At 35.0% G+C, this 57,671-nt stretch carries 63 protein-coding genes (2 of these 63 cut by a window edge); 9 read left to right on the top strand and 54 right to left on the bottom strand.

Annotated features, from left to right (window positions below; genetic code table 11):
- The 7 genes in view from H3T43_RS07495 to rsmG are tightly spaced (at most 25 nt apart) and all read right to left on the bottom strand, a layout consistent with a single transcriptional unit that may run on beyond the window.
- A protein-coding gene (locus tag H3T43_RS07495) for a DUF1129 family protein (protein WP_198213662.1) crosses the window boundary here: on the bottom strand, positions 1-97 show its start. The gene continues 686 nt to the left of window position 1, outside the view; the window shows 97 of its 783 coding nt (coding positions 1-97); the start codon lies at positions 95-97; its stop codon lies beyond the left edge, outside the window.
- A 9-nt stretch (positions 98-106) separates the two neighbouring features.
- The gene (ychF, locus tag H3T43_RS07490; RefSeq protein WP_034978903.1) at positions 107-1,207 is read right to left on the bottom strand and encodes a redox-regulated ATPase YchF; all 1,101 of its coding nucleotides are present in this window, start codon (positions 1,205-1,207) and stop codon (positions 107-109) included.
- A gap of 25 nt (positions 1,208-1,232) precedes the next feature.
- On the bottom strand, positions 1,233-1,508 hold the full coding sequence (locus H3T43_RS07485; protein ID WP_034978905.1) for a DUF951 domain-containing protein: 276 nt from the start codon (positions 1,506-1,508) through the stop codon (positions 1,233-1,235).
- Complete coding sequence (locus tag H3T43_RS07480; RefSeq protein ID WP_198213660.1) at positions 1,501-2,388, bottom strand: ParB/RepB/Spo0J family partition protein; 888 nt, start codon at positions 2,386-2,388, stop codon at positions 1,501-1,503. The genes H3T43_RS07485 and H3T43_RS07480 overlap by 8 nt, the downstream gene beginning before the upstream one ends.
- Positions 2,366-3,145, bottom strand: coding sequence for a ParA family protein (locus H3T43_RS07475; RefSeq protein ID WP_034979054.1), 780 nt, complete (start codon positions 3,143-3,145; stop codon positions 2,366-2,368). The genes H3T43_RS07480 and H3T43_RS07475 overlap by 23 nt, the downstream gene beginning before the upstream one ends.
- Before the next feature lie 15 nt (positions 3,146-3,160).
- Positions 3,161-4,009, bottom strand: coding sequence for a nucleoid occlusion protein (noc, locus tag H3T43_RS07470; RefSeq protein WP_198213658.1), 849 nt, complete (start codon positions 4,007-4,009; stop codon positions 3,161-3,163).
- Positions 4,010-4,024: 15 nt separating this feature from the next.
- Positions 4,025-4,747, bottom strand: a complete 723-nt coding sequence (rsmG, locus tag H3T43_RS07465) for a 16S rRNA (guanine(527)-N(7))-methyltransferase RsmG (protein ID WP_198213656.1) — start codon at positions 4,745-4,747, stop codon at positions 4,025-4,027.
- Positions 4,748-4,904: 157 nt separating this feature from the next.
- On the opposite strand from rsmG, the gene H3T43_RS07460 reads away from it, so the two are divergent.
- The gene (locus tag H3T43_RS07460; protein ID WP_198213654.1) at positions 4,905-5,441 is read left to right on the top strand and encodes a CvpA family protein; all 537 of its coding nucleotides are present in this window, start codon (positions 4,905-4,907) and stop codon (positions 5,439-5,441) included.
- Positions 5,442-5,564: 123 nt separating this feature from the next.
- Here H3T43_RS07460 and H3T43_RS07455 read toward each other — a convergent pair whose 3' ends face one another.
- The 11 genes from H3T43_RS07455 to yaaA all read right to left on the bottom strand — a co-directional run bounded on the left by H3T43_RS07455 (position 5,565) and on the right by yaaA (position 13,858).
- A complete protein-coding gene (locus tag H3T43_RS07455; protein ID WP_198213652.1) occupies positions 5,565-6,494 on the bottom strand; it encodes an FAD:protein FMN transferase in 930 nt (309 codons plus the stop codon).
- Positions 6,495-6,505: 11 nt separating this feature from the next.
- A complete protein-coding gene (locus H3T43_RS07450) occupies positions 6,506-7,297 on the bottom strand; it encodes a tyrosine-protein phosphatase (protein ID WP_198213650.1) in 792 nt (263 codons plus the stop codon).
- Between the two features lie 85 nt (positions 7,298-7,382).
- Positions 7,383-7,931 carry an NADPH-dependent FMN reductase gene (locus tag H3T43_RS07445; RefSeq protein WP_198213648.1) on the bottom strand — a complete coding sequence of 183 codons (549 nt, stop codon included), beginning with the start codon at positions 7,929-7,931 and terminating at the stop codon, positions 7,383-7,385.
- Positions 7,932-7,942: 11 nt separating this feature from the next.
- Positions 7,943-8,482: an NADPH-dependent FMN reductase gene (locus tag H3T43_RS07440; RefSeq protein ID WP_187154894.1), complete on the bottom strand. Its 540-nt coding sequence runs from the start codon at positions 8,480-8,482 to the stop codon at positions 7,943-7,945.
- Positions 8,483-8,623: 141 nt separating this feature from the next.
- Positions 8,624-9,235, bottom strand: coding sequence for a TetR/AcrR family transcriptional regulator (locus tag H3T43_RS07435; protein ID WP_198213646.1), 612 nt, complete (start codon positions 9,233-9,235; stop codon positions 8,624-8,626).
- Between the two features lie 109 nt (positions 9,236-9,344).
- Positions 9,345-9,566 carry a hypothetical protein gene (locus tag H3T43_RS07430; protein WP_187154892.1) on the bottom strand — a complete coding sequence of 74 codons (222 nt, stop codon included), beginning with the start codon at positions 9,564-9,566 and terminating at the stop codon, positions 9,345-9,347.
- A 493-nt stretch (positions 9,567-10,059) separates the two neighbouring features.
- The gene (locus H3T43_RS07425) at positions 10,060-10,734 is read right to left on the bottom strand and encodes an ABC transporter ATP-binding protein (RefSeq protein ID WP_198213644.1); all 675 of its coding nucleotides are present in this window, start codon (positions 10,732-10,734) and stop codon (positions 10,060-10,062) included.
- Between the two features lies 1 nt (position 10,735).
- Positions 10,736-11,797 carry an ABC transporter permease gene (locus H3T43_RS07420; RefSeq protein ID WP_198213642.1) on the bottom strand — a complete coding sequence of 354 codons (1,062 nt, stop codon included), beginning with the start codon at positions 11,795-11,797 and terminating at the stop codon, positions 10,736-10,738.
- Positions 11,797-12,318, bottom strand: a complete 522-nt coding sequence (locus H3T43_RS07415) for a TetR/AcrR family transcriptional regulator (protein ID WP_198213640.1) — start codon at positions 12,316-12,318, stop codon at positions 11,797-11,799. Before H3T43_RS07415 ends, H3T43_RS07420 begins: the two co-directional genes overlap by 1 nt.
- A 137-nt stretch (positions 12,319-12,455) precedes the next feature.
- A complete protein-coding gene (locus tag H3T43_RS07410; RefSeq protein ID WP_198213638.1) occupies positions 12,456-13,061 on the bottom strand; it encodes a histidine phosphatase family protein in 606 nt (201 codons plus the stop codon).
- A gap of 29 nt (positions 13,062-13,090) precedes the next feature.
- The gene (yaaA, locus tag H3T43_RS07405) at positions 13,091-13,858 is read right to left on the bottom strand and encodes a peroxide stress protein YaaA (RefSeq protein WP_198213636.1); all 768 of its coding nucleotides are present in this window, start codon (positions 13,856-13,858) and stop codon (positions 13,091-13,093) included.
- 56 nt (positions 13,859-13,914) lie between these two features.
- Between yaaA and H3T43_RS07400 the strand changes: the two genes are divergently transcribed.
- Entirely contained in the window at positions 13,915-14,595 is a 681-nt protein-coding gene (locus H3T43_RS07400) for a hypothetical protein (protein WP_198213634.1), read from the top strand.
- Between the two features lie 126 nt (positions 14,596-14,721).
- Here the strand turns inward: H3T43_RS07400 and H3T43_RS07395 are convergent, their stop codons facing one another.
- From H3T43_RS07395 to ulaG, 7 genes are all read right to left on the bottom strand, one after another.
- Entirely contained in the window at positions 14,722-15,417 is a 696-nt protein-coding gene (locus H3T43_RS07395) for an L-ribulose-5-phosphate 4-epimerase (protein ID WP_198213632.1), read from the bottom strand.
- Between the two features lie 12 nt (positions 15,418-15,429).
- Positions 15,430-16,311, bottom strand: a complete 882-nt coding sequence (locus H3T43_RS07390) for an L-ribulose-5-phosphate 3-epimerase (RefSeq protein WP_198213630.1) — start codon at positions 16,309-16,311, stop codon at positions 15,430-15,432.
- A 72-nt stretch (positions 16,312-16,383) separates the two neighbouring features.
- Entirely contained in the window at positions 16,384-17,022 is a 639-nt protein-coding gene (locus tag H3T43_RS07385; protein WP_198213628.1) for a 3-keto-L-gulonate-6-phosphate decarboxylase UlaD, read from the bottom strand.
- Positions 17,023-17,034: 12 nt separating this feature from the next.
- The gene (locus H3T43_RS07380) at positions 17,035-17,337 is read right to left on the bottom strand and encodes a PTS sugar transporter subunit IIB (protein WP_198213626.1); all 303 of its coding nucleotides are present in this window, start codon (positions 17,335-17,337) and stop codon (positions 17,035-17,037) included.
- 21 nt (positions 17,338-17,358) lie between these two features.
- On the bottom strand, positions 17,359-18,852 hold the full coding sequence (locus H3T43_RS07375; protein WP_122051871.1) for a PTS ascorbate transporter subunit IIC: 1,494 nt from the start codon (positions 18,850-18,852) through the stop codon (positions 17,359-17,361).
- A 5-nt stretch (positions 18,853-18,857) separates the two neighbouring features.
- On the bottom strand, positions 18,858-19,334 hold the full coding sequence (locus H3T43_RS07370) for a PTS sugar transporter subunit IIA (RefSeq protein ID WP_198213624.1): 477 nt from the start codon (positions 19,332-19,334) through the stop codon (positions 18,858-18,860).
- 36 nt (positions 19,335-19,370) lie between these two features.
- Positions 19,371-20,444: an L-ascorbate 6-phosphate lactonase gene (ulaG, locus tag H3T43_RS07365; protein WP_198213622.1), complete on the bottom strand. Its 1,074-nt coding sequence runs from the start codon at positions 20,442-20,444 to the stop codon at positions 19,371-19,373.
- A gap of 199 nt (positions 20,445-20,643) precedes the next feature.
- Between ulaG and H3T43_RS07360 the strand changes: the two genes are divergently transcribed.
- Positions 20,644-21,405, top strand: a complete 762-nt coding sequence (locus tag H3T43_RS07360) for a DeoR/GlpR family DNA-binding transcription regulator (RefSeq protein ID WP_198213620.1) — start codon at positions 20,644-20,646, stop codon at positions 21,403-21,405.
- Between the two features lie 70 nt (positions 21,406-21,475).
- Here H3T43_RS07360 and H3T43_RS07355 read toward each other — a convergent pair whose 3' ends face one another.
- Positions 21,476-21,817, bottom strand: coding sequence for a hypothetical protein (locus H3T43_RS07355; protein WP_198213618.1), 342 nt, complete (start codon positions 21,815-21,817; stop codon positions 21,476-21,478).
- Positions 21,818-22,005: 188 nt separating this feature from the next.
- Between H3T43_RS07355 and H3T43_RS07350 the strand changes: the two genes are divergently transcribed.
- Both H3T43_RS07350 and H3T43_RS07345 read left to right on the top strand, forming a co-directional pair.
- Positions 22,006-22,425: a hypothetical protein gene (locus tag H3T43_RS07350; protein WP_198213616.1), complete on the top strand. Its 420-nt coding sequence runs from the start codon at positions 22,006-22,008 to the stop codon at positions 22,423-22,425.
- Between the two features lie 15 nt (positions 22,426-22,440).
- Positions 22,441-22,665 (top strand): hypothetical protein, encoded by a 225-nt coding sequence (locus H3T43_RS07345; protein ID WP_232350303.1) that lies wholly within the window; start codon positions 22,441-22,443, stop codon positions 22,663-22,665.
- 287 nt (positions 22,666-22,952) lie between these two features.
- On the opposite strand, the gene H3T43_RS07340 is transcribed toward H3T43_RS07345, so the two are convergent.
- The 10 genes from H3T43_RS07340 to H3T43_RS07295 form a co-directional block, all read right to left on the bottom strand.
- Positions 22,953-23,843, bottom strand: coding sequence for a dihydrodipicolinate synthase family protein (locus tag H3T43_RS07340; RefSeq protein WP_198213614.1), 891 nt, complete (start codon positions 23,841-23,843; stop codon positions 22,953-22,955).
- 25 nt (positions 23,844-23,868) lie between these two features.
- Positions 23,869-24,486 (bottom strand): SIS domain-containing protein, encoded by a 618-nt coding sequence (locus H3T43_RS07335; protein WP_198213612.1) that lies wholly within the window; start codon positions 24,484-24,486, stop codon positions 23,869-23,871.
- A 4-nt stretch (positions 24,487-24,490) separates the two neighbouring features.
- Positions 24,491-25,123 (bottom strand): ketohydroxyglutarate aldolase, encoded by a 633-nt coding sequence (locus H3T43_RS07330; protein ID WP_198213610.1) that lies wholly within the window; start codon positions 25,121-25,123, stop codon positions 24,491-24,493.
- 10 nt (positions 25,124-25,133) lie between these two features.
- Entirely contained in the window at positions 25,134-26,399 is a 1,266-nt protein-coding gene (locus H3T43_RS07325) for a PTS ascorbate transporter subunit IIC (RefSeq protein WP_034978946.1), read from the bottom strand.
- Between the two features lie 14 nt (positions 26,400-26,413).
- Entirely contained in the window at positions 26,414-26,692 is a 279-nt protein-coding gene (locus H3T43_RS07320; protein WP_034978948.1) for a PTS sugar transporter subunit IIB, read from the bottom strand.
- Positions 26,689-27,144 carry a PTS sugar transporter subunit IIA gene (locus tag H3T43_RS07315; RefSeq protein WP_198213608.1) on the bottom strand — a complete coding sequence of 152 codons (456 nt, stop codon included), beginning with the start codon at positions 27,142-27,144 and terminating at the stop codon, positions 26,689-26,691. The genes H3T43_RS07320 and H3T43_RS07315 overlap by 4 nt, the downstream gene beginning before the upstream one ends.
- On the bottom strand, positions 27,101-29,242 hold the full coding sequence (locus H3T43_RS07310) for a BglG family transcription antiterminator (RefSeq protein WP_370520797.1): 2,142 nt from the start codon (positions 29,240-29,242) through the stop codon (positions 27,101-27,103). The genes H3T43_RS07315 and H3T43_RS07310 overlap by 44 nt, the downstream gene beginning before the upstream one ends.
- A 208-nt stretch (positions 29,243-29,450) precedes the next feature.
- Positions 29,451-30,878 carry a 6-phospho-beta-glucosidase gene (locus tag H3T43_RS07305; RefSeq protein ID WP_198213604.1) on the bottom strand — a complete coding sequence of 476 codons (1,428 nt, stop codon included), beginning with the start codon at positions 30,876-30,878 and terminating at the stop codon, positions 29,451-29,453.
- Between the two features lie 14 nt (positions 30,879-30,892).
- Positions 30,893-32,767 (bottom strand): glucose PTS transporter subunit IIA, encoded by a 1,875-nt coding sequence (locus tag H3T43_RS07300; RefSeq protein WP_198213602.1) that lies wholly within the window; start codon positions 32,765-32,767, stop codon positions 30,893-30,895.
- Positions 32,768-32,779: 12 nt separating this feature from the next.
- The gene (locus H3T43_RS07295) at positions 32,780-33,622 is read right to left on the bottom strand and encodes a PRD domain-containing protein (RefSeq protein ID WP_198213600.1); all 843 of its coding nucleotides are present in this window, start codon (positions 33,620-33,622) and stop codon (positions 32,780-32,782) included.
- A gap of 429 nt (positions 33,623-34,051) precedes the next feature.
- Between H3T43_RS07295 and H3T43_RS07290 the strand changes: the two genes are divergently transcribed.
- Entirely contained in the window at positions 34,052-34,342 is a 291-nt protein-coding gene (locus H3T43_RS07290; RefSeq protein ID WP_198213598.1) for an AraC family transcriptional regulator, read from the top strand.
- 82 nt (positions 34,343-34,424) lie between these two features.
- On the opposite strand, the gene efp is transcribed toward H3T43_RS07290, so the two are convergent.
- From efp to coaA, 4 genes are all read right to left on the bottom strand, one after another.
- Positions 34,425-34,997, bottom strand: coding sequence for an elongation factor P (gene efp / locus H3T43_RS07285; protein ID WP_198213596.1), 573 nt, complete (start codon positions 34,995-34,997; stop codon positions 34,425-34,427).
- Between the two features lie 197 nt (positions 34,998-35,194).
- A complete protein-coding gene (locus H3T43_RS07280) occupies positions 35,195-36,025 on the bottom strand; it encodes an ornithine cyclodeaminase family protein (RefSeq protein WP_232350302.1) in 831 nt (276 codons plus the stop codon).
- Positions 35,986-36,183, bottom strand: coding sequence for a hypothetical protein (locus H3T43_RS09445; protein ID WP_232350301.1), 198 nt, complete (start codon positions 36,181-36,183; stop codon positions 35,986-35,988). The genes H3T43_RS07280 and H3T43_RS09445 overlap by 40 nt, the downstream gene beginning before the upstream one ends.
- Before the next feature lie 74 nt (positions 36,184-36,257).
- Complete coding sequence (gene coaA, locus H3T43_RS07275; protein WP_198213594.1) at positions 36,258-37,172, bottom strand: type I pantothenate kinase; 915 nt, start codon at positions 37,170-37,172, stop codon at positions 36,258-36,260.
- Between the two features lie 95 nt (positions 37,173-37,267).
- Here coaA and H3T43_RS07270 point away from each other — a divergent pair, with 95 nt between their 5' ends.
- Positions 37,268-37,840, top strand: coding sequence for an SGNH/GDSL hydrolase family protein (locus H3T43_RS07270; RefSeq protein ID WP_109585786.1), 573 nt, complete (start codon positions 37,268-37,270; stop codon positions 37,838-37,840).
- 15 nt (positions 37,841-37,855) lie between these two features.
- Here the strand turns inward: H3T43_RS07270 and H3T43_RS07265 are convergent, their stop codons facing one another.
- Positions 37,856-38,305 carry a GNAT family N-acetyltransferase gene (locus tag H3T43_RS07265; protein ID WP_198213592.1) on the bottom strand — a complete coding sequence of 150 codons (450 nt, stop codon included), beginning with the start codon at positions 38,303-38,305 and terminating at the stop codon, positions 37,856-37,858.
- 9 nt (positions 38,306-38,314) lie between these two features.
- A complete protein-coding gene (helD, locus tag H3T43_RS07260) occupies positions 38,315-40,609 on the bottom strand; it encodes an RNA polymerase recycling motor HelD (RefSeq protein WP_198213590.1) in 2,295 nt (764 codons plus the stop codon).
- 203 nt (positions 40,610-40,812) lie between these two features.
- On the opposite strand from helD, the gene H3T43_RS07255 reads away from it, so the two are divergent.
- Both H3T43_RS07255 and H3T43_RS07250 read left to right on the top strand, forming a co-directional pair.
- Positions 40,813-41,481 (top strand): M57 family metalloprotease, encoded by a 669-nt coding sequence (locus H3T43_RS07255; protein WP_198213588.1) that lies wholly within the window; start codon positions 40,813-40,815, stop codon positions 41,479-41,481.
- Positions 41,482-41,505: 24 nt separating this feature from the next.
- Positions 41,506-42,150 (top strand): histidine phosphatase family protein, encoded by a 645-nt coding sequence (locus H3T43_RS07250; protein ID WP_198213586.1) that lies wholly within the window; start codon positions 41,506-41,508, stop codon positions 42,148-42,150.
- 94 nt (positions 42,151-42,244) lie between these two features.
- Here the strand turns inward: H3T43_RS07250 and H3T43_RS07245 are convergent, their stop codons facing one another.
- The 12 genes from H3T43_RS07245 to H3T43_RS07190 all read right to left on the bottom strand — a co-directional run.
- Positions 42,245-43,447, bottom strand: coding sequence for an ABC transporter substrate-binding protein (locus tag H3T43_RS07245; RefSeq protein ID WP_370466835.1), 1,203 nt, complete (start codon positions 43,445-43,447; stop codon positions 42,245-42,247).
- Positions 43,448-43,805: 358 nt separating this feature from the next.
- Positions 43,806-44,516, bottom strand: coding sequence for an ABC transporter ATP-binding protein (locus H3T43_RS07240; protein WP_034979002.1), 711 nt, complete (start codon positions 44,514-44,516; stop codon positions 43,806-43,808).
- Positions 44,517-45,299: an ABC transporter ATP-binding protein gene (locus H3T43_RS07235; RefSeq protein WP_046331508.1), complete on the bottom strand. Its 783-nt coding sequence runs from the start codon at positions 45,297-45,299 to the stop codon at positions 44,517-44,519.
- Between the two features lie 3 nt (positions 45,300-45,302).
- A complete protein-coding gene (locus H3T43_RS07230; protein ID WP_034979007.1) occupies positions 45,303-46,259 on the bottom strand; it encodes a branched-chain amino acid ABC transporter permease in 957 nt (318 codons plus the stop codon).
- 8 nt (positions 46,260-46,267) lie between these two features.
- A complete protein-coding gene (locus H3T43_RS07225; protein WP_034979008.1) occupies positions 46,268-47,146 on the bottom strand; it encodes a branched-chain amino acid ABC transporter permease in 879 nt (292 codons plus the stop codon).
- A 27-nt stretch (positions 47,147-47,173) separates the two neighbouring features.
- Entirely contained in the window at positions 47,174-48,379 is a 1,206-nt protein-coding gene (locus H3T43_RS07220) for an ABC transporter substrate-binding protein (RefSeq protein ID WP_370520796.1), read from the bottom strand.
- A gap of 412 nt (positions 48,380-48,791) precedes the next feature.
- Positions 48,792-50,279: a hypothetical protein gene (locus H3T43_RS07215; protein ID WP_198180290.1), complete on the bottom strand. Its 1,488-nt coding sequence runs from the start codon at positions 50,277-50,279 to the stop codon at positions 48,792-48,794.
- A gap of 507 nt (positions 50,280-50,786) precedes the next feature.
- The gene (locus H3T43_RS07210) at positions 50,787-51,635 is read right to left on the bottom strand and encodes a helix-turn-helix domain-containing protein (protein ID WP_198180288.1); all 849 of its coding nucleotides are present in this window, start codon (positions 51,633-51,635) and stop codon (positions 50,787-50,789) included.
- A gap of 139 nt (positions 51,636-51,774) precedes the next feature.
- Positions 51,775-53,367: an ABC transporter ATP-binding protein gene (locus H3T43_RS07205; protein ID WP_046331504.1), complete on the bottom strand. Its 1,593-nt coding sequence runs from the start codon at positions 53,365-53,367 to the stop codon at positions 51,775-51,777.
- Positions 53,368-53,744: 377 nt separating this feature from the next.
- Positions 53,745-54,677 carry an SLAP domain-containing protein gene (locus H3T43_RS07200; RefSeq protein WP_198180286.1) on the bottom strand — a complete coding sequence of 311 codons (933 nt, stop codon included), beginning with the start codon at positions 54,675-54,677 and terminating at the stop codon, positions 53,745-53,747.
- A 1,341-nt stretch (positions 54,678-56,018) separates the two neighbouring features.
- Entirely contained in the window at positions 56,019-56,747 is a 729-nt protein-coding gene (locus H3T43_RS07195) for a hypothetical protein (protein WP_198180284.1), read from the bottom strand.
- Positions 56,748-57,405: 658 nt separating this feature from the next.
- On the bottom strand, positions 57,406-57,671 hold the 3' end of the coding sequence (locus H3T43_RS07190; protein ID WP_198180282.1) for a hypothetical protein. 376 nt of this gene lie beyond the right edge of the window; 266 of the gene's 642 nt are visible here — the last part of the coding sequence; its start codon lies off the right edge, out of view — the gene reads right to left on this strand; its stop codon occupies positions 57,406-57,408.

Raw genomic sequence — 57,671 nt, 5'->3', positions numbered from 1 at the left:
CTTCATCATCTATATTTTGATTGATTACTTTTTCCTTTAATTTTTCCTGCTTGTTAGTATCTATTTTAGCTTGTGCTTCAGTTTTCTTTTCTGCCATTATTATTTCCTAAACGTTAAATCTAAATTCAATAATGTCGCCATCTTGAACTTCATAGTCTTTCCCTTCAAGACGCAACCTACCAGCTTCTTTAACTTTCTGCATGGTTTCATATTTGTCTAAATCAGTGTATGAAACTACCTCTGCGCGAATAAATCCACGTTCAAAATCAGAATGGATAACTCCAGCAACTTGTGGTGCTTTCATCCCCTTATGAAAAGTCCAAGCACGAGTCTCAGGACCACCAGCTGTGAAGAAAGTTCTTAGTCCTAAAATATGGTAAGCTGCTCGGATTAAACGGTCAAGACCTGACTCAGTTACCCCTTCAGCTTCTAAAAACTCGGCTTTTTCATCATCATCTAAACCAGCAATTTCTTCTTCAGTAGCTGCAGAAATTCCTAGACACTCAGCATTTTCACTTTCTGCATGTTTTTTAACAATTTGATAATATTGATCTTTTTCGGGATCGGCCATTGAATTTTCAGCAATATTAGCTACATAAATAACTGGTTTATCAGTTAGCAAGAACAAGCCCTTAACAATTTTTTGTTCATCTTCATTGAATTTGATTGAGCGAACGGCGCGACCCTCTTCCAAAACCGGTTTAATCTTTTGCAAAACGTTATATTCAGCTTTAGCTTCCTTGTCATTTTGCTGGGCAATCTTTTTCACCTTGCTAATCCGACGATTAACGGCATCTAAGTCAGCGATTGCTAATTCCAGATTAATAGTATTGATATCTTCTTCCGGATCTACTTTACCAGTAACTGAAGTGATATTGTCGTCTTCAAAAGCACGCACAACATGAATGATCGCGTCAGTTTGGCGAATATTTTCCAGGAATTTATTACCCAAACCTTCTCCTTTTGAAGCTCCCTTAACCAAGCCGGCAATATCAGTAAATTCAAAAGTGGTATGAACTATTTTTTTAGCGGGAATCAATTCCTGAATTCTAGCAAGTCTCTTGTCTGGAACCTCAACCATACCAACATTCGGTTCAATCGTAGCAAACGGATAGTTGGCCATTTCCGCTCCCGCTTTAGTAATTGCGTTAAACAAAGTCGACTTACCAACATTAGGTAGCCCAACAATCCCAGCAGTTAGTGACATTTTTTATCCTCTTTCTAAAACAAAATCAGTTATTATCTTGATTAAAGTGCGGTTGTGCTATTTCATTTTTAGGCACATAAAGCTCATTTTTAGTGTTGACCGGATCATTCGCCTTAGTTAAAACTTTTTTAAAATTATGCGTAAATTTTGAACGCGGCATCATTACGATGTGGCCGCAGCCCATACATTTTAACCTGATATCTGCTCCTAAGCGTAGAATCTCCCAGTCATTAGTTTTACAGGCATGAGGTTTTTTCATCAGTACCGTGTCCGCTAAACTATAGGAAATTTCTTTATTCATCAAGATCGACTCCCAACACGTCAAGTATTCTGTTTAATTCAGCGGTTGAAGAAAAGCCGATAGATAAATGACCACTGCCCTTTTTACTTTCAGAAATATTGACAGTTGAACCCAACTTATTAGCCAGCTGATGTTCAGTAGCACGAATAAAAGGTGACTTCTGCACTGTCTTTTTGCGTGGCTTTTTAGCATTAAGATTAGCGACCAGTGCCTCAACTTTGCGCACTGGCATTCCCTCTTTAACCACTTGTTTTGCTACTTCATCAATCTTGTCTTTGTTTTTTAAACCTAAAAGCGTTCTGGCCTGACCCATTGAAAGATCACCATGCTGAAGCAAATGCTTTGTCTTGTTCGGTAAAGTAAGCAAACGCAAGTAATTTGCAATATAAGGACGGGATTTGCCCATTCTTTTTGAAACTTCTTCTTGAGTTAAGCCTAAGTTTTTTTGCAGCATTTCATATGCCTGGGCTTCTTCAAGCGGTGTTAAATCCTCACGCTGCAAGTTTTCCAGAACCGCAACTTCCATCATTTGGCTTTCACTAAAGTCACGCACAATGGCAGGTATTGTAGTCTTTTTAGCTAGTTTTGAGGCACGAAAGCGACGTTCACCAGCGATAATTTCATAGCCCTTAACTGACTGACGGACAATTATCGGTTGAAAAACCCCGTTTTCTTTAATTGAATCAGCCAGCTCTTTAAGAGACTTATCATCAAAATTTTTGCGTGGCTGATATGGGTTAGGTCTGATATCGCCTAAGTTTAAATCCTGAATTTCTTCCTCATTGTCTTCAATCTGCGGCTCATCTTCAAACAAGGCTTCAATTCCGCGACCCAGGCCACCATGTTTTTTTGTATCTTTACTTCTTGAGTTTCTTGCCATGATTCTTCAACACCTCCTTAGCTAAATCATCATAAACTTCGGCACCACGAGAATTTGGCGCATACTCAGTAATTGCTTCCCCATAACTAGGTGCCTCCGCCAATTTGGTAATTCTCGGGATAATAGTTTTATAAACTTTATCAGAAAAATAGGAACGTACTTCTTTAACAACTTCAGCGCCCAGATTAGTCCGGGCATCCAGCATTGTCAGTAAAACTCCCTCAACTCCAAGGTCTTTGTTAAAGTGTTTTTGTACTAAACGAATCGTATTAAGCAACTGACTCAGACCTTCCATTGCATAATACTCACTTTGAACCGGAATTAAAATTGAATCCGATGCTGTAAATGCATTTATCGACAATTGCCCTAAAGAAGGTGGACAATCAATAAAGATAAAATCATAATTGCCACTAATTGAATCTAAAGCAGATTTTAAGCGAGTTTCACGTGCCATCATACTAATCAATTCTGTTTCAGCACCTGATAAATTAATAGTTGCCGGAACTAAATCCAAGCGATTAGTCGAGGTATGGAAAATCGTATCTTTAAGCGGAACATCATTAATCAAAACACTATAAATATCTTGATCAATCTCGGATTTTTCTATTCCCAAGCCAGAGGTTGCATTACCTTGCGGATCAATGTCCACAATTAAGACTTGATATCCGCGTTCCGCAATCGAAGCCGCTAAATTAATAGTTGTGGTCGTCTTGCCAACGCCACCTTTTTGGTTAGCAACCGAAATTACACTCACCATATTTTCCATGCCTTCCTACTTTCTTTTTAATTCTATAGTAATCATATAATCATCAGGATCGTTATTTTCCTTAAACTTAACCTTAATACCTGACTGCTGTGCAAGCTTTATTGCCTTTTTAATCGTATTAATCTGCACTTTTAGGTCTTTGGGAATTCGATTGGCTGCTCGTCTTGTTCTTTCAGCCTGCTCTTTTTCTTTATCCATAGCACTTTTACCGGCAAAATATTGTTCTACATTTTTAACTATTTTTTCGGTGTCGCTCACATTAAGGTTATGAGCCAAAATTTCATCGAGAACGCGGCTTTGATCTTTTTCACTAAGTCCGACTAGACAGCGTCCATGACGAGGAGAAATTTCTCCACTGGCTAAATAGCTCTGCACCTTAGGCGTTAACTTTAAAAGGCGCAACTTGTTCGCTACATAAGATTGCGACTTGCCAATATTTTGAGCCAAAGTTGTTTGAGTTAAATTATTTAACTTCATGAGGTTATTATAGGCTTGTGCTTCATCAATCGGATTTAAATCTTCTCTTTGCAGGTTTTCTATTAAAGCTAATGAAGCAGCTTGACTATCATCCATATTGTTTACGATAGCCGGAATTTTTTCCCAAGCTAGATGTTTTGCGGCCCGCAATCTGCGTTCACCAGCAACAATTTCATATTCATCGCCCTTTTCACGCACAATAATAGGCTGAAGCAAGCCATCTTTATCTAAAGTCGTTGCTAATTCACGAATTGATTCTTCAGAAAACTCATGCCGTGGCTGATATGAATTAGGTTTAATTTTACTTAGTTCAATATCTTGAACTTGTTTATTTTTAGGTATTTCTTCATGATGACGCAAAGAAGAAAATAATGACATTTTGAGTCCCCCTGTTTATTGAATTGGTTTACGGTGTGGTGTGCCCGCCTGCCGCGGGTACTTTTTAGGTGTGGCCTGCACTTTTTTCACCAAAATCAGCGTGCGGTCTTCACTGCTATGAGGCAATTGCAATTCTTTTACAGCAGTTGTCTTGCCACCTAAAGTTTTTAAGGCTTTTTGACTGGAATTTAATTCATCTTCGGCTTTTGGTCCTTTAAGAGCGATAAAATTGCCATTTTTCTTAACTAGTGGCAAACAATATTCACTCAACACAGCCATATTGGCAACAGCACGGGCAGTTACAATATCAAACTGCTCACGGTACTGCTTATTTTGTCCAACATCTTCTGCACGCCCATGAACTAAAGCAACATTCTTCAAGTCTAGCTGAGTGACTAATTCCTGCAAAAACTTCAGTCTTTTGCCAAGAGAATCAACTATTGTTACTCGTAATTCAGGCACCACAATTTTTAAAGGAATTGAAGGAAAGCCTGCTCCTGCACCGACATCACACAAAGTCTGAGATTTCGTAAATATTTCGCCAAACGTAAAAAGAGGAGTAATACTGTCAAAAAAATGTTTTAAGTAAACATCATCTTTTTCTGTTATTCGTGTTAGATTAACTTTTTTATTAGTCTCAATCAGACTGGTAAAGTATTGGTTAAATTGGTTGATTTGATTTTCATTTAATTTAAAATTACGTTTTGATAATTCTTGGACAAACTGTTCAGGATTCATTTTTCACCCGTGAAACCTTGTTTCACACCCTTTAAATTTAACGCTAAAAATGGCTTATTGTAAAGTCAATGCATCCCTTTAATTATGGAATATTTTTTGACTATCGTCAAAGTCTAAACGCATAAATTAAGCTATAATATCGTCAAAGGAGATTAATATGATTGTTACTTTAATTGTTCTGGCTTATTTGGCACTAAAAACTTATAAAGGATTTCAAACAGGCTTTACCAGACTAATAATCAATTTGGTATTTTCTGCCATTGTCTTCATTGCAGCAATCCTTTTTCAAAATCCTGTCGGCAATTGGCTTTATAGTCAGATCACGGGACAAAATATTCAAACAACATTAACTCCTGGAATCAATCTGATGCTTTTCCGTTTTTTAGCTTTTTTCATTATTGTCTTTATCGGCAAAATGGTGGTTAAGATTTTTAAGGGATGGGTGCCAAATAAAAATCCTCATGCAACTAATTTTGGCAATTTACTAGATAGCGTATTAGGTGCTGTTGCGTCTTTTTTTGCCAGTTATTTTTTTGTTTATATTATTTTGTCTATGCTAAATGCTTTACAAAATCCGTGGTTTATCCAGCAAACTCTTGATTCATCATTTATCCGTTTCATTATTTACAGTACGCCAGGTTTATCCAATGGTCTGTTTAACAGCATTTTTAGCATTAGTCGAACTGCAGCTTAAAATAATTAAAATTCGAACTCCGTTTTTATTTTAAAAAAATAAAAATGACGCCTTTTTCATTTCCCCTTTAAGACAAAAACTTACTGTAACAAAAAAGTGCCTTCCGAGGCACTTTTTAATTTATTATTTTTGAAAATTGTCATACTCAACGTGCTCATCATTATAAACAAAAACAGCTCCGATGCGATCAGGATTATCATGCCAACCAGCTACCGGCTTACCTGCAAAAAACAGCCTCTTGCATTCAATTTCTGCTTCAACTGAATACTTAGTAAAAGTAGTGACTCCAGCTAAATTTGTTTCAACCGGATAGCCAGTCCGAGGGTCAATTAAATGGTGATATTTATGTCCGTCAACTTCCAGGTACCGTTCATAAGTACCACTGGTAACGGCTGAACATTGTGGCACCATTACCGAAGCTATATTATTGCCACGAGGCTCTTTAGGATCCTGCACTCCCACTGACCACTGACCACTAGCCCTTTTAGGAGAATCACCAACAAGTAAAATATTTCCGCCAAGGTTGATAATTCCGGCATGAACGCCATAGGCCATCCAGAAATCTTTGATACGATCCGCAATCCAGCCTTTAGCAATACCGCCAAGATCTAATTCCATTCCTGACTTTTTCAAAAGGACGGTTTGATCAACATCATTTAAGTCAACGCTAAACGGGTCAATCAGTTTCATCCTTTCTTTAATCTGATCATCAGTTGGAACATGGGCATCTTTAAAACCAATCGCCCATAGTTTAACGACTGGACCAATTAAAGCATTAAAGCCGAAATTTTCCCGGCTCTTTTCTACTGCCAATTTGATCAAATCATAGGTACCACTGGAAACTTGCACGGGATGTTTACCAGCCGCATGGTTTACATCCATAACTTCAGATTCATCACGATTAACTGTTAACAGATCTTCATAATGATCAATCAAAGTAAAAGAATCATTAATGACGCTTTTATCCAGTGCTCCAAAGATTTGTAAAGTTATTGATGTGCCTAAAGCATGATGTTGTCCCACTTGTTGTTCTAAAGCTAAATTTTTTATCATTGATTTTATCCCTACTTCTCCAAATAGTTTTCTCTTATTTTTTCCTGCATCTGTTCATCAATTCCTAATTGTTTATCAATATAAGAATCAATATCGCCATAATTTTCATTGATTGTAATCAAGCTCGTATCAATATACGCATTTGCTACTGAACCTAAAATACGCATGTTAGCACGAAACTTATCATTTTCTCCGGCTCTTTTAAATTGTTCATCACGAACCTTGCGGTAATCGTTGAGCATCAAGTTCGAATAAAGATAATCCTGCCGAATCGTCTCTAAATCTACTCCTAAAATGTAAAGCAATATTACAGTTACTAATCCTGTTCTGTCTTTACCTTCCGAACAATGGTATAAAACTGAGCCGTGAGTCGTTTTAGCAATTAAACTGACAATTTGGTGAATACTATTCTGAGCAAATTTATTGCTGACATGATCATGATATCTCTGACACATCGTATAGAAACCAGCATATTGATTATGGCGATATTGCTCAAATTCTATACTCATATCCAGTCCGTTGCCACCAGTGTTGTCATCGACTGACAATGGAAATTCATAATGGTCAACACTTGGTATATTTTGATCAGGATTAGCCTTGCACTCAGCCGGGGAACGTAAATCGATAATTTTAGTCAAGCCATAATCAAGTAAAAATTTTTCATCTTTTGGAATTATTTTACTTATGTTGCCTGTACGCAATAAGCGATGACTTTTAATTTTGTGGCCACCAAAGCCAATATAGCCACCCAAGTCACGGGGATTTCGCACAGATTTTACAGGTAAAACGACAGGTTCAGTCATGCCAACTTCCTTTCACATCAAAAATAACCGGATAGGATGCTCCTATCCGGTTATTTTACTCTCTGCCAGTTAAACTGGCAAAAGTTTATTTATGTGCTTGCTCAACAAACTTGAAGAAGTTATCCATCATGCCATCTAACTGCTTAATAGTTGCTTCATCAGTCAACTCACCAGTTTCTTTGTTAAACTTATCTGGAGCTTGACCAATCAAAACTTCGTTTCCTGGCAAAACATTTGCACTCATATCAGGTGAAAGCAAAATTTCACGCATATCTTCTTGAGCACGACCAGTACCTTGTGAACCATAAGATGCACCAGCAACAGCAACTGGCTTCATCTTCATAACATTAGGACCTGCATGTGAACCTAACCATTCAAGACTGCTCTTTAAAGCAGCAGGAATAGTATGATCATATTCAGGGGTAGTGATTACTATGCCATCAGCACTCTTAATGTCTTCAATCCAGGCCTTAATAGTGTCATCAGCCATTTCTGTTCTGCAGAAAGGAGTCAATTTATCGACTTCTTTTACTTCAATATCTGCTTTATCACTATAACGCTTAGCAATAAATTGTGCTAAAAAACGATTATATGAAAAAGATGCATTTGTACCAACAATTGCTAATATTTTCATTCTCGGCCCTCCTACTTAGTTACTTGTGCGTACCAACTATCAACTTCATCGAAAAATTGACCTAAGAATTTAACGGTTGACTCATCTTTCAAGTCACCATTATCATCAAACTGTGTTGGTGCAACACCCATCATGAATTCATCACCGTTAAAGACCTTAGCGCCAAAGCCTGGTGCAGTCAACAAACTCTTCAAACGACTTTGTGAACGAGAACCACCTTGTGGCATTGGTGAAGTTGAAACAATAGCAACAGGCTTGCCCTTAAATGGGTGAGTTACACAGGATAACCACTCAAGTGCACTACTCAAAGCACTAGTAACAGAGTGTTGTTGCTCAGGAGAGCCGATTAAAACCAAATCAGCGTCTTCAATTTCTTTAGTCAAGGTTTGGATTGCTTCAGGAGCATCTTCACCCTCTTTAAACATTGGCAACCCTTTAACAGTTGCAAACTTAAAATCATACTTGTCGGCAAAATGCTTAGAAATAAATTTAAGCAATGCCTCATTAAATGAATTATTGGCATTTGAGCCAGATAATGCAAGGATTTTCATAAAAACCACCTTTCAGGAAACTAATTTCTGTACTAATTATAGCATATCCGTACCTTTTTAACATGTTTCTGCTTTCAGGTAGTTTTAATAATTTAATACCTGCATGCTACCAATAAATCCTTTAATAATAATGGATTAGGTTTATTTTTTGCTTTTGACTTCATTAGTATCAAATAATGAAATCTTATTTGTTTTGCTTAGCCAATCATTTAAGATTGCGTCGTTAATCTGGGCTGTTAAAACATTTATAATTTGTGTTTGCGAAAATGTTGCAATTTTATTAACTATTAATGATGCAATACCACTGGTAGTAATCCAGTTAGCAATAACGACACTTCTAATTCTATCTTCGGAATAATTACTATCTGGATATTGCTCCTTAAATTTTTCAATACCAAAATTAATTAATGTATCGGCTATAATTTTACTACCAAATTTACCGTCAACAAACATCGCCCTGAAAAGATTTTCTTCTTCCTTAGCAAAATCAATATACGATAAATCCATATCAATCAATGGTTTACCAGTGTAACTTTTTTGTAAAATATTATTCTTTAAGTTGTCCGCAATTTTACGCAAAACCTCTTTGCGTAAATCTTCCATACTATTAAACTCAAGATACAACGGTTGAGTAGAAAAATGACCAGCCTTAGCAATATTGCGAGCAGTTAAACTCCCAATACCATCTTTAACAACCATTTTGTAGGCAATACTTAATATCTTATTTTTTCCTATTTCTTTTTTTCTAGCCATTTTGGTTTTTCCTTGATTAACTTTAAACGTACTATTTATAAACCAGTTTTCTAGAGACAGTATTACTACTATCAAAACTTCATTTAGACAAATATTTGAAATGAGTCAATTAATCTCCATAATTTAAAAACTCATCATAATAAGTCGAAACCATGCCATTCACTTCTTCTTTGCTTAAGCCTTGCGCAGCACAATAGGAAAAGAAAGCAGCGGAAAGAATATAGCCTCGCTCAGAATCGTCTGTTAAATTGTCTGAGAAAGTCATATTAATACTATGGTTTTGGTAATCGGTTGATAACTTAATCGATTTATCTTCGGGGATATCATTCATTGCTTTACCTCTACATGAATAGCTTTACTCAGTTATATAGTATACTCGTACCGATAATAAATAAAATAAAAATTATACCAAACTGAAGCATATACTCAAAAAATACCTTTTTGTTATTTTAGCAAAGAAATCATTATTTCCTAGTAATTTACTCAAGCAGTTAAAAAACAATTTAATAATTCTACTTTTAATTACATTTGTAATCTTACTATAAAAAATAACATCATCTTTTCACTAATAAGAATAGTAAATTTAAAAGTACTTTGTCAAGGGCAAAGTACTTTTTTCTAACACAAAAGAATTAAGGATTTTCTGTAAAATTTAAACTTTTTAAAAATAATTTTAATTAATAACATTATTAATATTAAACTAAAATTATTACAAATAATAAAATTACTACCAGCTTAAAAGATTAATTGATTTCTCGCTTTTAATCAAAATGATTTTCATGGTTATTTTTTATATTGTTATTTTTATTTGTTAAATTTAATAACTAAATTTCTTGCTTTATTTTTCCATCCATCATCTCATAAATATGGTCTGCATATTGCTTTAATCTTGGATCATGCGTTACCAACAAAACCGCCTTATTATAATTTTTCGCCAGTTTTTTAAACAATTGCCCTACTTCTGCCACATTTTCACTGTCAAGTGAAGCAGTAGGCTCATCAGCCAGCAAAATTTGAGGATTAGCATAAAGTGCACGAGCAATTGCTGCCCGTTGCTGCTGACCGCCCGATAATTCACTCGGATATTTATCAAGTAAAGAGCTGATACCAAGCTGCTTTAATAATTCCTGTAATTTTTCTTGACTGATATTGCTTTTTTTCTTTACCTTATTAACCAGTTCGAACTGCTCTCTAATTTTTAAAAAAGGAACTAAATTATAAGCCTGCAATACAAAACCCAGCTGCGTTAGTCGTAAATGATCACTTGCTTTTGCTGAAATACGTGCAATATTTTGACCGTCAACAATAACTTCTCCTGTAGTTGGTTTTTGCAAAGAACCAGCTATTGTTAAAAAGGTGCTTTTACCTGCTCCTGAAGGGCCCATAATTAAAACCACTTCACCTAAGTTAGCTTTAAAATTGATATTTTTAAGAGCAACAACTTGTGCAGCTTCAGTACCATAAACTTTTTGAACATTTTTTAATTCGATAATTGCCATATTATTCACCTATTGCCTGTGCCGGATCTACTTTTAAAATTGATCTGATTGGAATTAAGCTGCCGATAATTGCCGTTAACAGCAAACCTACTGTACCGGTCAGAATGATTCTTGGCGTGAAGCTGATGGGAACTGCGGCCGGTAAAACCTTAACTGTCACAAACATTGCTGCCAAGCCAATGACTAATCCAGCAAGGACTAATATAATTGCCTGGCTAACGGTTGCTTTTACTAAAGTGCTGCTGGGAATCCCCTGAGCACGCATGACCGCATAGTTATGCATTTTTTGCATTGTTAAAATGTATAGGAAAACTGCGATTATAATTAACGAAATAATGTATAAAAATCCAATCATCAATTCAAAAGTCATATTTTGCGCTGTATATCCTGGAAGTTTTTTAATAAATTGGTCAATGGGATACGTTTTGCTATCTTTATAATTATACTTGTAGTTATGATTACGAGAAATTAGAGCTGAAGCCTCTAAAGTTGGCATCCCTTGCCGCAATTTTTTCCAAGACTCCAATGTCCCGTAAATAATTGGAGCAATATTAATTTTCGCATTTTTAACAAAACCTATAATCTTGTACTTTCTGCTTGAGCCGTTAAGTGCAAGCTTGTCGCCCAATTTGTACCCTTTGGTTTCAAACGCCTGGTCAACAGCCACCTCATAATTCTTTTTTGCTTTTCTACCCGCAATAAGTTCCTGATCATGATAAATAAACTGCTTCTTTTTAACTCCAATAAATTGTGCTGAAATTTGGGGACGCCCGGCTTTCTTAACTACCACTGGAATTTGGCCCAATAAAGCTTCATCTTTAGATAGTGTTGCTTTTTTTAAATCAGTTTTTGTTAGAAATGACTGACTCATGCTTACGTTAGCATTTTTATTTAAGACTACTTTTTGAGCATCCCAAGATTCAAGTGCCTGCGTATTTTCACTGGCCAAGCCAGTTGCCAGTGCTGATAAGACAAATATCAGATAACTAATCAAAAAAATCATTAAGATTATTAACCCATAACGTAGTTTCTCTCTTTTTATTTCTTTAATTGCTAAAAACATTAGTTCTTTCCTTTGTTTAACAGTTCCAAGCTCGCTTTAAAACGAGTCATAATTGCCTTTTTTTGAACTGGATTTGTTAATACTAAGCGAATGGTGGCATGACTGAGCACCATTGCACTCCAATTCTGCGGATCTAATCCAGCTAGTATTTTTGGTGTAAAAGGATGACTAGGTGAACTTTCATTATACAAGATATGCATTTTTATTAATCCGGCATATGTACTTGCCTGCATTTCTTCAATAAAATGAACAACATTGTCATAATATTGTTGTGCATCAAACTGCGCTTTTATTTTTATGGGCAAATGAATACTTTTTAGAGCTAATTCATACATATAATGGTATGCATCTTCTAAATCAACAAAATATTTGTAAAAAGCCCCGCGTGCGATGCCCGTTTCTTTCACTATTCGCGCTACTTGCGCTTTTGCCAAAGGATAGATGCTAAATTCTTTTAACAACGCACTTTCAATTTTTTTCTTTTTGCCGGCAGGCAAGTTAATAAAAGTTGACTTAGCCATTTTCCTAATCATCTCCTTTTGTCATAAGTGACATTGTGTCACTTTATAAAAATAATAGTTCATTTATTTTTAGTCGTCAATTATAATGCTCGAATAATTGTTTTCAAAAAAAAGCCTCTTCAATGAGACTTAGTACGCTATTCAAAAGTTAAAATACGGTTATAATAATTTACTCGGGGAATACCATTAAGATAGGAAATTTTTGCTAAAGCACAATTATCCATGGTTTCAAAATACTTCATGTCACCATGCGTAAAATAGTGGGCAAACATCATTCTAATTAAAGTACCATGGCAAAATACAAGCACTTTTTTAGTCAAATAATTCTTTTTCATATCATCTAAAAAACTGCCGCACCTTCTATCCAGAGTTGCAAAAGATTCGCCACTTGGTGCATATTTAATATAGTCAGCTGCAGCCTTGCCCCAAGGATCAATGGCATCAGGATATTTTTGCCCCAGCTCTGAAAGGAAATGACCATCCCATTCGCCAAAATTAATTTCCGTTAGCCTTTTATCAATTTTTATTTCTTTTTGTCCTTTAGTAAAAATTTCAGCGGTTGTCAAAGATCTCTTTAAAGGACTTGAAAAAACTACATCAAATCCCGAAGGATCGAAATTCGCAGCAGCTCTTTCAGCACATGCACGACCAGTCTCATCTAAATCATGATCAAAAACCGAACCTTGAATACGACCGGTTTTATTTAAATCTGTCTGACCGTGGCGAACAAAAACAATTTGCATAATAACCTCACATTTCTATATCTTAATTTTTAGCGCCGTTTAAAATCGAACTTTGTCCTGAAAACATAAGTGTCATCAGTACTAACTTTCGGCTCAAACACAAAACCAAAATCATGAAAGCCCTGCAGTTGCTCCGGTTCAGTTAATTGATTTTCAGCAATATAGCGCACCATTTCTCCACGAGCCATCTTGGCATGCACCCCAACTGTTTTCCATTGACCGTTTTTCGTTTCTTGAAAATCAACAGTAATCATCTGCCTGCCATTCTTAACGTATGGAGTAACATTGCGAGAATATTCTTTAGAAGCCAAATTAATGAGTATCTGATCTTCATCAAAAAGATTGTCCGCAATTGTCGTGCCCCAAAATCGGTATAAATTAGGCTGTTTAAACCCCTTTACCTTGTTTTTCATTTCCAATCTGTATGGCCACACGCCATCAAAAGGTCGCAAAACACCGTACAGACCTGATAATATACGGACATTCTCTTGCAAATAAGACAGAGCGGGTTTAGTGAACAGGTCGGGAGCCATATATTGATACTGAATGCCAGAATAGGAAATAATCGCAGGAGTTAAGCCAGCTTTTTGACTCAAGTTTAGAGTTTGAATTTGTCTTTGACCTTCTTTAGTTGTACGATCACTAGATTGCCAAATTTTTTGTAATTCGTTAAAACTGCATTTTTTTAGAAAAGCAGCTAATTCTTGAGCTTGAGCTAAAAATTGTGGGTGCGTCCTTGCAGAAAAAGAGTCATTATCAACTGTCATTTTCATTGCCGGTGAAATAATAATTTTCATCTTTATCACCTTTTGGGTTAAACTTATTAATAATATCTACTGAAGGAGAGAAATCAATGAATCCTGATTTTGCCATCGTATTAAATTTTAAACTAAAAAGTACAAAAGATGTAGACGCTGATTTTTTAGTTAAAACTGCTCGCAATATAGGAGCCCGGGCTGTCAGCGTTGACGCTCATCAAACAGATTTTAAAAAAGCTTGTGCAAAATATACTATTGCTTTGGTCGATGCAGAAACTATCCAAGAAAGTTGTGATTTAGTCCCAGCAGATGCAGTTGCAAAACTTGTAGCCAATCGTAAAGATGGGCAAAATACGATAATTAATATTCCGGTCACAGATAATGGTAAGTTGCCTTCTGAAACTGAAGAAATGCTTAAGCAAATCAACAACTGGATGCATCTTTTTGGCCATGCTTTTAATGAAAGCGAACCCTGCGCGCTTAAAATTAGCAATGTAGAAGACAATAACGGTTTCGTACTCCAGAATAGGCACATGCCTTATCAAAAATATATTTTTATCAAGCAGCCACTGCCAGAAACACTAAAAATTCTGGGTCTGTCCGACAATCCTAATCGTATCGAAATGATTGAGAATAGGACTGAGCTGGATTTCACTTTTGCTGATGACGAATTGAGCATAAACTTAGATGGTGTGCCTGAAAGTGATTTTACATGGCAGCTAATTCGAATTCAAGAGCACCGGCCAGAAGACGATATTAAAGAAACTAAATATTAGCACTCAATAACAATTTCAACTTAAAAACTGATAGATCTTGTTAAATTTATGTCACTTGAATAAAAATTCAAGTGACATTATCATACAAAGACTTATCAGTTTTTTTTATGATTCAGTTTTTAATTTTTACCGTTGACCATAATAAGCATTCGGACCATGTTTACGGTAGTAATGTTTATCCAGCAAATACTGCGGTAATTCTGAATTCTGATGGGTTAACTCTAAAGTATGAAAGTCTTCTTCCGCCACTACTTCCAATACTTTGGCATTATAAACTGCCTTAGCCGCATTTTCACCCCAAGCAAACGGACCATGTTGACTGACTAAAGCTGCTGGCGTAGCTTCATAATCAAGATTACGCTCTTTAAAGGTACGGACAATTGTCTTACCAGTATTGCCTTCATAATCCTCTTCTATTTCTGCCTTAGTCAATGCATCAGCAGCCGGCACAGCTGTATAAAAGGTGTCTGCATGAGTTGTGTTTAGTGCAGGAATATCCATTTTTGCAGCCGCAAATGAAACTGCCCAAGGTGAATGGGTGTGTACAATCCCACCAATTTTAGGAAAATGATTATACAAATAAGTATGGGTTGGTGTGTCTGATGAAGGATTTTTGTCTCCTTCAACTACTTCACCTTTTAGATTAATAACTACCAGGTCTTCCGGCTTCAACTTTTCATAAGGTACACCTGAAGGCTTAATTACAAATAAACCTTGTTCTCTATCTATTCCTGAAACATTGCCCCAAGTAAAAGTTACTAAATCCAACTTAGGTAATGACATGTTGGCCTCATATACTTCTTCTTTCAATTTTTCCAACATTTTACTTCTCCTTTAATTTAGACTTTCTTGAGTAATACCAACACGATCAAAAATATCATCAAAAAATGCCTTGGCTGCTTTTACTTCTTCAAGCGCATTTTCATCACCATTATCTCCAGACCACATTTCAATAGTAAAACTGCCATTGTAGTCTAATCTGACTAGAGTACGGAGCAAGCCGGTAAAATCAACACAACCTTGACCAAAAGGTACGTTTTTAAACTGACCCTTAAAAGTTGGTGTAACTTTCTTACTATCCTTTAGATGAATTGCACAGATAGTATCAATGTATTTTTCAAGTTGCGCCGGCACATCATTTTCAGGCCATGCGCTCAAATTGCCTAAGTCAGGATATGCCTGTAGCCACGGGCTTTTAACTAAATCATGATAATGAGCAATCTTAGGCAGGCTATTAATAAAAGGATCATCCATAGTTTCAATTGACAGCATAATATTTTTCTTTGCAGCCATATGGACGCATTTAATCAGATTTTCAACGTAATATTCTCTCGAAATCACAGTCTTTTTTTCATAATAAACATCGTAGCCAGCCATTTGAATATTGTGAATGCCCAAATCAACACAAAGATCAATTGCTTTTTGCATCATTACCAAAGATTTCTTACGAATTGCCGGATCAGCTGAACCTAAGGGGAAGCGTCGGTGACCCGATAGCATTAAGTTATTTATCCTGGTATTTGTCTCCCACATTAAATTACGAATTTCACTTCTCTGGTCTCGTGTCCAATCTAGGCGTGCTATACGTTCATCGCTTTCGTCAACTGAAAATTCTAAAAAATTAAAGCCCAAGTCATGTGTTAATTCAAAAGTTTCTCGCCAAGACAAGTTCTGAGGCAAAGCTTTTTCATAGATTCCTAAAGCATTAACTGTCATTGTTCTCTCCTTATATTTATTAAAAAAGGGAAAATGAACGTTCGCTCACTTATCCCCTTTTTTAGTATTTAATTAACCCCAAATTCTGTTGATTTCGTCTTTAAACTGTTTGGCAACAGCGTGTGGGTCATCTGCTTCTCTGATAGCACGACCAGCGATAAAGGTATAAACTGGAACTCCCTTAAACAACTTTAAAATTTCTGGATGAACGCCACCGGTAACTGAAACCTTAAAGCCCATATTGATCAGATTTTTGACATTTTCAACGTCCTGCTCCGACCATTTTTGGCCAGCAAACTTTGCGTCACGACTTTGATGGTAAACTACCTGATGAATGCCATGATCAAGCCATTCTTGCATTCTTTCTTTATTATCCCAGCCTTCATAAAGTTCAACTTGAACTTCAATTTCCTTTTGAGCATTGCTCATAGTAGGGACGGTAGCTGCATTAATACATGTCATCCAGTCAGCACCGGCATCTTTGCATGACTGACCACACTTTGTACCAGCATCAGCACATTTAATATCAGCAAGCAAGATTTTATCTGGTGCCATTGCACGCAAATTTCTTACCGCACTTAAGCCGTCTCTATAAACCAGAATAGTTCCTGCTTCAACAACATCAATTACGTCTTCAACTTTACGTAAAACTTCTATTGCCTGCACTGTATTATCACTGTCTAAAGCTACTTGTAATTTTGGTAAATCCATTATTTTCTCCTATTACTTTTTAAACTTTGTGGGAATGTCAGAATCATTTACTTTGTCTTCAACTTCTTTAGCTGAAATAACATTTTTTATGCCAATGACCTCACCGCCACGCTTTTTAACTTCATCAAACATACTGATAAATGGAACTGAGGTAAAAACTACGTCATAGTTACGCGCAATGCCTTTTGCTTCTGAAATAGAAGTATGATCAGCTTGAGTTACTTGGTAGCCCATCTTTTCCAATGTCTTCTTGACAGTCCGCAGCAGCATCAGGCTTGTTCCTGAACCATTAGCACACGCAGTCAAAATCTTCATATAGAATCGTCCTTTCTGTAGTTATTCTTCTTTATTATTTAATTTCTTCCATGCTGGATAATCTTCAGTGATCATGAAATAACCTTCAGGATCGGCACGGTACTGTAATTGTGGAATAGCTAAAAGCATAATAATGATTACTGCTACACCGATATAGCCGAGATATTTCATGACTACCGTGAAGAATGGCCAAACAGTAGCCCAGTCAAACATGCCGAGGTAGCCACCGTATCTTGCCATACCTACCCAGGTAGCGATTAAAGCTGAACCTGCAACTTGGATTAAGCCGGAAATGAACGGCATAATCATCGCACACTTATAGCCTCCACGATCATTTGAATACAGGCCGATAGCGGCATTGTCAAAGAACAGCGGAATAAATCCGGCTATGACTAAAGTTGGTGAATGGAAAACAAGTAACAAGATAATCATGGTAAATTGGCCTAATGCACCAAACATAAAACCAATAGTTTGTGCATTTTGTGAACCAAAACCTAAGGTGGCAGCAACGTCAATCCCCGGTACAGCTCCTGGCAGCCAGCGATCTGAAATTCCCGTAAATGATTCAGTTAATTCATTAACGAAAGTTCTTACCCCAAGCTGAAGAATTGCCAAGTAAACTGAAAATTGCAGGGCAGTCTGCAAAATGTAGAAAATAAAACTTTGTCCTTTTTGCATAAAGTGAGCCTTGATTAAGTAATCTGGCCCCAGAACTACTAAAATTGCACCGATGAAAATCAACATTAAGATTGAAGTCGATACCATATTGTCATTAAAGATTGACATAAAACTTGGCAGTTTAATGTCTTCAAGTCGTTTGTTTTTACCTTTGCTCTTTTTCACCGAATGTTTTTCAATCATTTCAGAAAGTTTGGCAAAAAAGTAAATACCAAACATCTGCTGGTGAGCAACAGCAAAACCTGCACCATCAGTTAATTCTTGAGTAATACCAACTGTTAAGTTTGAACCCACAGCCCAGTAAAGCCCCAAAATCAAACTCATGATTGCTAAAATTGAAAAGCGATTTAATTTAGGGAAACAGAACAATATTAACCAAAAGGCAGTTGCAGCCTGTTGCACTTGCACATTGCCAGTTGTAAAAACAGCCCGCAGTTTAGTATATTTTGAAAATCTGACCAATAAAATGTTGATAATATAAGCGAATAGCAATAAAAGCATTGTATCCGCAAAGGAACGACCAAACCGTTGCATAATGCCTGCATTAACCGCATTTTGACCAAAGTAAGGGTCAATAATCATCGCACTAAGATGAAAACGATCTTTTAAACCTACCAGAATTGGCCTAAATGTGTTAACCAAACCACCGGAACCGGCAGCTAATATAAAGTAACCAACTGTAGCCTTTAAAAAACCTGACAGAACTTCATACCACTTTTTATGTTCCAATATATAGCCAATGAGAACGATAAAACCAATCATAAATGCTGGTTGATTCAAAACATTAGTGGCAAAGTAGCTCCAAATGGCTAATAAAGCATTTAAAATATTTTGCATTTTTCTTACCTGCTTTTTTCTTTACTCTTATCATGTTTTTGCATGACTTTTTGGTAATCTTGTAAATTCTTCACTTTACGTAGGTCTTCAATCATGCCATCTTCCATCAGCAAGTTGGAGAGGTTAGCAATATTTTTCATATGAGTAGGGTTATCTTTAGCAGCCAGCATAAAGAATAGTTGCGCATCTTTTTCTGGATCATTTGGGTCAAAGGAAACTGCCTTTGGGAATATTGTCAGACCAATACCTGTGCCTAAGACCTCCGAACTATTGGCTTGCGAATGAGGCATTGCTACACCGGGAACAATCACAATATACGGTCCATATTGTTTGACGTCTGCAATTACCTGATCAATATATTTATCCGTGACAAGATTATTTTTCTTCATTATTTCACCGGATATCCTAATGGCTTCCTGCCAATCTTTTGGATGTTTCTGACTGATATTAATCAAGTGATTTTCTAAAAAATGTCTGAGCATGATTTCCTCCTACCAAATTTTTAATGAAAAAGAGAATCATAGTAATTCCGGGAATGGTAAGTCAGGATCATTCTTAAATGCATCATGAAAGCCACGATCGTACATATATTCAAATTTATCTTTATCTTGAGGGAAGTTAAATTCTCCACCGACTTGCCAAATGTAAGGTTTAAACTGATATTGTAAGCGGTTCTTTTTTCTGTTCCACAGAGCCAAGATATCTTTAGGATCGCTGTAGAAGTTAGTCCAAATGTCATAATGCATTGGGATAATAACTTTTGTCTTTAAAGCTTCTGCCATGCGTAAAACTTGTGAATCATCAAGTTTATCCGTAATTCCACGTGGATTTTCGCCATATGCACAAAGGGCTACGTCAACTTTATTTTCGTTACCATGTTTCACAAAAGTGTTAGAATAGTGTGAATCGCCTGAATGGTATAAGTTTCCGCCTGAACTTTCAACAAGATAGTTAACTGCTACTTTGGCCATTTCTATCGGCTTTGTACCAGCCAATTTAACGTTCGGATCATCTTCTGTAACAAGTTCAGTCCGATCAAAAGCTTCTAAAGCCTTGATTGTTACTGAACCAACCTTTACTTCATCTCCCGGTTTAACTACAGTGATTTTTTCTGCGGGAACGCCCCATTCTTCCCATTCATCAGCTACGCCTTGAGGCCCGATAAATTTTGCATTAGGGCAAAACTTATTAACACAAGCTGCTGTATAAATATCCAAATGGTCGTGGTGAGTATGAGTAACACACAGAGCATCTAAATCTTTAATGGCAAATGGATCAATTACGTAAGGTTTATTACGTAAATTAGGTTGTAAATCTTCTCCACCAGTCATTCTCATCATTTGATGTCCTTGACGCATCTTTCCATCGCCATGAGTATGTTTACCAGTACCGTTCCACATGTCAATTGCAATATTTGTACCCTCATGTGTTTTGAGCCAGGTACCCATACAGCCCAACCACCAGATTGCAAACGATTTTTCTGGTACTTTTTTCGTAGCAATTTGTTCATTCAAAAAGGTTCCCCATTCTGGGAAATTATTTTCTGCAAAAACTGCTGGTGTAACATCATTAATATTTGTTGGTTTTGTCATCTTTTCCTCCTACAAACTTTTATCTTGTTTTCATGTTAAATTATATTGTAGTGTGATATCGCTTTCAACCATATTTAATGATAATATTTTATTTTTATGATATTTTTACAAATAATAAGTTATTTTATTGATAAATATCATATTTTATGTTAATTTTTTGGATAAGAAAAATGGATTATGTTAAACGGTGGACTTAAAAATGAAAAATTCATATCAGGAAATCAAGAATAGACGTCAAAAAATTATTAATTTGCTTAATCATCAAAAAAACATCAGCTTGGATGAATTGAGTCAAAAGCTGAATGTTTCAATTATGACTGTTCGCAGAGACTGCAGTAATCTGGCTAATCAAGGTAAAATATTACAAGAAAAAGGCGTAATTTCTTTGGTCAAGCCTGAGGAAGTTCCTTTTACTGATTCCGTCAGCTACATTAAGCAAAGGCTGGGTGAAGAAGCCGCTACTCATATTGAGAAACATAACTGGGTCTTTATCAATTCAAGCACTACTGCTTTTGAAGCAATTCCTTACTTATTAAAAAAAGATGTCAATATTTTAACCAACAATGGCTATGCTGGGAATTTAGATATACGTGCCAGCAACAGTCAAATTATTTTAAGTGGAGGTAACGTTACCCGAAAAATGATTATGAGTGGTGACTTAGCAGTTGAACCCTTTTTAAAAATCTTTGCCGACTGGGCAATTATTGGTTGTGCTGGTTTAAGTCTTGAACGGGGTATTTCAACTCCCTTTATGGAAGAAGCGAAGGTTAACAAAGCTATTATTAAACAATCCCGTAAATTAATAGTGGTTGCTGATTACAGCAAATTTAACCAATTTTCTAATTTTGTAATCGGTCAGGCCAGTGATATAGACTTATTGATTACGGATTCTTTTACGCCAAGAGATACGGTTGAAGGGTTTATAAAAGCTGGTGTGCAAGTTATTCAAATACAGTTATAAGCAAAAAAGCAGGGGTGAAAAGTTTATTACTTTTCATCCCTGTTTTAATTCGTTCAGAAATAAAGTTTGCTTATTTAAGATATTCAAGAAGCTGCTCAATATCTGTTTCTTTTTTATCCTGCGGAATATCTTTATTATTCAAAATTTCAATTGCATGTTGCACTAATGAATAAACCTGTTTATCGTCATTACTGTCAATCACCAGATAACTTATTTTAAAGTAAGATTCTAAATTTGACGTATCTTTTTCGTCCAGTGCTTTTCTAATTAAAAATCTAAAAATTGCCTTCATATTGCGTGTCTTTTTACGTTTTTCCTGTTTTTTATCGTAAACAGGTAAAAATAAAGCAACACATACAGCAGCAATTTCAGCGGCCGCAGTAACCCACTCTGATAAAGGTCCTATACTCATAATCTTCTCCCCTTGGTTAATAGACAAATATTACTTAAATGAAAAATCAAAATTTTGTTATCAAATACGTTTTTACTTTAATATATATGATTTATATTATATACATTTATATAAAAACTTGCACTTTTTATTTCTATATGCGGTATGATTATATTAAGAAACTAAAAATTTTATTTGGGAGGTAAAATATGCAGTATAAAAAACCTTTTTATAAAAAATGGTGGTTTTGTTTTGTAGTGGTTTTTATAACTTTTTTCACTAATTTTGTTTCTGGCAACACAGGTATACAAGATGCACAACAAACGGCTATTGCAAAATCAACAAAAGTAGTAAAAAGTAATGCAAAAAAAGTAGTTACTGAAAAAGTAACTGTTAAAAGAAGAAAAGCTACTCGCAAAAGAAAGTTAGCTGCAAAAAGAAAGCAAAAAAAGCGTAAAAGAGCCACCAAACGTAATGTACGTAAAGTCTATATAGCTCCTAATTCGGGAAGAAGATATCATTTTAATCCGAGTTGCCGTGGTCTTCGAAGAGCACATGGAAACATAACCAAAATATCATTAAAAAGGGCTATTAACCAAGGCTACACCTTATGTAAATGGGAAGATTAAGGAGAAGAATAGGTAATGATTAAAATTGGTTTTAGAAAGCCTAGTTTAAGAAGGTCAATCTCTGCCAGAACAAAGGGAAGAGCAACAAGGGCCATAAAAAGAGCTATTATCCCCAACTATGGTAAACGTGGTATGGGCTGGGCTCATCCAAAAAGAAAGATATATAATACAATTTACCATAAGACTACCTTTGATACTCGTAAATTATTTATTCATGACAGTTCTAGAAAAAATAAATAAACATTTGGAGAGACAGTTAATCCCAAAAAAGTTAACAGCAGTGTCTCTGAAGTGAATAAAAAAGACTAGAAAAATAGTGTCTACACATTAGCTAAAATTGTTATACAAAAAAAGACTGATAAATCAACGTTTCACAAACAAAATTTATCAGTCTTTTTTATAATATTAAAGTTTCTAAATCCACTATTACATCTTGTTCATCATTGCTTTTCACCAGGAGATGCTGTCTCTTCTATTGCAGTGAATAGTCATGAAGTAGTGGCTTCAAATTAATCAGTTAGCTTTAACTATGAATGCAGATCATAATACTTGAGCATCTTAATAATTTCCTGGTCAACCTGAGTCGTGGTTTCTCTCACAGGTTTACGTGCTGGGCCTACATTTGCAATATTGGCTAATTCTACAGATCGCTTTAAAACTGCAGGGACCGTCCCTAACTTTAGGGCTGAACGTAAAACATCTATGCTTTTTTGTAACTTTTCTGCTTCTTGATCATTGCCATCTTTTAGAGCACGATCAAGGTTAACTAAAACATTTGGAATTAGATTGCTTGTTCCAGCAATAGCAGCTTTTACACCCATTTTATAAGCGACAGAAATCTTTGAGTCTGAACCAATTAGTACTTGAAACTTATTGTCAGTGGCAACTTCTTGATATTTACGAATTAAATCCACATCACCACTACTGTCTTTAATCCCGACAATGTTATCAATTTCAGCAAGTTTACGTACAACATTAACCGGAATATTATAACCGGTATTTTTAGGAATATTGTACATAATTACTGGCAAATCAACACTTGCTGCCACATCACGATAAAAGTCAAATAGCTCATCATCTTGTGGTCTAATAAAATATGGATTTATTATTGACAAGGCATCAGCTCCTGCAGCCTCCATCTCATGGGATAAAGCAATAGTTTCACTCGTTGAGCAAGCCCCAGCTCCTGCAAAAACCGGCACGCGATGATCAACGTACTGAACCACGGCTTTCACAAAAGCAATTTTTTCAGCGTGAGTTAATACGTGAAATTCACCATTACTCCCAAGAGCAAAAATACCACTTACACCAGCACTAATTAATTTGTCAATTAACACATGAGCTGCCTGGTAATTAATCGACTGTGCTTTGTCACGATTAAAAGGCGTCACAATCGGAGTAATAATACCATTGAACATTTTGCCATCTCCTTCATAAATGTTTTTATTTAATAACTCCTTCTTTAACGAGCCTCTTGCCTAATGCTCCTCCCGGATGAAATTTGCCAAAGTCTTTTTCAGAAAATCCCTTAGCTTTGGAGACTGTCAATGCAATTGCATCTCCGACTACTAACGCGGAAGTTGAACTATTAGTGGGAGCCAAGTTGTGTTCGTCTGCTTCACCATCTACATGGACTAATAATAAGTAATCACAGTCTTTGGCCAAAGTTGAGTCCTGATTGCCAGTTAATGCGACTACTTTTGCACCTAATCGTTGAATTGGTGCAACTACCACGACAGCTTCTTTAGTTTCTCCGGAATTTGATATATCAATAACCAAATCAGAAGCAGTGATCATCCCTAGGTCACCATGCATAGCTTCTGTAGCATGCACAAAAAATGAAGGTGTACCAGTACTTGCAAATGTAGCAGCAAGTTTTTTACCTATGTGGCCTGACTTACCTACTCCAGTGAAAATTAATCTGCCATTTTTTTTTAAAGAAATAATTTTATTAACTACTTTTTCGTAATCTTGATCATTAAGAGGTAGATCTTTTTCTACCTGTTCAATTGCCGAAATTTCTTTTTCAATGACATCTTGTATATTTGAAATAATATCCATATTACTACCTCTTCTCTGACCGAAAATCAGCTAAAGTTTTAGTTAACTGAACAGCATTATCAGTTATTTTTTCAGAATCACCAGTTAGTGCTGCCCCAAAACAGACACAATCAGCACCAGCAGAGAGAAAGTCACGGTAATTTTTTACAGAAGCACCGCCAGAAATCAAAATTGGCATATAAGATATAGGCGTGCTTATTGTTTTAATTTCTTTTACTCCACCCATACTGGATCCTGGAAATACTTTAATAAAAGAAGCACCATTTTTTAAAGCAGTAGTTATTTCAGATACGCTATTGCAACCTGGTGCATAAGGCACTTGATACAAATTACAAATTTGTGCTACTTCCAAATCAAAAGCAGGAGAAAGTATCAGTTCAGCACCACCCATTATGGCTAGTCTGGCAGTAGCAGTATCTAAAACAGTGCCAGCACATATTACCATTTCAGGTATTTCTTTTTTAACCAGCTTCATAGTCTCTAAGGCTGTAGGAACGGTAAAACTTATTTCAATCGCTTTAACGCCGCCTTTAAAGCAGGCTTTTGCAATACGCAAAGTTTCTGCAGGCGTATCTCGCACCACTGTCATTATGTTTAAATCACTAATTTGTCTTACATAAAAATTTTTTTGTAACATTTAATTACTCCTAATGAAACAGTTGCAAAACGCCATGAAGTAATGAGCCGACAATGTTGTAGTCAATATTCGGGAATGTTGAACTATTGATACCCATTTGTTGAAAGACTGGTACTAGGATTAGTGGTAAGAATGCTAACAAAAGTCCCACAACGAAAGAACCTACAATGGCTCCACGCCAGCCCCCTGTTGAGTTGCCAAAAATTGCAGCAGTTCCGCCTGAGAAAAAGCAAATATGGGCTGCTGGAATAATCACAATTGGACTATGGAATAAAATCATTATCCCGATGGCTACAAGTCCAGCTGCGTAAGAACTGACAAAACCTACCAAAACTGCAGTCGGTGCAAAAGGAAAAACTGTTGGTACGTCTAAAGCTGGACGTGAACCTGGGATAAACTTGGTTGAAATTGCAACAAAGGCATTAGTAATCTCTTCTAGGAACATTCCAACACCATACATCAAAACACCCATTCCAGCAGTAAATGTCATAGCCTGAATAAACGGATAAACTAACCAATTGACTGGGCCAGAAAGTTTACCTGTAACTACCGGACCTGCAGCCAGCGCTGAAACGTAGAATAAAATCAACATGATAATTGCAAGACCCATCAAAAAGTCTTTGAATATCGAAAGTGATTTTGGCAAGTTAAAGTTTTCTGTAGTTTCATCTTTGTGCTTTTTGAACAACAGGCCGATTGCACCAGACAATGCATAACCAAACATGTTATAGTGACCAATCGCCTGATTGTCGTTACCAGTAATTCTGCGCATAAATGGCTGACAAAGTTCAGGTAAAGCACTGGCACAAAGGCCTAAAATAATCCCTCCAATAATAATGGCCCATAAATTGCTTAGTCCGCTGAATTTAAGAACCAGGCCTAAAACACAGGCAAAATAGAGACTATGTTGACCTGTAAAGAAGATATTTTTAAATGGCGTAATTCTGGCAAAAACGATGTTCATTACAAAGCCCAAAATTAAAATCAGAGCGACAACAAAGCCATACTTTGTTTGTGCAGCAGCTGTGGCCGCTTCAGGAGAAGCGATCAAGCCGTGAATATGAAAGGCTGATTGAAATAAAACATTGAAGTTTTGCAAAACGCCAGTTAAAGTGCTTGAACCAATACCAAATATTAAAAATCCGATAACAGTTTTTGCTGTACCCTTAGTGACATCTGTCCAATCCTTGTCTTTTTGGGCAACCAATCCTATAAATGCCACAAAACCTAGTAGCACAGCAGGTTGACTTAGAAAACTAATAATAAAATTTAACATTTCTTTCACCTGTTTTATTCATTCATAAGAGGAGCTAATTTGGCCTCAATTTCATTCTGATCCATCATATTTTTAATACCTACTATAGGAATTTTTTTCTCTTTGGCTCTTAAATCATCAGCTACATCGCTTAAAGCAATGATAAAATCGCCATTAAAGCTACCTATTCCGTCTATACTGGTATGACTAACATCAAGGTCCCAATTATTCTTTTTAGCCACATTTCTAACTTGTACTGTTAACATTGTGCTGGTACCCATACCAGCTCGACATGTTATTATTGCTTTCTTCATTTTTCTTCTCCTTCACATTCATTTACATAATTAATTATTTCCTGCACATTATTTGCATGACTAACTGTTTCAAAAAAGTCATTTTTTGAGAGCAAGTTAACCAGCTGTGCCATTTGATCCAGATGTCCGTTTGCTTTTGTAGAACTTAAAGTAAAAATATATTTAACTGGATCATTATCTTTGTTATGAAAAGGAACTGGCTTCTTTAAAACAGTCAATCCTATTCCATCTTTTAATGCCCCATCTTCTATCTTGGCGTGCGATAAAGCAACATGAGGCATAAATACGATATAAGGTCCCATTTCTTCCGCTATTTTAATGACGCTTTTCAAATAGTTATCTGTCACTAAACTATTTTTAACAAGGGGATGACCTGCTTTTAAAATGGCATCACGCCAATCTTTTGCGCTAACATTCAATTGAATCAATTTCGGATCTATTAGTGGTGTCACTTAATTTTTCATCTCCTTTCTCTACGGATTCAAAGAGTTTAATAAAAGTAGGTGCGTTTTCAGCACGTTCAAATTTTTCTAATAGAAATCTATTAGAAAAAATTTCAGTTAATTGTGTTAGCGCCTTTAATTGAGAATTAGAATTTGGTGCATAAAGGCTAAAAACATATTTTGCTTTGATATCATTGCTAAATTTAACAGGTGGAGTAAAACAAACCAGGCTCATACCGGGTACAGAAAATCTTGTGGGGTTATCTGGTTTTGCATGTAGCAACATAACATTATCCATAATTTTCATGTAGGGTCCGTACTTCTCTATTTGCATACACATTTTATGAGTGTACTTTTCATCCGCAATATGATCCTTTTCAAGTAGCTTTCCAGTGACTTTTACTGACTCCTGCCAAGAATAAGTGCCATTTTCAAAAGCAATTCTTCTTTCTGGCAGGATTTCACTTAAGGACGGTAAATGGTTTTGCTCTTTTTTAAAAGGAACATTTTTTTGAGAAAAATAACTTTGCAGGGCCGCTGTTAAGCCAGTAAAGTCCTTCACATGGGCATATTCACTGACTATGTCTAAAATTTGCGTTGTTTTAACAGCGGGAGAATTATGAGCAGAAGACGAAGTTTGAGCTTTAGAAGCCAGGTGCTGTCTGATTGTTTGTAAATCATAGTCAGTTAGAATGTGATTGATATTTACAATTGGAGCACCTTTATTTGTCACTGGTAAAGTGGCTATAACCAAATCTGCATTAACTCTGGCTTGTTTTTCATAATCTTGCTTTGTAATAACCTTTATCTTTAACTGATCAGGAAACATTTTTTCCAGTTGAATTTTTAAAAGGCGGGACGTCCCAATTCCACTGCCGCATACCAAAGTAATTTTTTCTTTAGTACTTTGACTTTTTGCATTTTTTAGCAGTTCAATTTCTCCGCCAAAGTAAACTGCAATCAATTCTATTTCATCAGCGGTCAAAGATTTTTTTAGATATTGCTCAAAGGGCTGAATGGCTTCTTTAGTTAAAAGATAAATTTCTGGATACTTTTTTCTGACATTTAACAAGCTTGAATTTAAAAATTGAACATTGTATAAAACTCTTCTTTGAGCAGCTACCAAATGTGTTGTCAGTGCATTTTGCAAGCTCTTATTGTTTACCAAATCAATTCCAGAAATTACTGAAAAGCGCTTGATGATTTGTGCCGCAATATTTGACATTTCTTGTGATTCAAAATTTTTGCTAATTTTGCTGATTTGCCTTGAATCAATTATTTTACAGAGAAGCTGACTTTCAGCATTTAAATGCTCTGCAGAAATTCCCAGATAGGTCAGCAAATTACGAATTAAAGGTTCGAACTTACCGCTACCTTTAATTTTTTTATTCCTGCTATTTTTTAAAAAATGCCCATTTCTGTATCTCTTAACTGAAAAACAGATGTACTCTTTAACTTGAAAAACTGACTCATCCGTTAATAAGCAACCAATATTTTGTTCAACCGTTAAAAGTACTTGCTCAATTTCTACTTTTTCCTTAGTTTCTAAACTCAAAAATGGAGCAATCTTATCAAAAATCATTGTTCCTTGAATATTAGCTAGTTTTTGTAAAGCAAATTTGCGAATTTCCTCCTCTAAACCTGTGATTAAATAGCCATTTTTTTCTAACTCTAACTTCAAATTTCTGCTTTCAGTGTCTTTTTTAACTTTCGCTAAGTCACTCTGAGTGGTTCTTCTCGTTACTCCGTTTAGAGAGTTTAAATATTCAATAGTAACCCTATTATTTCTGCAAAGAAGAGCAAACTCAATTGCTATTACTCTAACCGATTGAGGCAACTTGACTTTTCCCTGCTGCAAATCATGTTTAAGATCCTTCTCAATCTCAGCGATTTCGTATGGTTGAACAAAATAGCCATGATTTCTAACTGTCATTATCTTATTTAAATCATGCAGCTCAAGCCATTCGTTTAACCCGTTAATAGCTGAATAGGCAGTTCTTTTAGTTATTTGAAGTTTATTAGTTATCTGGCTAATACTTAATAAAGAGTTCGAATTTGTTAACATCTTTAGTAACAAGTATTCGTGATACAACAAGATATATTTCACCTGCTTTCTAACTCTCAAATAAATAATAAAGTGAGTGCAATGAAACTTGTTGCACATTTAAAAGTGAAAAATGATACACTTTCATATACATATTTAGATGTTGTCTAACTAGTCCAATTTGTATAAAAAAAACATAATTCAGATTACAAATCAGAATTATGTTTTTAAAAATAATATTTCATTTAATTCTTACGATTTAGCAAAAATTTTAAAGCTTCTTGCCATTTGTTTTAATAACAGTTTTAAACCAATCAAATGAATCCTTTTTATAACGTTTCAGCGTACCCTTGCCTCTATCGTCTAAATCAACATAGATTAATCCATATCGTTTGAACATTTGGCCTGTTGTAAATGAAATACAATCAATACATCCCCAAACCAAGTACCCAATTACAGGGACTCCATCAATTTCAATTGCTTTTTTCATTTCAATAATATGATCTTTTAAATAATTTATACGGTATGGATCATGTATTTTATAATCTGACGTTAGTTTATCTTCGGCACCTAAACCATTTTCAACTAAAAACAATGGTAATTGATATCGGTCATAAACTTGATTTAGCCATATTCGCAGCCCAATCGGATCAACAGTCCAGCCCCACTTGTTTTTCTGTAAATACGGATTGACAACTGTATCTTCACTGGCAGCATTGCCAGAACCAATTCTCTTTCTATTCGGGTCTGCACTCACAGTACTTGATAAATAATAACTGAAACCTATGTAATCGACACATCCATGTTTTAAATCGTCTAAATCCTTATCAGTGATTTCAATGTGATAACCCTTTTCCTGCCATTCTTTTAAAATAAAATTAGGATATCTGCCCCGTACCTGTACATCAGAGAAAAACATTTGATATTGGTTTAACTTTTGCGCTTTCAGAATATCTTCTGGGTTGGGAGTGTTGGGATAATAGGGTGAAGCAGCCACCATGCAGCCTACCTTAAGGTTGGCATTTAAAGAATGAGCATATTTCACAATCTGACTTCCCGCAACAAACTCATTATGAACGGCTTGGAACATGATTTCACGCTTATTATCATTTGCATTAAAAATTAAGCCGGAATTAGTGTATGGGAAAAGAGGATTTTCTACTAAATATTGATTATTTATTTCATTAAACGTCAGCCAATAATTTGTGTATTGCATAAAATTGTCTAAACAAACTTTAGCAAATTTCACAAAATATGCGATGCACTTGCGATTACGCCACCCGCCAAATTTTTCTACCAGATAATAAGGCATTTCAAAGTGTGACAATGTTATGATGGGCTTAATGTTATATTGCTTCATCGTCTCAAATAAGTTATGGTAAAATTTTAATCCTTGTTCATTAGGCTCATTTTCATCGCCATGTGGAAAGATTCTTGACCAATTAATGCTGACACGCAGGCACTTAAAGCCCATTTTTGCCATTAATTTAATATCGCTTTTATAGCTATGATAGAAATCTATGGCCTTATGATTGGGATAATACTCGTTCTCATTAACAGACGTTGTAATTTTCCGCTTAGTTGTTGCAGTTCCTGCAGTTAGTAAATCTGAAATATCCAATCCTTTTCCGTCTTCTAGATATGCGCCCTCGACCTGGTTAGCAGATAGAGCTCCACCCCATAAAAAATTATTTTCCATTTGCAGTTTATCTCCTACTGTACAAACATAATTTGATCCTGAGTATGAATAATATCATCTTCCTTAACGCTAACATAAATTTGGTATTTTTCAGGATTTGTAATAATAATTGGTGATTCGAGCGTATAACCAGCTTTTTTTATCTTTTCCATATCTGCTTCTAAAATTTCCTGTCCCTGTTCGACCCTATCGCCATTTTTTACTAAAGCGTTAAAATATTTACCATTTAAATTAACAGTATCAAGTCCAATATGTATAAGAAGCTCAACGCCTGTATCACTGCGTAATCCAATGGCATGCTTAGTAGGCATAACAGTAATTACTTGACCATTAAAAGGTGCTGTTACTTTATTAGAATTAGGAATAACAGCTATTCCCTTGCCTATACTCTCATTTGCAAAAACTTCATCATGAACATTAGCAAGATTAAGCACTTTACCCGAAAATGGAGAAGTGATTACTAAAGCCTGATGATCATTTTTTTCTACTGTTTGATCTTTATTTACTGCTTGAGTGAGGTCAGCTGCCATTTCATCTGAATCCGTATCTTGGTCTTTAAATCCCCAAAAGAAGGTCAAAAGAACACCCAATACAAGTGAAATACCTGAACCTAAAACCATAAAACCAATTGGTTTATATGACAACATAAATATAGAAAAGATATTATGAAAGACATAGGAGGTCATCATAACATGAAATAATGCACTGACCGCTCCACCAACGCCACCAGCGATGGCAGTAATTATCATTAAACGCTTTGACTGCATAATTAAACCATATAAAATTGGTTCAGTGACACCAGCAAAAATTCCTGTAATAGCCGTCGAACCTGAGACGCCACGCAGTTTCGTGTTTTTTTGCTTATAAACACTATAAAGAAAAGTACCCAGAGCTATTCCTATTTGTCCCCAGACAGCACAAACATTAACTCCTTCTACTACATCTCCACCAACGGCTTTTAAATTTTGCAGAGTAATTGGCGTAAAACCCCAATGTAGTCCTAAAACAGTTAAAAATGGATAAGAAGCGCCTAATACTAATCCGGCTATTAACCTACTTTTACCAAATAACCACATAATTGCTGCTGAAATCCAGTTACCTACATTGGTCCCAAATGGCCCAAAAACTAAAACAGTTGCCGGAACCAATAAAAGCAAACAAATCATTGGGTTTAAAAATAATTGTAATTGTTGTGGGATGTATTTTTTCAGCAATTTATTAAGTAAAGCATAGACAGCAATAATTACAAAGATTGGAAAAACTGTCATTGAATAATCAATAGGATCTAAGTCTAATCCAAATAAATGCAGTCCATGTTTTCCTATTAGTCCTGTAAAATTAGGCTCGAGTAACGCTGCACCTAACGCACCTCCTACGAATGGGTCAGCCTTAAATTGCTTAGATAGTGTAATACCTAAAAATACCGGTAAAAAATAAAAAATAGAATTACCTGCAGCTGAACAAACTAAATATAGTGTACTAGTAGGTGATAGCCAGTGAACTGTCGTTAACACTGTTAATAAAGCTTTGACCATTCCTGCCCCTGCCATAATGGATATTAAAGGCAAAAATGCACCGGAAATAACTTTTGTTAGTGAAAACTTTTCATCCTGCTTATCTTCTGCTTCAGAATTATTTTTTCCACCCATCATCTTTTTGATAACATCATAAAACTCAGTTACATTGGGACCAATTACAACCTGACATTGCCCACCACTCAAAACGACGCTTAAAACACTCGGTAATTTATTTAACTCATCTTTCTTAATTTTACTGTTATCCTTCAATACAAAACGAAGTCTTGTAGCACAATGAACCAAACTATTAACATTCTCCGATCCACCAACATATTTCAAGATCGTTTTTGCTTCTTTATCTATTTTTTTCATTTTTACTCCATATTATTTTTTATTATCAACAAGTGTTAATTGGTTAAGATGTAAGGTTAGATAAAGCATTTCATCCTCCCCAATCTGCCAGTGATATTTGTTATGCAAAAAAGCTTTAATTTTTTCTGCACACTGAAAATCACTGGCATATTTAGCCTCTATAACCTTTAAAATTGAATTTTTTGAATCGGACGTTTCATGATTTAGTTCACGCAAAATAAAATATCTTAAGTGATTGATAAAGCGCTTATAACTATATGAATCTTCTTTCAAATCTTTCTGGTAATAATCAGAAACGATCGCCAAAACCTGATCAATAATTTTGGTACTGGAAATAGTTGTATCCATGTCATTAATTGAGAAATTAGCATTAATCAAATGCAAAGCTATATAAGTTGCCTCTGAATGTGGAACCTCAAGTTTTGTCTGTTCGCGTAAAAATTCAACAGCATTTTCAGAAAATTTAAAAATTTCAGGATAAATAACTTTAACATCCCATTCTAATGGAGCTTTAAAGCTCAAATTTTGCTTGACCCTTTTTAGCATAAAACTAATATGATCAGAAAGAGTCAAGAGTAACATGTCATTGAACTTGAGATTTAGCTCTTGCTCACCTTTTTGAATAATTTGACGTGCATATTCAATACTGGCATCGTCAATCCTCTTTATTAATTCTTGAAATGCCTTAACGGAATCATGGTCAAATATAACGTAATTTTTTTCTATTTGAGCTTTTTCAAGGTCGATAACACTGCCAATCTTTTTCCCATAGCCAATTGCTTTACCTAAAATTATTCGTTCATTTTTTGACTGATCTTCAACTAGAATAGCGTTGTTGTTCAAGTTATTCTTCAAAATCCACAATTTTTCCACCTCTTTTCCAAAAAACGTTATAAAAAAAGCGTTACCCACAGCTCATCAAAAAACTGTAAGTAACGCCTTGTAAAAAGTAACGTCCTTAATGGATATAAGTATATCATTTCTTGTAAACTCTTTCAAATAAAAATCAATCAAATCTTTATTGAGCTAAGGCTTGTTTTATTTGAAACATTGAGTTACCCTCAAAGTATTCGAGCAATGACTCTGGAAATTACGACTTTATTTTTATGACCGTCCAATTTTCGGTTAATTTCCACAAATACAGATGGTACATATGATCCGTTCTTATCTAATTTAACGTACAGCCTGGTTTGTGACCTATTTGCTACTCAAGAGCATGAACTTACTAATCATTCCAGTGAATTTCATTCTGCTCCCAATTATATTAAAATTGCTGTTAAATATATGGATCAGAATTACTATAAGAAAATCACTGTCAATGACATTGCTTTAAAGTGTTCAATGAGTCCCTCACAATTAGCACGTGACTTTAAAAAATATACCGGTTTGAGTATTCATAGTTATTTATTAAAAATACGCATAAAGCAGGCTGAAAGCTTACTTGTGAAAGATACAACTATTCCTCTGGAAAAAATAGCTATATCTTGTGGATTCACAGATGCATCCCATTTATATAAGAAAATAAGAGAAGCAACAGGAATGTCACCTGGGCAGTTCAGAAAAAAGTATTACTAATTCTTAACTTAAACATCAAAAAATAAGCACTCCACTATTAATTTTGTGAAGTGCTTTGTTAGCTTATATTTTATTTTTAAAGTTACTTGCCACCTTCGGCTCTTGACTTGTAGGCACCCTCTGCAGTATTGATAACCAAGTCCTCACCTTCTTTAATGAAGTCTGGGACTTGAACTACCAAACCTGTTTCCATAGTAGCTGGTTTGCCGGAACCGGTAACAGTTGCACCTTTAATGCCCGGTTCAGTATGAGCTACTTTCATTGTGACAGTTGATGGTAATTCCACACCAAGCAGCTTGCTGTCATTAGCAAACTCCAATTGAACCTCAATATTGGGCATCAGGTAGAGTTTATCATCACCGAGTTGTTCTGCTGAAACCTCATATTGTTCATAAGTTTCAGTATCCATAAAAGTATAAATATCACCTTCATTATAAAGATACTGCGCATTTTTCTTGGTGATTTCGACTAAATCTACTTTCTCGGTTGGACGCATAGTTTTATGAACCACAGCACCACTTTCAACATTACGCAAATCCATTTGCATAACAGTGTTGCCTTTTCCCGGCTTATGATGATTGGCCTTTAAAACACGAATTAGTTTGCCATCTTGACTAAAGACCATACCCTTTTTTAAGTTAATTGCTTGTACCATTTTTTACTCCTTTAAATCTTTTTCTGAATTAATTACTGATTTTAAGAAAACCACGCTGGAGGTAAAGCAAATTTTTTAATTAATAGTAAATAAATCTCATTCATAATGATTAGTATAACAAAATTTGGACTTTATCAACACCACTAAATCAGTGATTTATGATTTTAATATAAACCAAATATTTACTTGTAGTGAAATTACATATTAACTTGTGTACCTACTTTTTGCCTTGCGGCTTTATCATAAATAGACTTCGTTGCCATCAGGTCTTGAGCTGCAATACCAACAGTTTCAAAGAAAATTATTTCGTCATCGTTTTCACGCCCAATTAAATTGCCACTGATCACTTGACCGATCTCACCAGTAAAACTAGTATTTGTAACCATACCCTTGTTTAAAGGGATAAGTATGTCTCCAGATTCTGCTAAAACAGCATCTTTAGAATCAAAGTAAATTTTATTTGCTTTAGAGACTAGTTCAGCCGGGGTTTCTTCCATTTGTGGCTGGTAAGCACCAACGCCGCAGATAGTTGCCCCTTTTTTAATAAATTGGGCATCATAAACCGGTTTAGTTGACGGCGTAACAGTAATAATTACATCAGCATCCTTCACGGCTTCATTACCTGTCTTAACCGCAGTAATTTTTGTATGATATTGCGCTAGTTGCTCTTGCATTTTGACAGCAAACTTTTGGGCACGTTCAAAATCAAGATCGCTGACAGCTACTTCATCCAGGTCACGTACGATCAGCATTGCTTCAAGCTGTGTAGTAGCTTGTCCTCCCGTACCAATTAACGCACCTTTTCTGCATTTCTTTTTTGCTAAATATTTCAACGCTACACCAGAAGCAGAGCCAGTACGCAATTGGGTAACATAATTACCATCCAAAATAGCATTAACTACTCCTGTTTTGGTATCAATATTTAACACCTGAGCATTAATTGAAGGCAAACCTTGATTAATATTTTCAGGAAACATGTTCAACACTTTCACACAAGCAGCATCATAGTCTTCACAAAAAGCCGGCATACACAAGAAGGTATCTTTACCATTTTTTTAAGAATCTGAGTTCTTAACGGCACGTCTACTTTACCGGCAGAAAAATATTTAAAAGCATCGGCCACTGCATCAATGCAGTCTTTTAAGGAATAACATTTTTCAATATCACTTCTGTTTAACAGTAACATTTGTTCCTCCTGTATTTACTCTTAACTTCACACTTTCAAAGCCTATTATAAGTTACTCTTTGTAAAGGTACACATTAGATTTGTTTAAGATAAATCTGATCAATAACATGACCTGCAGTTTTATGCAAAATTAAATTGGCGCGTTGCTTTGTTGGAGCAATATACTCACGTAAGTTGACCAAGTTCACCATTTGCCAAGTTTCCTCTGCAAACTTTAAGGCTTCATCCCTGGGACCATTAGCCATCTCATAATAAAAATTATGCGGATTATTTTTATTTAGTTCCATTACCCTGACGAAACGCTGCATAAACCACTTTTCAATCAGATCCTCAGGAGCATCAATATAAATTGAAAAATCAAAAAAATCACTCGTCACAATTTGGCCATTGGTAGGCAGCTGCAGCGTATTAATGCCCTCAATAATTAAAATATCGGGTTCACAAACATGACCATATTCCCCAGGCACAATATCACTCAATTCCTGAGAATAAAGTGGGTAAACAATATCTTTTTTGCCACTCAATACATCTTGCAGAAAGTCGGTAAGCAATTTCATATTATAGCTTTCAGGAAAACCCTTACGGTCAGTCAGTTTGCGTCTTTCCAACTCTTGGTTAGAATAAATAAAACCGTCCGTGGTCATCAAGTGTACTTTCAAGCCTGGATATGTCCGGCTAAGCAATACTTGTAAAAGTCTGGCTGTGGTAGATTTACCCACTGCTACTGAACCGGAAATACCAATAATAAAAGGTGCGCTAGCAACTTCCTGGTGCAAAAACTCGCTTTGCTTTTGCTGCAATGACCGTTTCCCCTGATAAACTAAATAAAGATACTTAATTAAACTGCTGTAAACTTCTTGAACATCAGTTAAATTAATAATATCTCCTAAAGATTTTATCTTTGCCAGTTCTTCTTTAGTAATCTTAACCGATTCAGTGGCAGAGAAAGACTGCCATTTTTCTCTGTTAAATTGTAAATAATTTTTCATTCTAATATCCTTAAATTTCTATGTTCTTTAATATAGTAAAATAAAAGTATAAAGTCTCCTAATTAATTCTTCTAATCAAAAAGAAAGGCAAAACTATGAAAAAGATAATTCTATTTGGCGATTCTTTATTTAATGGCTACCATGCTGGCCGTGATACTAATGTCATAACTGCGGGCGTGCAAAAAGAATTAGGCGCAAATGTGCAAATTATAAACTTATCTTTAAGTGGCGCCACTACTGCTGAAGGCAAGAAGCGTCTAAATTTAATTCCGCAAGATGCCGACATAGTGGTACTCGAATACGGTACAAACGACATGTCAAGTGATTGGGGCATTAGCAGCATTGATTATGCTAAGAACCTGAATTACATGGTTGAAAATATCGGTAGCGCTAAAATGATTATTGCAGGTCCATCTTATGAAGATCCTAATAACAAGTACATCATGCAATACTATAATCTTGAAGATATGAAAGTATACAATCAAATTGCTGCAGATTGTGCTCGCAAGTATAATATCCCCTTTATTAACTTAATCGCCAACTTTTGTCCGTTGAAAAATTTATCTTCGTATTATCAAGAAGATGGACAACATCTCACTACTATCGGAAATCAAATTTTAATAAATCTGGTAGTGACGGCAATTAAAGAAAAACTTGCACAAATATAGTGCAAGTTATCATTTTTATAAATCTTTATACATCATAACATGCTTAATGTCAGCCTCTACAAATGGCTCGCCTTCAGTGTGATAGCCTAAAAAATCATAGAAGGGCTTTGCCTGCCATTGTGCATGACAATAAAGCCGGTCGGCACCCTGATCACGCAGATATTCATGAACCTGTTTCATCATTTTGGTTCCAAGCTTTTGCCCGCGGGCTGCTGCAGCTACTGCTACTCTGCCTAACATCCACTTGCCATTTTCTTGAAAAATACGACAAACGGCCAATGCATTTGTTTTTTCTGCATTGAGCAAATAAACCTGAATTGAGTCTAAATCTTGGTCATCAAGCTCTGGTACTGTTATTTCCTGCTCGGTTACAAACGTATCTATTCGTAAACGAGCTACACAAAACATTTCGCGTCCTGTCATTTGCGCAACCCGTTTGAAAGTAAATTTTTCACTGTCAGTCATAAAATCTTCCTACTTTTCTATATAAGTTTTCGGGTCTACATCCAGAAGTGGACTCTTTTCGTTAGTATAAATAATATCAAGCTTGTACATCGCCCGAGAAGTTATTGTGTATACAAGTTGCGTTTCATCAATGCGATGATAATTTTCTTTTGAGGCAGCCCACATAATGACGGCATCAAACTCCAGGCCTTTAGCTAAATAAGATGGAATCACTAAAGTGCCGTCAACTAAGCGCTGATTGGCAGTGGCAATCAATGTTGCTTTCACTTTGTCTTCTTTGAGCTTTTCTGCCACTATTTTGGCACTGGCCAAGTCCTTGGTAATAATTGCAGTTGTCATGTTAGCCTGATTATTTTCATCTAGTATTTGTTCCAGTACCTTGATTGTAGCAACATCATCAGAACGTTGCCAAAGAGCTGGTTTGGGACCCTGACGGTCAAACGATTCAATTTTTTCACCTTGCCGCAGGATTTGCTTAGTAAATTCAGTCAACTGTTTTGTTGAACGATACGATTTAGTTAACTGGACGACATCAGTTTTTTCAGGATCAAATAAACCACTGATCTGCTTAAGCAGACTCCTACTTTCATCTTTAGTAAAAATAGCCTGGTTTAAATCGCCCAACATCGTGAATTTAGCGCGAGGAAAATTATATTTCAGATAGCAAAGCTGAAACGGCGTATAATCCTGAATCTCGTCAATAAAAGCATAACGCATTTCATAATCTACATGACGGCCTGTGATCAGATCATAAAGATACAAGTATGCTGAAACATCATTCATATGAATATAATGCTTCATAAAACTTTGCTTAACTTCTTCGATGTGTTTTTGCCAATCTACTTCTTCAATTTGCCATTTGCTTAGATCAGTCATTTTAGGAACAGCACGTAAAAAGTTCAAATATTGTGCACGCATATTAATAAAATTATTCCGTCTAATTTGCTGGAAAACTTTATCAAGTGCCTTCACGACAATTTTACGACTGAGGAATTTTTCTTCTTTTTCCTCTGATTCAAATTCTTGGTCTGGACGATCATATAAAGCATTTAGTTGCTCTTGACTAAGATTTTGGATGGCGTCTGACACCCAGGCCTTTTTAGTTTCGCTGTTAATCTTGCGATTGAGTGATTTTATTAATCCTTCTCTCGTAGCATCAATTCTATTGCTCAAATTATAATTGGAATTAAATGAATAATAGAGTTCACTGATTTTTTCTTTTGTAAAAAATGGTTTCTTTTTATTGCGGAAGTAAATATTTTTAAAAATTACGCCTCGATTATTGAGGTGTTTAGCATAATGGTGCAGCAAATTAAAGAAATTTGTAGAATCTTTAAATTGACTAATTGCAGAATCAGCTTTGCTGTCTTCAAATTGGTCAAATAAATTTTCGACAGTCATTCCAGGCAATCGTCTTGCTACAAATTGCCAGTATGTCATTTGTACCATGTTTTGTTCACCCATCTCGGGCAAAACATTTTTGATATAATCATTAAACAATTGATTAGGACTAAACATGATGACATCACTACTGGTAAGGTTGCCGCGATAGCGATACAGCAGATAGGCAATCCTCTGTAATATTGCAGAAGTTTTACCAGAGCCTGCCGCTCCTTGAACAAACAATAAGTCTGCACTGGTGTTCCTAATGATTTTGTTCTGCTCACGCTGAATCGTTATCACAATTGATTTCATTTGCGTGCCGGATTTTTCACCTAAAACTTCCAGCAGCATCTGATCACCAATAGACTCATTGGTGTCAAACATGTTAATAATCTTGCCGTTTTCAATCATAAACTGTCGTTTTTTGGTCATATCAACGGTTATTTCACCTTCAGGTGACATATAAGAAACCTTACCAATCTTACCATCATAATAAATTGATGAAATTGGTGCCCGCCAATCATAAATCAAAAAATGATTATTTTTGTCTGCAAAAGAACCTAGACCAATATAAATAGTTTCCGGTTTTTCATTGGTTTCTTTAAAATCTACTCTGGCAAAATATGGCTTTTGCTCTAATTTTTGAACAGTGCTTAGTTGCTTTGCGGCATGCTGCCAAGCATTTTGACGTTCATCAAGCAACTGCTGTTGCTGGTGAATAGACAAAGCAGTTTCCATAGATGTTGAATAGCCGTCATAATCTAATTTTACATCATCAAAAAAGTGTGAATTAAGATCTTGGGCCTCTCCTTCAGCGGACTTAATTGACGAGGACAACTCGGCTTTTTTAGCCCGTATCATTTTTAAAATCTTATCAAGATGCTTTTGCTCAAATTCTCTATCATCCATCGCTTTTGTCATAAACTCACCTAATTTTCCAAAACTTGCATTCTATTTTACCATGAAATCGGTTTATATTAAAACCTTGGATTCGTTTTTTGCTAAACAGTGAAATATGTCAAAATTTCCAGATAACGATTATAATTTTATGTGTTAAAGTCAGTAAATTATGAAACTTTTTCTACTTTTCCTATATAATGTAAGGTAATGGAGTTGATTAAGGTATGAAAAAATTTTGTCATTTTTTATCAAAATTAGCATGTGCGCTGGTTGTAACTTTTACAATTGAAAGTACAATTGCTCCGATTGCTGAAAATTCAGTATTCAGTTGGCCTTCTCAGACTGTTTATGCCAAGAAAACTGCTAAAAAGGCAAAAAAAGCTAAAAAGAAAACAAAGAAAACTAAAAAGACCAAGAAAAAGAATACAGCTGCTATAGCTTCTTCTTGGCATTGGAAAAAGCCTAAAGCCACTGTTTACATTGATCTTAATGATAATGAAGAATTAATTTCAGCTACTAAAGATGCAATTGATGCATGGAATGATACCAAAGCCTTTACTTTTACTGAAACCAAAAACAAGAAAAAAGCTAATATCGTAATTGAGCAGGTTTACAGCCCAAATACTAATTATGCGGGTTATACTACTTTTCATTATTATATGAAAACCGGAATGATGTATTCCGCAGTTACCAGGTTAAATATTTATTATTTACAGAATTTTTCACCATATAGTTATACTTACCAACGTATTTTAAATACTGTAGAACATGAATTGGGACATGCAATCGGACTAAAACATAATAATGGAGTGTCTGTAATGTATCCTACCGGTTCTTTGTATCCAATTGAGCCTGTCGACGTTGAAAATGTTCAAAAGTTATACAAAGAATAAAAAATTAGATTTGTGAGGAGTAAAATGAAAAGAATATATATAGTACGTCACGGTGAAACCTTTATTAACCGCTATAATAAAATGCAAGGCTGGTGTGATACGCCACTAACAGAAAAAGGAATATCAGGTGCTGACCAAGTTGGTGAAGCTTTAAAAGATGTGCCTTTTGACATTGCATTATCAAGTGATATGAAAAGAGCAAGCGACACTTGTGACATCATCATTAAACACAATGTTAACCGTGATGAAATTCAACATATCGCAACTCCTTTTTTCCGTGAACATTTTTACGGCTATTTTGAAGGTATGGATTCAGATGCTGCTTGGCAAATGATTAGTGGTCCCCACGGTTATAAAAGCCATGCTGAAATGCTTAAAAATGAATCATTAGACACTGTTAAAGACTGGATTAAAGAGGCCGATCCTTTTCATGATGCAGAAAATGCTAAAGAGTATTGGGATAGAATAAACAAGGGGTTCAAATTAATCAATCAATTAGATGGGGCTGAAAATATTTTGCTCGTTACTCACGGTTTTACAATTCACAGTATTGCCGATCGTTACAGCGATTTTGATATTAAAGAACGCCCTCGTAACGCTTCAATTACAGTGATGAATATGACAGAGCAAGAGAAAAAAGTTGTTTCATATGATAAATTAAAGCTCTGATGCCCCCAATTAACAGGAGAATATTTTATACAATCAAAAAAGTTAGCTATTCTTTCTTAGAAAAGCTAACTTTTTTATTGTTTAAAAATAAGTCTTATTCAATTTTAAAAGTTTTACCCACTTTGCCATTAATTAATTCTTCTACAGCAATTGGTTTTTCAGGATTATGATCTTTATCTACTGTGATTTTCCCAGTTACGCCAGTAAAATCTTTAATTTGTTCCAGACCCTTCGTGATTTTTGCAGAATCATCGGATTTTTCATTTTCGATTGCTTCTTTAATCATATATACCGCATCATAAGCTAAAGCAGAAAAAGTTGGTGCTTCTTCATGGTAGCGGTTCTTGAAATCACTCATAAATTTAGAAGCAGTTGGATCCTTGGCAGCTACCTGTGTTGAAAATGGCGTAGTATAGTAGATTTTACTTGCATTTTTAGCACCAGCAATTTGTACCAGCTTCGGATCAGCCATACCATCACTACCGACAATTGGTGCCTTAATTCCAATTTGACGCGCTTGCTTAATTATTAAGCCAACTTCCGTGTAGTAGCCAGGAACGTAAATAGCATCGACTTTCTTAGCTTTAAACGAAGTTAATACAGCGTTAAAATCTTTGTCACCTTCTGAAAATGTCTGACTATCAACTATCTTGCCTTTATAAGTTTTCTTAAATGCTTTAGCAAGACCGTTACCATAGTCACTTGAATTGTCAGTATAGACAGCCACTCTCTTTGCCTTAATGTTATTCATTACGAATTTGGCTGCACTACCACCTTGAAAATTATTTTGGTAACATGCCCTAAAAACAAATGGCTGCACTTTACCATTCTTTTGTAAAGTGTAATTTGGATCTGTCGCCGAAGGACTGACACTTGGTACCTTAGCCTTAGTAATATTAGGAATTTCAGCTGTGCCAGCATTAGTAGTTGCCGGTCCTACAATTGCTGCTACCTTTTCTTTTGTAGCTAATTGGGCAGCAACTGAAGCAGAAGTAGAAATAGCAGTTTTATTATCACGCATGATCAGTTTGATTTTTTTCTTATGACCATTAACATCAATGCCGCCTTTTTTATTAATTTCACTAACTGCTAATTGAATACCTTGCTTTTGAGCGTTGCCATAACCGGCTGCAGCTCCAGACAACTCCATGTTAACGCCAATTTTGACTGAATCTTTATCTTGCTTAGTTCCATCCCCACTACTGCTTTTAGCAACAGTACAGCCTGCCAGCATAAAAGCAGCCATGCCAGTGATTACAACATTCATTATCTTCTTAATACCGCTAATATTATCCATCATCTTGTTCCTTCTAACTATTCTTTCTATTCTTTAACTAAAATTGACCACAAAAAAGCCTCATTCAAATCAATGAATGAGGCTTAAATTATCAATTAGTTAAACCCCAATCATTGACACGCAAACTAGGGCTTAACTACTATAAATTACATCACGTAATTCATGTATGTTAAGTCCTGCGCTCCAACAACAAGGCAACTAAATCCTGAGTTTGAAAGATATTCATATTACTTTTTTGTTTAAAATATTTCGTTTCCATCACAATTACCTCCTCAGAATTTTATGTAAACTCTATAGTTTTCACTATCTGACTTAACAATGAATTAACATCATTGTCATTACAACAACTTGATTACCACTAACCACCAAAATATACTTTCTGTACTTCCGGGTTAGCCAACAATTCTTGACCAGTACCACTTAATTGCACTACTCCTGTTGCCAATACATAACCACGATCGGCAATAGATAGAGCTTGTTTAGCATTTTGTTCTATCAACAAAATAGTGGTACCTTTTTCGTTTAGTTCTTTAATAATTTTAAATATTTCTTGAATATACAGGGGTGATAAACCCATTGATGGTTCATCAAGCAGCAACAATTTTGGCTTTGCCATTAAGGCACGACCCATGGCCAACATTTGCTGCTCACCACCAGACAGGGTAGCTGCATCCTGATTACGCCTTTTCTGCAAAATTGGAAAGCGTTCAAAAATGTCTTTGTAGGTTTTTGAAACTTCATCATGATTCTTTTGCAAAAAAGCACCCATCTGCAGATTCTCCATTACGGTCATTCCAGCAAAAATATGCCGACCTTCTGCTACTTGAGAGATACCCGCGCTCACAATTTGCGGAGCACTTTTGTGATCTATTTCTTCGCCAAGGTAGAAAATTTGACCACTTTTGGGTTTTAACAAGCCAGAAATTGTCTTAACAATAGTTGACTTACCAGCTCCATTAGCTCCAATTAGGGTTACGATTTCACCTTGGTTAATTTCAAAACTGACATTCTTAACAGCTTGAATAACACCATAATTTACAGACAAGTCACGAACTTCTAACATTGCCATCTAGTCATCACCCTCTCCTAGATATGCTTCAACAACTTTAGGATTGGCCTTAATTTCTTCAGGCGATCCGGTAGCCAATATCTCGCCTTGATCAAGTACATAGATTCTTTCAGCCAGGTTCATAACTAAAGACATGTCATGCTCAATTAACAAAACCGTGATCTGAAATTCCTTCTGAATATATTTAATAAGATTAGTCAAATCCGCTGTTTCTTCTGGGTTCATACCAGCAGCAGGTTCATCCAGGAAAAGAATCTGCGGGTGAGTAGCCAAAGCACGTACTATTTCCAAGCGTCTTTGCGTTCCATAAGGCAAGTTCTTAGCCAAAGTTTGTTCATTATCCGTTAAATCAAAGATTGCTAATAACTTTTGCGCAGCTTCCTTCATTTCCTTTTCCGTTTTATAAAAACTGGGTAAACGAAAAACTGTTGTTAAAAAGTTTTCTTTGTATTCATTTGTCATTGCAGTTAGAACATTATCCATAACAGTTAAGTCTTTAAATAAGCGAATATTTTGAAATGTACGGGATAAACCTAAGTCTGCAATTTGCACAGCACTTTTATGCGTTAAATCATAATTTTGATCATCAACTTGCAAGTTGATCTTTCCACTAGTAACTTGCACCATTCCAGTTAGCAAGTTAAACAAAGTGGTTTTACCTGCACCATTAGGACCAATCAAGGCAACTAGTTCGTGCTTATCCAGATGAAGTGAGACATCATTAACTGCAGTTAACCCACCAAACTTGCGCACTACGTGGTCAACATCTAATAAGTGTGGCATATACTAGCTCCTTTCCTTTTTGCCAAAATGGCGTGTCAAATTTTTAAGAGAGAATTCCCAGTTACCCAAAAGTCCTGATGGTTTGAAAATCATGATTAGTATCAGAACTATTGCATAGATAACCATTCTTAACGCACCGAAACTTTGTAAAACTGTATCTAAAACGCCTAAAACGATTGCTGCAACAAACGTGCCAGTCATACTGCCAACACCACCCAAAACAACAATAACTAAGATAGAGATAGATTCCATGATACCAAAGTTTGAAGGAGATATTGTTTGCAAGAATGAAGCATGGAGACTGCCAGCTATTGCAGCAGTTGCGCCACCTAAAACGAAAGCAGCCAATTTCCATTTAGTAGTATTAATTCCCATTGCTTCAGCAGCAATTTCGTCTTCACGAACAGCTTTAATTGCCCGACCGTCTTTTGAGCGAATAAAGTTTGTCAAAATGATTGTGGTCACACAAACCAAGATATAAACAGTTGGCCATGAGCATAACTGAGGAATATTGTATAACCCTGCCGCTCCACCAGTAATTTTCAAATTATTAATGACATTGCGGATAATTTCAGCTGCTCCTAGAGTTGCGATTGCTAAATAATCACCCTTTAAGCGAATGAAAGTTGCCGTACCAATAACCGCAGCAATTACAATTGCTATCAGGACACCTACTAGCATTGAAATTAAAAAGCCAGCTTCGCTACTCATGCGTTGAGTAATAATCGCGGTAGCGTATGCTCCAATTGCCATAAAACCCGCATGGCCCAGAGAAAATTGACCACTAAAACCGATAATCAGGTTTAAACCGGTAGCTAAAATAATATTTATTCCAATCGTGACCAGCATGTTTTCAATAAAATCATCTATCACGCCGACCATAATCAACGCATTGATTAAGTAAAAGCCGCCTACCATTAATAACAGCCACGACAAAATGTATTTCCAATTCGATTTCATTTTGCCACCTACACCTTCTCTTTAGCATTTTTGCCAAAAATACCAGCAGGTAAGAAAAGCAAAATGACTATTAATACTAGATAAACAACTGAGTCTTTATATGCCGACAAACCGATAGACTGGAAAAATGTTTCCAAGATACCGATTAAGAAGCCACCAATAGAAGCCCCTGGCACTGAGCCGATTCCACCAAGTACGGCAGCAACAAAGGCTTTAATTCCTGGTGTCATCCCCATTAAAGGATCGATTTGGTTGTAGTACATTCCAATTAAGATACCTGCAGCACCAGCTAAAGCCGACCCTAAAGCAAAGGTAAATGAAATCGTATGATTAACATTAACACCAACTAGTTCGGCGGCAGCAGGATCTACGGATACTGCACGCATAGCCCGACCCATTTTGGTCTTTTGAATAATGACCTGCAAGGAAACCATCAAGATTAAAGCAGTAGCCAAAATCAAAATCTGAACATTTGAAATTTGCACTCCACCGATATTGTAATTAACCTGTTCAATTACTTGGGGGAAACTGCGAGCATTTGATCCTACAAAATATGACATACCGTTTTCCAGTAAAAACGATACACCGATAGCCGTGATCAGTACAGCTATACGAGGTGACTTACGTAGTGGCCGGTATGCAAAATACTCAATCACCACGCCTGAGACTGCACCAATAATCATTGCAGAAAGCAGTGCTGTAATAAAGTTAAAATGCCAAGCATTAATAACATAGTAGGCAAAGAATGCACCTAGCATATAAATATCGCCGTGGGCAAAGTTAATTAAATTAATAATGCCATAAACCATGCTGTAGCCTAAAGCCAGCAGGGCATAAATCGAGCCCAGCGACAAGGCGTTAATGATTTGCTGTAAAACTGTTTGCAAATTTAAGCACTCCTTTCATTTTCTTATTTACTCAACACGGAATGAGTCGCTTACTTTACCGTTAGTCAATTTTTCAATAGCAATTGGCATTTCTGGATTGTGGAATTTGTCCATGGTAATTCTGCCAGTAACACCGTCAAAGTCTTTAATCTTAGCTAGACCTTCAGTAATTTTAACCGAATCATCTGATTTTTGTTCTTCAATAGCAGTTTTTACTAAGTAAACTGCATCATATGCTAAAGCTGAAAATGTAGGTGCATCTGCATGGTAACGAGCTTTATATGCTTTGATAAACTTAGCAGCTTTTGAATCTGGATTCTTGGCAGCTACATTAGTTGAAAATGGTGTAGTGTAGTAAATATCAGTTGCGTTTTTAGCACCTGATATTTGAACGAGTTTAGGATCACACATACCGTCACCACCAACGATTGGAGCTTTAATACCCATTTGCCGTGCCTGTTTGATGATCAAACCTAACTCTGTGTAGTAACCCGGTACATAAATAGCATCGATTTTCTTAGATTTAAATGAAGTTAAAACAGCATTGAAATCTTTATCACCTGCAGAATATGTTTGACTATCAACTATCTTGCCTTTATAAGTATCTTTGAAGGCCTTTGCTAAACCAGTACCATAATCACTGGAGTTATCAGCATAAACTGCTACTCGTTTAGCTTTCAATTTATCGGTGACAAATTTAGCAGCGCTCTTTCCTTGGAAAGTATCTTGAAAGCAAGCTCTAAAGACATAAGGCTGAACCTTGCCATTTTTTTGTCTGGTATAGTTTGGATCCGTTGCAGATGGACTGATACCGGGAACAGAAGCCTTGGTAATATTAGGAATTTCAGCGGTACCACAATTAGTAGTAGCCGGCCCTATAACTGCTGCCACTTTATCTTTAGTTGCCAGTTGTGCAGCAACCGAAGCCGAAGTAGCTATTGAGGATTTATTATCACGGATAAGCAATTTAAGCTTCTTTTTATGCCCGTTGACGTTAATTCCACCGGCTTTATTAATTTCAGAAGCTGCTAACACTATGCCTTGCTTTTCAGCACTACCATATCCAGCAGCAGTACCAGACAGCTCAATGTTAATACCAACCTTGACAACATCTTTATCTTGGTGTGTACCCTTACCGCCCCCGCTTTTTGCAACGGAACAACCAGCTAGTGCCAAGCCGGCCATTCCCACCGTTAAAACACGCAACAATCTTTTTGAAAATTTACTCATCATTTTCTCCTTTTCAAATAGCCTGGTAACTAAAAACCTCATTCATTTAATGAATGAGGCTTAGATCAGTTATTAGATAAGCCCCATTCATTAAGACGCAAACAAGGGCTTTTCATGTAAAATCACTAAAAGTAATTTAATCATGCTAAGTCCTAGACGACAACAACAAGGCAATTAAACTCTGGGCAATAATATTTTTAATGTTGGTTCGTTTATTTAAATATTTAGCTTTCATTAAAATCGCCTCCCAAAATTTAATTTAATACTTAGAATTATAAAAAAAGAACATTAGCATGTCAAGAAGTTTTTGTAATTATTTTTATCAAAGTTCTCAGTATTTTTTATTAATTCTATTGTTTTCACAGGCAAAACAAACGCACGCTGTTAAAGCGTGCGTTTTACTTACCAGACTTTTTTAAAATACTGCTTTTTTCCGCCAAAATACAACCATGATGCATAAAACAAAATAGCTTAAAATCATGAGCATTATTGGTAACCATATTTCATAATATGCTGTTGGCAGAACCTGATTAAAGATTTTTAGACCAAACAAAGCATCAAAGACACCAAATACCGCTGGAACTAAGAGCAACAGTCCCGTTCCATAAGTGCTGCTTTCCTGCGATACTTTTTGAGTCTTTAATTTTTGATCAGCATCCCGGTTTTTCTTAGCAAATTTTATTACCTCTATTATCAAAATAGCAAACAGAGTTGCACCAAACACAAATGCCATTGAGAAGCCCAAAATCTTCATTTCTCTGGTCATCCCCAGTGCCAGCTGATAAAGAGCGGCTTTGGAACTGCTGTAGAGTCGACTATAGGTAAGACTACTTTGAGCCTGTTTATGTTCAATTTTTAGTAAAAACGGCCAATCTCTATCAAAACTGTTTAGCTGTACCAAAGTCAGATATTTAGTATTGCCTTTAACCTTATTTAATTCTGCAGCTGAACAAAGTGCAATTGTTTTATCTTTTTGACTGCTATTAGGAACGAGTTCGCGAAAGCTGTTGCCTGCCAGAGAATTTTTATTCAATTGGTCTAACTTAATTAATTTGACTTGAAAATTGCGCTTGCCGGTGCTTTTGACGTACTTAACTGGATTATCTACCAATTCATTACGAACAAAATAAAAGTGCCCTTTTGTATCTTTATAATGGTATGTTTGTTGCTTTTTAATTTTTAGTTGCGCCACATCGTTTTTAATATTGGCGGTATTGCTGACAATTACGCCATCATAATAAGTTCCCCTCTTAATATCTTGAGAAAAGGCATTAAAGTCATGACTTAAAGCCAGAGCGCCCATAGTCAAGGCAAAGAGTATGGAAATGATAGTAAAAACACTGGCATAATGATGAAGTCCCAGCTGCGTTTTTCCTTTAGCTAACTTAATTTTGCTAAACCAAGTTGCAGGTACCAAGCTTAATAACGAGTGGCAAAGTAAATAAGTACCTGACACAATTGTGACAAAGGCTGCCAATAAAGTATTAAACAGATTTTGACTAGGCAAATTTAGTATAAAATAGCCGGTTACTACTAGTACCAATCCTAAAACCATTTCAATTATTCTTAGTCCTGAATGTTTTTGAAAAATTGTAGATGCGTCTTCTTTTGCAGCTACACTTTTTAAAATTGTTCTGGTTAGGTTATAAGTTACTATTATACCGCCAATCATTATTACAGCGGTCAGCAGCATTATCGCTTGTACGCCCCAACTTACCTGCAGAAAATCTTTTATGAAATTAAAATTTACCGCAGGTGGTTTTAGTAAGCCACTAAACAGCTTAATAATGAGGGAAGCAAGATTAAGACCCAAAATAATACCGGTTACTATCATCAAACCGCTAATAATGAGTGTCGCACAAAGTTCTATTAGCCCAATGCGCATATTTTTTAATTTTTGCATCAAGATCACCAAACTTTCTGTTTAGCTCCTTCAAGCAGACCACCTTTTAACTTAATTATAGTTAGCGCTGTCATTTTTCAAATGACCTGAACAGTTTCTTGAACATATTTTAATATTTGCTTTTTAAGCCATTATTCTTTTTTAAATATTGTTTTTTGTTAGTGTCGATTCTCTCCAGCTTGATTGCCATTTTTAAAACATTTTTCCTATCATCTTTCTTTATAATTTTTTCCTGGTCTAAACTTTATAAATAATCCATCTACAAATGCTTCATAAATATGATCATCTACTTTAGACCTAATTTTTAAATCTTCGCTTAACTTATCAAACATCTTTTCTATGTTTCTTATTAATCTAATTTGATCCCAATTGGAATTAATTCACGTAATAATTTTGCTCCTTTTTCTTTACTCCTTTCTAATTATTCTTTGCTTATTAAGATTTTATATAAGCATATAAAAAACGTCATATTTAACTCTTACTGGCTTAATATGACGTTTTTAAATTTTATTTATTAGTAATCATTAGTTCTTCAAGTTCTTTACCATAACTGGGCATACCAGCAATTTTCACACTTGCAGTTATTGTTTGTACTTTATCAAGACACTTGGGATCTTGGTCATAATGATATTTGATTATATTCTCATAAGCTGGAGCAATAGTCTTATAAAAAAATATATCTGGTTTTGTTTTGATTTGTTTTTCACTACTAACATAAAATTCTGTTTCTTCAAATCTTTTGTTACGAATACACAAAATCATCATATTAATAATTATAGACAAAACTAACTTTTGAATATCAATGCTACTCGAGCCAATAAACTGACGTATTACTCTTTTTGAAATCAATAAATTACTATCTAAATCATAAAAACTCATAAGGTTGCAGTACAGTCTTAAACTATCAGAATTAAAATGAGAAACATCAAACGTTCTTTCTTTCAATCTATCTATAACGCCACTATCAATACTGGAAAGATTTTTGTTAATTATTGCAATAAAGATATCAATTATATCTAATTTATCTTCTTTATTTGGAAAATCACTTTCCGCAACAAAATTTCGTATTTGCTGCAGATCATGCACAGAATTTTGATAATACGCTTCATTAACCATTCTATCAATCTCTAGGTTCTCGTCATGTACGGTCTTCGCCTGGTGGTTTAACTTACCAAAAAAATCAGTTAATGAAATTTTGTTAATGTTTAATAACTCAATTAAATTATCTGCTGAAATGCTGCTTAAATTTTTTTCAACTTTTGCATAAAATGACGGGCTTACCACATCATTAACCCATTGCCTTTGTGTTTTCTTTTGCTGAATGCGATAGTCTTTTAGTAATTCACCAATTGTCATTTAAATTTCCTCAACTATTTGATTAACTATCAAATATTACACTTTTTAATTTTATTATAATCAAAAAATATAAAAGTATCATAAAATTAAAAATAAAGATTATATAATGCTGAGGTAAATTGGGTTATTATCTATCTGACTACGACAGGCTCTTATCGTTAAATTGGTATTGATTAAAATCAACAACTACATCATACTTTTGCAGTTCTTCTGGATCGTAATGATGAATAACTTCAACAAAAGTAAAGTTTGAATCAAAAATATATTGGTGAATTGCCTTTGATGAAGTTTTATCAAGTGAAGCATTAATTTCATCCAGTAATAAAATTGGTCGATTGGCTAAAATAGCCCGTGCCACCTCAATTCTGGACAATTGGCCACCAGATAGTTGATCTGCATTGTCACCTAATTGATAATCAAATCCCTTTTCTTTAATTAATTGTCCTAACTGTAGTCCTTGACATACCTCAAGAACTTTTTCTTTAGCTATATTGGCTCCTAGAGTTAGATTAAACCAAAGCGTATCAGAAAAAATAACTGCACTCTGGCTGGAATAGGCAAACAACTTAGTAAACGATCCTGCCGCTACTTCGTTATGATCAAGTATAATTTTTTTAGATTTACCATACTTACCATACATTAGAAACTGTAACATCGTAGATTTCCCTGATCCTGAGGGTCCGATGACCGCAACTTTTTGGCCAGACTTAATATCAAGATTAATATGTTGTGCTAATACCTTATCCTGACGCATTAAATCTAGGTCTTGCACTTGTAGTTCATTAAATGTAGGATCATTGGTTTGTTCACGCTCCACATTATCTGCTTTTTGTATATATTGCTTTATCTTTCGAACAATTGGCTTTGTAGTAGACAAATTATTTCGTTCTTGCAAAATTTGTAAAATTGGATTTACAAATGAATTAGATAATTGCGTTATTGCAAAAAGAGCACCTAAAGTAGTTTGACCTTTAATTACTAATGCAATACCAATTGCAAACGGCAATAAATAAGTACCCATAATTGCAATTGCATTAAGAAAAGCACTGGTATTAGTATTAAGCACATTCATCTTGGCTAATTTTTCTTCTAATTGGTTAACTTTATACTGATTTTGTTTAACTGCATTATCCTGCTTATCATATAAATTAAAGGTAGCAGTACCAGATAACAAATTTTTAGTTTGATTAACATATTTATCATTAGCATTTGTCCAAGCTTCTGCAGCATTTTGAATAGGCTTTTGGAAAAAGGTGGAAACAATTGTTGGTATAACCGAACCAATAAAAAATATTATTGTAAGCTGCCAATTTAGATACAAAGCGAATACCATAGCAAATACGACGGTGTATGAATAAATCAGAATTCCTATTTCAGCATCATAGCGATTTGTTTCCAAAAGTTTAAAATCATTAGTTAAAAAACCTAAATTAGAAGCATCTTCTTGCTCATCCGAGAGCATACCCCTCATCACTTTAAGCCTTAACTTAGTATTGACCTGCTTAGCAGCGTCTGCTTTAAGATAATCAAAAATTAAAGTGGCGACTAAAATTAAGATCAATAACAAAATATTTTTACCAAAAAAGACTGGAATAGCTGCAAAATTTTTAGCTGTTGCCAAATTAATTAACGAACCAACAATGTATGCTGTAACAATATTCTGCATACTGGAAATTAATCCAAAAATATTTAAACAAAAAAACTTAAAGTGCGAGTAGTATTTGTAAACCATGATTTTCTCCTTAATTTGCTTTAATCTCACTTTGCATGTAATGGAAAAATACCTAAATACTTCCCAATAAGTTTCTTTTCCATTACTACATGTAGAGTATTTACCTTCATATCTCGACCATGCTGTATGTTGATATAAATAATATAATTGCCTTTTTATTTTTATTAATAAAACTGTCATATTTGACATAAATAAGTTGGATATGACAAATCCAAAAACTAACAGAATTTATTTCCTATCCACTTTCACCTGTACCAAAGCAACTTAACATAATGCCATTATTATTAGCATCGTGTCTACATATGAATTAAGCAAGCAAAAAGGCAAGAAATTTTCATGAAATTTCTTGCCTTTTATTAAAAGTTAAAACTTTAAAACTATTTATTCGGCTCCGATAATTTAGGCCCAGCTAGATACTTGATATCTGACGCTTTAAAGAAACATCTAGGATTATCTGCCTGCTGATAATATAGCTCCTCTTTTTTGCTATCTGGATTAATTATTTTAATAGCCGTACTTACTGATACGCTTGTTCCCTTTCGAAGGAGTGTACCTGTAAATGCTTTGCCATCTTTATCATAATATTTTGCATCGTTTACAGCATATACTTGTGTAAAAACACTATAAAAAGGTAATAGCTGTCTTGGAGTGGTCTTAATATAGACATTACCAATAAATTCATCTGTACCCTTAATCCGGTATAATTTTTGTATAGCAGGTGGGGTATTAATACGTTTTGGACCAAACTCTTCTGAATTAGTTTCTTTATCTAGAACTATCTTTTGTCCACCACTTAAATATTTATCAAGCTGTTTACCTTGATTATCGTAAAGAGGTATTTTAGTTTGTGTTGACCAGAGCTTAGTAGTCACAGAAGCCTCATTAGTATATAAATCATTGCCATTTATTTTTGCAACATTGACAACTTTGATATAACCACCATGACCGATATTATAATACTCTTTACCTTTAATTGTTACATAAGGTAAATAAAACCAATTCCAGTTAATATCATGAAATGAATAACGTTCAGCCATTGCATCAGTTGTCGTTTGAACCTTACCAGCATACTGAATTGAGCTACCTTTTTGTAATAAACCGTTAGCTCGAAGGTAAGAATATACTTTTTTGCCTTTTTTGTTATAAATTCGTGTACGATGATTTAGTGTCAGTACTTCTTGATTTTCATCTTCATCTTGGTTAGTAGTTTGTGCTGCATGAGCTTGGTATCCATCTATTGCTACAGTAGATATAGAAGTCGCTGCCAATATTCCGGCTGCTATGCTAATAAATAATTTCTTTTTTCTCATTTTAATTACCTCTCTGTTAAAATTTTAATAGTTATTTTCTTTAATGTCTACTAATTCCCATTTATTTCAACATATATTATTCTTTTACAATTTATCCATTATTACGTTTAGTTTGAAGATCAAAAATAGCAATCATCCCTAACTAAGTTAGAAAAGACTGCTATAAAACTAGTAATTATAATTTAATCTAGCTTGTTTTGCGATCTTTAAAGATATAGAAAACGCCAAGCAACATAAACACTACTAGTAGTGTAATAAATGGTGGGAATAAGCGGCCAAATCCCTGTACTATTCCAAATCCTAAGAGGACTATTACAGAATACGAAAGCAAGAGTATCCCACGATTCTGTTTCACGAATTTAAAGAAGGGCTTGTCCTTATAGATCTTTGCAAGACAAAATGTTGCTATTAGAAAAGCTGTGTTCCCTATTATTTTAGACATAATTTCATCACTTTCTGTTAATCATGATTAAAGAACTGCTATGATATAAATTCCAGTAAGGTTGACATCCATATTAAAGATAATTGTGTAGATGTGTATCATCATATAGTCCAAATCATTTCTGACTTTCATAAAACAGGCTGAGCCAATGGCACTAGTTGTTCCTGTCTATTCGTTTATGCATTTAGTATATATTAAAATAATAAAAAAATAAAACGTTTAAAATAAAAAATTAATGTTTTAAATTTAATTTTTAACGTTTTAAAATAAAAAGTTAAAAATTCAGCTAGATCAATCGCTAATTTACATAATGTACATTAAGAGAAGTTGCTACGAAGCATAGTGCTACAAGGCTTAAAACTGCAGCAAATAATTGTTTGTGAAATTGAAGCAGTATAGCAAAAGGGAAGACTGTGAGTTCAATCTTTCCTTTTTTCATTTTTTCGTTATCTGGTAATTCACAATCAGACCAATTATAAATTCAAACTTTTACCATTTAATATAACTATACCTAATATTCAAAACAACTACTATATTTATTAATCATTATCAACTTTTATATTTTCATAAAAAACTTTTCTACCTTTTTACGATACTTTAGCATACCAATTAAAGCTAAGTTATTAATTATTATCTTGATGTTGTTCAAGTAGCAATCTTCTGGTTGACAATGATAATCAATCATATTTATGAGTAATGCTAATTCTTATAAAATACTGGTTTAGGCTCAGTTTCAATTTGTTCAGTAGTTTTAGACCAGCTACCATACTAAGAGGAATTCGTAAATTTGAAGCAAAAAAAGCAATAAAGAGGATATGACCGCCAAATTTAGGATAAATTTGGCGGTCACTTCATTTTAACTCCTTGCTTTTTATTTGCTTTCAAATTTTTCAAACTAATTATTGAGTACTGGTAGCTTTGATAAAATCTCCTCCTCCAGCTGCAACTTTATAAAATAATTCTGCTTTATTATTATCAGAACTAGTCATCTTTAAAGCCTTTGATATTCTGATTTCATCTCCTTTTTGACCAGGATGTCTCATTACTTTACCATCTTTATCATAATATGGAGTATCTCTTAAAATATATGCCAAACTATAGATGCTATACGTAGGCAATTCTTGTCTTACCTTTCCTTTAATATCATATTCTGTGATAAACTCATTAGTTCCCTTAATATGATAAAAATATCGTACACCTGGCAAAGTATCTATATCTACTTGTGCTCCAAAATCTGGTCTAGTGGCTTTTTCATCAACAATTATTTTCTGCCCAGATCTGATTGTTTTTTTAAGTGTTTTTCCATGACCATTATAAAGTGGAATTTTACCATTCGATTTCCCTGACCAAGCCTTAGTAGTTACAGTAGCGTTATTTACATACAGCCAATTTCCATCAACAGAATTAACATTTACAGCTTTTATATAGCCACCATGACCTATATTATAATATTGCTTGCCTTTTTTGTTATAGACACGAGTCTTATGATTCAAATACAATTTACCTTGCTTAGATTCTACACAAGAATCAATAGTTTGAGCTTGACTATTAGTTATAACAGTTATTACTAATGTTATTGTTAATATTACAACTATTAAACTAATAAATAATTTTTTGATATTCTTCATTGCAATTACCTCTCCCTGCTCAAATTCTAGTAGCTATCTTTCTGATTGTCTATTAAGGGCTACCTTTACTGTATCAAGTCAATTTAAGCATCATGTCTACATATGAATTAAGCAAGCAAAAAGTTAAAACTTTAAACTATTTATTCGGCTCCGATAATTTTGGCCCAGCTAGATACTTGATATCTGAGGCTTTAAAGAAACATCTAGGATTATCTGCCTGCTGATAATATAGCTCCTCTTTTTTGCTATCTGAATTAATTATTTTAATAGCCGTACTTACTGATACGCTTGGACCTTTTTGAAGGAGTGTACCTGTAAATGCTTTGCCATCTTTATCATAATATTTTGCATCGTTTACAGCATATACTTGTGTAAAAACACTATAGAAAGGTAACAGCTATCTTGGTTGCTACGAAACCTAAAGCTACACGGCTTAAAACTGCAACAAATAATTGTTTATGAAATTGAAGCCGTATAGCAAAAGGGAAGGCTGATTTAACAGCCTTCCCTTTTTTCGTTACCTGGTAATTTCACAATTAGACCAATTAGCCTATTTGCTACTTTTAATCCTTTAACTTTAAGCTGCTCCATGTGCTTCGTAAATTAATAAGAAAATCACTTTGATAGCAGCAGTAAATTAAAAACTTGTTTACTTGTCTTACAGGCTACCAATTAGAAGAACAGGAATATTAGCAAAAACTTCATTATCAATCCATTGCTTCAATTGAGTAATTGATTCTTGAGCCAATTTTTTATCTGAACCCTTTAATTTATTAGCCAATTTTTCGGCAGTGACTAGCTTTTTTGCTATTTTCTCTTTAGAAGTATTAGTGATCATTTCTACTTCGGTTTTTATTAATGGTTTAAGAGATTTTTTATGACCATTTACATTGTATGTCCCGGTTAAAAAATTAGTCCAAAACT

The sequence above is a fragment of the Lactobacillus sp. M0396 genome (assembly GCF_016101625.1).
In the GTDB taxonomy this organism is placed as follows: Bacteria; Bacillota; Bacilli; order Lactobacillales; family Lactobacillaceae; genus Lactobacillus; species Lactobacillus huangpiensis.
Note: the sequence above shows the minus strand (reverse complement) of the source record. Positions and strands in the feature narration are given on the sequence as shown.

What these genes read in the sequence shown, in the direction of transcription:
- H3T43_RS07320 (WP_034978948.1), bottom strand. Translation starts at nt 26,692, where the DNA reads ATGAAGAAAGCAATAATAACATGTCGAGCTGGTATGGGTACCAGCACA.
- H3T43_RS07435 (WP_198213646.1), bottom strand. Translation starts at nt 9,235, where the DNA reads ATGGCTAGAAAAAAAGAAATAGGAAAAAATAAGATATTAAGTATTGCC.
- H3T43_RS07430 (WP_187154892.1), bottom strand. Translation starts at nt 9,566, where the DNA reads ATGAATGATATCCCCGAAGATAAATCGATTAAGTTATCAACCGATTAC.
- H3T43_RS07250 (WP_198213586.1), top strand. Translation starts at nt 41,506, where the DNA reads ATGAAAAGAATATATATAGTACGTCACGGTGAAACCTTTATTAACCGC.
- ulaG (WP_198213622.1), bottom strand. Translation starts at nt 20,444, where the DNA reads ATGACAAAACCAACAAATATTAATGATGTTACACCAGCAGTTTTTGCA.
- H3T43_RS07245 (WP_370466835.1), bottom strand. Translation starts at nt 43,447, where the DNA reads ATGGATAATATTAGCGGTATTAAGAAGATAATGAATGTTGTAATCACT.
- H3T43_RS07375 (WP_122051871.1), bottom strand. Translation starts at nt 18,852, where the DNA reads ATGCAAAATATTTTAAATGCTTTATTAGCCATTTGGAGCTACTTTGCC.
- H3T43_RS07220 (WP_370520796.1), bottom strand. Translation starts at nt 48,379, where the DNA reads ATGATGAGTAAATTTTCAAAAAGATTGTTGCGTGTTTTAACGGTGGGA.
- H3T43_RS07420 (WP_198213642.1), bottom strand. Translation starts at nt 11,797, where the DNA reads ATGTTTTTAGCAATTAAAGAAATAAAAAGAGAGAAACTACGTTATGGG.
- noc (WP_198213658.1), bottom strand. Translation starts at nt 4,009, where the DNA reads ATGTCATTATTTTCTTCTTTGCGTCATCATGAAGAAATACCTAAAAAT.
- H3T43_RS07255 (WP_198213588.1), top strand. Translation starts at nt 40,813, where the DNA reads ATGAAAAAATTTTGTCATTTTTTATCAAAATTAGCATGTGCGCTGGTT.
- ychF (WP_034978903.1), bottom strand. Translation starts at nt 1,207, where the DNA reads ATGTCACTAACTGCTGGGATTGTTGGGCTACCTAATGTTGGTAAGTCG.
- H3T43_RS07475 (WP_034979054.1), bottom strand. Translation starts at nt 3,145, where the DNA reads ATGGTGAGTGTAATTTCGGTTGCTAACCAAAAAGGTGGCGTTGGCAAG.
- H3T43_RS07235 (WP_046331508.1), bottom strand. Translation starts at nt 45,299, where the DNA reads ATGCCACACTTATTAGATGTTGACCACGTAGTGCGCAAGTTTGGTGGG.
- H3T43_RS07445 (WP_198213648.1), bottom strand. Translation starts at nt 7,931, where the DNA reads ATGAAAATATTAGCAATTGTTGGTACAAATGCATCTTTTTCATATAAT.
- H3T43_RS07270 (WP_109585786.1), top strand. Translation starts at nt 37,268, where the DNA reads ATGAAAAAGATAATTCTATTTGGCGATTCTTTATTTAATGGCTACCAT.
- H3T43_RS07480 (WP_198213660.1), bottom strand. Translation starts at nt 2,388, where the DNA reads ATGGCAAGAAACTCAAGAAGTAAAGATACAAAAAAACATGGTGGCCTG.
- H3T43_RS07385 (WP_198213628.1), bottom strand. Translation starts at nt 17,022, where the DNA reads ATGGATTTACCAAAATTACAAGTAGCTTTAGACAGTGATAATACAGTG.
- H3T43_RS07400 (WP_198213634.1), top strand. Translation starts at nt 13,915, where the DNA reads ATGAATCCTGATTTTGCCATCGTATTAAATTTTAAACTAAAAAGTACA.
- H3T43_RS07305 (WP_198213604.1), bottom strand. Translation starts at nt 30,878, where the DNA reads ATGGAAAATAATTTTTTATGGGGTGGAGCTCTATCTGCTAACCAGGTC.
- H3T43_RS07355 (WP_198213618.1), bottom strand. Translation starts at nt 21,817, where the DNA reads ATGAGTATAGGACCTTTATCAGAGTGGGTTACTGCGGCCGCTGAAATT.
- helD (WP_198213590.1), bottom strand. Translation starts at nt 40,609, where the DNA reads ATGACAAAAGCGATGGATGATAGAGAATTTGAGCAAAAGCATCTTGAT.
- H3T43_RS07340 (WP_198213614.1), bottom strand. Translation starts at nt 23,843, where the DNA reads ATGTTCAATGGTATTATTACTCCGATTGTGACGCCTTTTAATCGTGAC.
- H3T43_RS07300 (WP_198213602.1), bottom strand. Translation starts at nt 32,767, where the DNA reads ATGAAAAAAATAGATAAAGAAGCAAAAACGATCTTGAAATATGTTGGT.
- H3T43_RS07210 (WP_198180288.1), bottom strand. Translation starts at nt 51,635, where the DNA reads ATGACAATTGGTGAATTACTAAAAGACTATCGCATTCAGCAAAAGAAA.
- H3T43_RS07195 (WP_198180284.1), bottom strand. Translation starts at nt 56,747, where the DNA reads ATGAAGAATATCAAAAAATTATTTATTAGTTTAATAGTTGTAATATTA.
- H3T43_RS07460 (WP_198213654.1), top strand. Translation starts at nt 4,905, where the DNA reads ATGATTGTTACTTTAATTGTTCTGGCTTATTTGGCACTAAAAACTTAT.
- H3T43_RS07415 (WP_198213640.1), bottom strand. Translation starts at nt 12,318, where the DNA reads ATGGCTAAGTCAACTTTTATTAACTTGCCTGCCGGCAAAAAGAAAAAA.
- H3T43_RS07370 (WP_198213624.1), bottom strand. Translation starts at nt 19,334, where the DNA reads ATGCTCAGACATTTTTTAGAAAATCACTTGATTAATATCAGTCAGAAA.
- H3T43_RS07450 (WP_198213650.1), bottom strand. Translation starts at nt 7,297, where the DNA reads ATGACTGAACCTGTCGTTTTACCTGTAAAATCTGTGCGAAATCCCCGT.
- H3T43_RS07390 (WP_198213630.1), bottom strand. Translation starts at nt 16,311, where the DNA reads ATGACAGTTAATGCTTTAGGAATCTATGAAAAAGCTTTGCCTCAGAAC.
- efp (WP_198213596.1), bottom strand. Translation starts at nt 34,997, where the DNA reads ATGGTACAAGCAATTAACTTAAAAAAGGGTATGGTCTTTAGTCAAGAT.
- H3T43_RS07425 (WP_198213644.1), bottom strand. Translation starts at nt 10,734, where the DNA reads ATGGCAATTATCGAATTAAAAAATGTTCAAAAAGTTTATGGTACTGAA.
- H3T43_RS09445 (WP_232350301.1), bottom strand. Translation starts at nt 36,183, where the DNA reads ATGTTACTGTTAAACAGAAGTGATATTGAAAAATGTTATTCCTTAAAA.
- coaA (WP_198213594.1), bottom strand. Translation starts at nt 37,172, where the DNA reads ATGAAAAATTATTTACAATTTAACAGAGAAAAATGGCAGTCTTTCTCT.
- H3T43_RS07200 (WP_198180286.1), bottom strand. Translation starts at nt 54,677, where the DNA reads ATGAGAAAAAAGAAATTATTTATTAGCATAGCAGCCGGAATATTGGCA.
- H3T43_RS07410 (WP_198213638.1), bottom strand. Translation starts at nt 13,061, where the DNA reads ATGCAAATTGTTTTTGTTCGCCACGGTCAGACAGATTTAAATAAAACC.
- H3T43_RS07330 (WP_198213610.1), bottom strand. Translation starts at nt 25,123, where the DNA reads ATGTTACAAAAAAATTTTTATGTAAGACAAATTAGTGATTTAAACATA.
- rsmG (WP_198213656.1), bottom strand. Translation starts at nt 4,747, where the DNA reads ATGAATCCTGAACAGTTTGTCCAAGAATTATCAAAACGTAATTTTAAA.
- H3T43_RS07485 (WP_034978905.1), bottom strand. Translation starts at nt 1,508, where the DNA reads ATGAATAAAGAAATTTCCTATAGTTTAGCGGACACGGTACTGATGAAA.
- H3T43_RS07265 (WP_198213592.1), bottom strand. Translation starts at nt 38,305, where the DNA reads ATGACTGACAGTGAAAAATTTACTTTCAAACGGGTTGCGCAAATGACA.
- yaaA (WP_198213636.1), bottom strand. Translation starts at nt 13,858, where the DNA reads ATGAAAATTATTATTTCACCGGCAATGAAAATGACAGTTGATAATGAC.
- H3T43_RS07215 (WP_198180290.1), bottom strand. Translation starts at nt 50,279, where the DNA reads ATGCAAAAATTAAAAAATATGCGCATTGGGCTAATAGAACTTTGTGCG.
- H3T43_RS07455 (WP_198213652.1), bottom strand. Translation starts at nt 6,494, where the DNA reads ATGATAAAAAATTTAGCTTTAGAACAACAAGTGGGACAACATCATGCT.
- H3T43_RS07440 (WP_187154894.1), bottom strand. Translation starts at nt 8,482, where the DNA reads ATGAAAATCCTTGCATTATCTGGCTCAAATGCCAATAATTCATTTAAT.
- H3T43_RS07230 (WP_034979007.1), bottom strand. Translation starts at nt 46,259, where the DNA reads ATGAAATCGAATTGGAAATACATTTTGTCGTGGCTGTTATTAATGGTA.
- H3T43_RS07360 (WP_198213620.1), top strand. Translation starts at nt 20,644, where the DNA reads ATGAAAAATTCATATCAGGAAATCAAGAATAGACGTCAAAAAATTATT.
- H3T43_RS07345 (WP_232350303.1), top strand. Translation starts at nt 22,441, where the DNA reads ATGATTAAAATTGGTTTTAGAAAGCCTAGTTTAAGAAGGTCAATCTCT.
- H3T43_RS07290 (WP_198213598.1), top strand. Translation starts at nt 34,052, where the DNA reads ATGGATCAGAATTACTATAAGAAAATCACTGTCAATGACATTGCTTTA.
- H3T43_RS07395 (WP_198213632.1), bottom strand. Translation starts at nt 15,417, where the DNA reads ATGTTGGAAAAATTGAAAGAAGAAGTATATGAGGCCAACATGTCATTA.
- H3T43_RS07205 (WP_046331504.1), bottom strand. Translation starts at nt 53,367, where the DNA reads ATGGTTTACAAATACTACTCGCACTTTAAGTTTTTTTGTTTAAATATT.
- H3T43_RS07380 (WP_198213626.1), bottom strand. Translation starts at nt 17,337, where the DNA reads ATGAAGATTTTGACTGCGTGTGCTAATGGTTCAGGAACAAGCCTGATG.
- H3T43_RS07280 (WP_232350302.1), bottom strand. Translation starts at nt 36,025, where the DNA reads ATGCCGGCTTTTTGTGAAGACTATGATGCTGCTTGTGTGAAAGTGTTG.
- H3T43_RS07350 (WP_198213616.1), top strand. Translation starts at nt 22,006, where the DNA reads ATGCAGTATAAAAAACCTTTTTATAAAAAATGGTGGTTTTGTTTTGTA.
- H3T43_RS07325 (WP_034978946.1), bottom strand. Translation starts at nt 26,399, where the DNA reads ATGTTAAATTTTATTATTAGTTTTCTAAGTCAACCTGCTGTGCTACTA.
- H3T43_RS07335 (WP_198213612.1), bottom strand. Translation starts at nt 24,486, where the DNA reads ATGGATATTATTTCAAATATACAAGATGTCATTGAAAAAGAAATTTCG.
- H3T43_RS07240 (WP_034979002.1), bottom strand. Translation starts at nt 44,516, where the DNA reads ATGGCAATGTTAGAAGTTCGTGACTTGTCTGTAAATTATGGTGTTATT.